The 57,671-nt window shown below is 67.3% G+C and carries 50 protein-coding genes and 3 pseudogenes (1 of these 53 running past the window's edge); 32 read left to right on the top strand and 21 right to left on the bottom strand.

Features of this window, described 5'->3' with window-relative positions; genetic code table 11:
• From ABZ564_RS22875 to ABZ564_RS22860, 4 genes are all read left to right on the top strand, one after another.
• A protein-coding gene (locus ABZ564_RS22875; protein ID WP_360859447.1) for an acyl-CoA dehydrogenase family protein crosses the window boundary here: on the top strand, nt 1–1,157 show its 3' portion. The gene continues 43 nt to the left of window position 1, outside the view; 1,157 of the gene's 1,200 nt are visible here — the last part of the coding sequence; its start codon lies off the left edge, out of view; its stop codon occupies nt 1,155–1,157.
• A complete protein-coding gene (locus ABZ564_RS22870; RefSeq protein ID WP_360859444.1) occupies nt 1,154–1,921 on the top strand; it encodes an SDR family NAD(P)-dependent oxidoreductase in 768 nt (255 codons plus the stop codon). Before ABZ564_RS22875 ends, ABZ564_RS22870 begins: the two co-directional genes overlap by 4 nt.
• Before the next feature lie 376 nt (nt 1,922–2,297).
• Complete coding sequence (locus ABZ564_RS22865) at nt 2,298–3,653, top strand: hypothetical protein (RefSeq protein WP_360859441.1); 1,356 nt, start codon at nt 2,298–2,300, stop codon at nt 3,651–3,653.
• 132 nt (nt 3,654–3,785) lie between these two features.
• Nucleotides 3,786–4,853, top strand: a complete 1,068-nt coding sequence (locus tag ABZ564_RS22860) for a LacI family DNA-binding transcriptional regulator (protein WP_360859439.1) — start codon at nt 3,786–3,788, stop codon at nt 4,851–4,853.
• Here the strand turns inward: ABZ564_RS22860 and ABZ564_RS22855 are convergent.
• From ABZ564_RS22855 to ABZ564_RS22840, 4 genes are all read right to left on the bottom strand, one after another.
• Nucleotides 4,793–5,638: a carbohydrate ABC transporter permease gene (locus tag ABZ564_RS22855; protein ID WP_360859436.1), complete on the bottom strand. Its 846-nt coding sequence runs from the start codon at nt 5,636–5,638 to the stop codon at nt 4,793–4,795. The two genes, ABZ564_RS22860 and ABZ564_RS22855, sit on opposite strands and share 61 nt — an antisense overlap.
• A complete protein-coding gene (locus tag ABZ564_RS22850; RefSeq protein WP_360859434.1) occupies nt 5,638–6,513 on the bottom strand; it encodes a sugar ABC transporter permease in 876 nt (291 codons plus the stop codon). The genes ABZ564_RS22855 and ABZ564_RS22850 overlap by 1 nt, the downstream gene beginning before the upstream one ends.
• An 11-nt stretch (nt 6,514–6,524) precedes the next feature.
• Nucleotides 6,525–7,859, bottom strand: a complete 1,335-nt coding sequence (locus ABZ564_RS22845) for an extracellular solute-binding protein (RefSeq protein ID WP_360859431.1) — start codon at nt 7,857–7,859, stop codon at nt 6,525–6,527.
• 127 nt (nt 7,860–7,986) lie between these two features.
• Nucleotides 7,987–10,011 (bottom strand): hypothetical protein, encoded by a 2,025-nt coding sequence (locus ABZ564_RS22840; protein ID WP_360859428.1) that lies wholly within the window; start codon nt 10,009–10,011, stop codon nt 7,987–7,989.
• 208 nt (nt 10,012–10,219) lie between these two features.
• Here ABZ564_RS22840 and ABZ564_RS22835 point away from each other — a divergent pair, with 208 nt between their 5' ends.
• Nucleotides 10,220–10,846 carry a TetR/AcrR family transcriptional regulator gene (locus ABZ564_RS22835; protein ID WP_360859425.1) on the top strand — a complete coding sequence of 209 codons (627 nt, stop codon included), beginning with the start codon at nt 10,220–10,222 and terminating at the stop codon, nt 10,844–10,846.
• A 44-nt stretch (nt 10,847–10,890) separates the two neighbouring features.
• Here ABZ564_RS22835 and ABZ564_RS22830 read toward each other — a convergent pair whose 3' ends face one another.
• Together ABZ564_RS22830 and ABZ564_RS22825 are read right to left on the bottom strand one after the other, a co-directional pair.
• Nucleotides 10,891–12,867, bottom strand: a complete 1,977-nt coding sequence (locus ABZ564_RS22830; RefSeq protein WP_360859422.1) for a PKD domain-containing protein — start codon at nt 12,865–12,867, stop codon at nt 10,891–10,893.
• Between the two features lie 87 nt (nt 12,868–12,954).
• Entirely contained in the window at nt 12,955–14,112 is a 1,158-nt protein-coding gene (locus tag ABZ564_RS22825) for a serine hydrolase domain-containing protein (RefSeq protein WP_360859419.1), read from the bottom strand.
• A 328-nt stretch (nt 14,113–14,440) separates the two neighbouring features.
• On the opposite strand from ABZ564_RS22825, the gene ABZ564_RS22820 reads away from it, so the two are divergent.
• From ABZ564_RS22820 to ABZ564_RS22770, 11 genes are all read left to right on the top strand, one after another.
• On the top strand, nt 14,441–15,061 hold the full coding sequence (locus tag ABZ564_RS22820; RefSeq protein ID WP_360859416.1) for a TetR/AcrR family transcriptional regulator: 621 nt from the start codon (nt 14,441–14,443) through the stop codon (nt 15,059–15,061).
• A gap of 430 nt (nt 15,062–15,491) precedes the next feature.
• A complete protein-coding gene (locus ABZ564_RS22815) occupies nt 15,492–16,433 on the top strand; it encodes an ABC transporter permease (protein WP_360859414.1) in 942 nt (313 codons plus the stop codon).
• The gene (locus tag ABZ564_RS22810) at nt 16,430–18,484 is read left to right on the top strand and encodes a dipeptide/oligopeptide/nickel ABC transporter permease/ATP-binding protein (RefSeq protein WP_360859410.1); all 2,055 of its coding nucleotides are present in this window, start codon (nt 16,430–16,432) and stop codon (nt 18,482–18,484) included. The genes ABZ564_RS22815 and ABZ564_RS22810 overlap by 4 nt, the downstream gene beginning before the upstream one ends.
• Nucleotides 18,481–19,332, top strand: a complete 852-nt coding sequence (locus ABZ564_RS22805; RefSeq protein WP_360859407.1) for an ATP-binding cassette domain-containing protein — start codon at nt 18,481–18,483, stop codon at nt 19,330–19,332. Before ABZ564_RS22810 ends, ABZ564_RS22805 begins: the two co-directional genes overlap by 4 nt.
• 106 nt (nt 19,333–19,438) lie before the next feature.
• A complete protein-coding gene (locus tag ABZ564_RS22800) occupies nt 19,439–20,992 on the top strand; it encodes an ABC transporter substrate-binding protein (protein ID WP_360859404.1) in 1,554 nt (517 codons plus the stop codon).
• A 130-nt stretch (nt 20,993–21,122) separates the two neighbouring features.
• The gene (locus ABZ564_RS22795; protein WP_360859401.1) at nt 21,123–23,630 is read left to right on the top strand and encodes a family 78 glycoside hydrolase catalytic domain; all 2,508 of its coding nucleotides are present in this window, start codon (nt 21,123–21,125) and stop codon (nt 23,628–23,630) included.
• Nucleotides 23,631–23,684: 54 nt separating this feature from the next.
• Nucleotides 23,685–24,494, top strand: coding sequence for a sugar phosphate isomerase/epimerase (locus ABZ564_RS22790; protein WP_360859398.1), 810 nt, complete (start codon nt 23,685–23,687; stop codon nt 24,492–24,494).
• Nucleotides 24,491–25,594 carry a Gfo/Idh/MocA family oxidoreductase gene (locus tag ABZ564_RS22785; RefSeq protein WP_360859396.1) on the top strand — a complete coding sequence of 368 codons (1,104 nt, stop codon included), beginning with the start codon at nt 24,491–24,493 and terminating at the stop codon, nt 25,592–25,594. The genes ABZ564_RS22790 and ABZ564_RS22785 overlap by 4 nt, the downstream gene beginning before the upstream one ends.
• Nucleotides 25,595–25,656: 62 nt before the next feature.
• Nucleotides 25,657–28,077 carry a glycoside hydrolase family 2 TIM barrel-domain containing protein gene (locus ABZ564_RS22780; RefSeq protein WP_360859393.1) on the top strand — a complete coding sequence of 807 codons (2,421 nt, stop codon included), beginning with the start codon at nt 25,657–25,659 and terminating at the stop codon, nt 28,075–28,077.
• Between the two features lie 154 nt (nt 28,078–28,231).
• On the top strand, nt 28,232–29,131 hold the full coding sequence (locus ABZ564_RS22775; RefSeq protein ID WP_360859390.1) for a PHB depolymerase family esterase: 900 nt from the start codon (nt 28,232–28,234) through the stop codon (nt 29,129–29,131).
• Between the two features lie 183 nt (nt 29,132–29,314).
• A complete protein-coding gene (locus ABZ564_RS22770) occupies nt 29,315–30,949 on the top strand; it encodes a tannase/feruloyl esterase family alpha/beta hydrolase (protein WP_360859387.1) in 1,635 nt (544 codons plus the stop codon).
• An 18-nt stretch (nt 30,950–30,967) separates the two neighbouring features.
• On the opposite strand, the gene ABZ564_RS22765 is transcribed toward ABZ564_RS22770, so the two are convergent.
• Nucleotides 30,968–31,885: a LysR family transcriptional regulator gene (locus ABZ564_RS22765; protein WP_360859384.1), complete on the bottom strand. Its 918-nt coding sequence runs from the start codon at nt 31,883–31,885 to the stop codon at nt 30,968–30,970.
• 210 nt (nt 31,886–32,095) lie between these two features.
• Between ABZ564_RS22765 and ABZ564_RS22760 the strand changes: the two genes are divergently transcribed.
• The 9 genes and pseudogenes from ABZ564_RS22760 to ABZ564_RS22720 all read left to right on the top strand — a co-directional run bounded on the left by ABZ564_RS22760 (nt 32,096) and on the right by ABZ564_RS22720 (nt 38,598).
• Entirely contained in the window at nt 32,096–33,454 is a 1,359-nt protein-coding gene (locus tag ABZ564_RS22760) for an MFS transporter (RefSeq protein ID WP_360859381.1), read from the top strand.
• The gene (locus tag ABZ564_RS22755; RefSeq protein ID WP_360859378.1) at nt 33,451–34,986 is read left to right on the top strand and encodes an AMP-binding protein; all 1,536 of its coding nucleotides are present in this window, start codon (nt 33,451–33,453) and stop codon (nt 34,984–34,986) included. Before ABZ564_RS22760 ends, ABZ564_RS22755 begins: the two co-directional genes overlap by 4 nt.
• A gap of 64 nt (nt 34,987–35,050) precedes the next feature.
• Nucleotides 35,051–35,821, top strand: coding sequence for an SDR family oxidoreductase (locus ABZ564_RS22750; protein WP_360859375.1), 771 nt, complete (start codon nt 35,051–35,053; stop codon nt 35,819–35,821).
• Nucleotides 35,822–35,941: 120 nt separating this feature from the next.
• Nucleotides 35,942–36,280: a hypothetical protein gene (locus tag ABZ564_RS22745; RefSeq protein WP_360859372.1), complete on the top strand. Its 339-nt coding sequence runs from the start codon at nt 35,942–35,944 to the stop codon at nt 36,278–36,280.
• Between the two features lie 51 nt (nt 36,281–36,331).
• Complete coding sequence (locus ABZ564_RS22740) at nt 36,332–37,285, top strand: alpha/beta hydrolase (RefSeq protein WP_360859369.1); 954 nt, start codon at nt 36,332–36,334, stop codon at nt 37,283–37,285.
• Nucleotides 37,286–37,438: 153 nt separating this feature from the next.
• Nucleotides 37,439–37,663: pseudogene (locus ABZ564_RS22735) on the top strand (serine hydrolase domain-containing protein); the annotation flags it as partial.
• A gap of 37 nt (nt 37,664–37,700) precedes the next feature.
• Nucleotides 37,701–38,033: pseudogene (locus ABZ564_RS22730) on the top strand (serine hydrolase domain-containing protein); the annotation flags it as partial.
• Between the two features lie 133 nt (nt 38,034–38,166).
• Complete coding sequence (locus ABZ564_RS22725) at nt 38,167–38,364, top strand: hypothetical protein (RefSeq protein WP_360859490.1); 198 nt, start codon at nt 38,167–38,169, stop codon at nt 38,362–38,364.
• 15 nt (nt 38,365–38,379) lie between these two features.
• Nucleotides 38,380–38,598 carry a hypothetical protein gene (locus ABZ564_RS22720; protein WP_360859487.1) on the top strand — a complete coding sequence of 73 codons (219 nt, stop codon included), beginning with the start codon at nt 38,380–38,382 and terminating at the stop codon, nt 38,596–38,598.
• Between the two features lie 310 nt (nt 38,599–38,908).
• Here ABZ564_RS22720 and ABZ564_RS22715 read toward each other — a convergent pair whose 3' ends face one another.
• The 7 genes and pseudogenes from ABZ564_RS22715 to ABZ564_RS22685 form a co-directional block, all read right to left on the bottom strand.
• Complete coding sequence (locus ABZ564_RS22715) at nt 38,909–39,535, bottom strand: TetR/AcrR family transcriptional regulator (RefSeq protein WP_360859366.1); 627 nt, start codon at nt 39,533–39,535, stop codon at nt 38,909–38,911.
• A 106-nt stretch (nt 39,536–39,641) separates the two neighbouring features.
• On the bottom strand, nt 39,642–39,959 hold the full coding sequence (locus ABZ564_RS22710; protein ID WP_360859363.1) for a hypothetical protein: 318 nt from the start codon (nt 39,957–39,959) through the stop codon (nt 39,642–39,644).
• 130 nt (nt 39,960–40,089) lie between these two features.
• A complete protein-coding gene (locus tag ABZ564_RS22705; RefSeq protein ID WP_360859361.1) occupies nt 40,090–40,620 on the bottom strand; it encodes a family 78 glycoside hydrolase catalytic domain in 531 nt (176 codons plus the stop codon).
• 107 nt (nt 40,621–40,727) lie between these two features.
• Nucleotides 40,728–41,171, bottom strand: a complete 444-nt coding sequence (locus ABZ564_RS22700; RefSeq protein ID WP_360859358.1) for an alpha-L-rhamnosidase N-terminal domain-containing protein — start codon at nt 41,169–41,171, stop codon at nt 40,728–40,730.
• A gap of 19 nt (nt 41,172–41,190) precedes the next feature.
• A pseudogene (locus tag ABZ564_RS22695) lies at nt 41,191–41,481 on the bottom strand (ATP-binding cassette domain-containing protein); the annotation flags it as partial.
• A gap of 45 nt (nt 41,482–41,526) precedes the next feature.
• Nucleotides 41,527–42,210, bottom strand: coding sequence for an SDR family NAD(P)-dependent oxidoreductase (locus tag ABZ564_RS22690; RefSeq protein ID WP_360859355.1), 684 nt, complete (start codon nt 42,208–42,210; stop codon nt 41,527–41,529).
• Nucleotides 42,211–42,229: 19 nt separating this feature from the next.
• Nucleotides 42,230–43,942, bottom strand: coding sequence for an IlvD/Edd family dehydratase (locus ABZ564_RS22685; protein ID WP_360859353.1), 1,713 nt, complete (start codon nt 43,940–43,942; stop codon nt 42,230–42,232).
• 109 nt (nt 43,943–44,051) lie between these two features.
• Here ABZ564_RS22685 and ABZ564_RS22680 point away from each other — a divergent pair, with 109 nt between their 5' ends.
• Genes ABZ564_RS22680 through ABZ564_RS22665 form a run of 4 tightly spaced genes read left to right on the top strand, consistent with a single transcriptional unit; the run spans nt 44,052 to nt 47,649 of the window.
• On the top strand, nt 44,052–44,837 hold the full coding sequence (locus tag ABZ564_RS22680; RefSeq protein WP_360859350.1) for an IclR family transcriptional regulator: 786 nt from the start codon (nt 44,052–44,054) through the stop codon (nt 44,835–44,837).
• Nucleotides 44,834–45,727 (top strand): SMP-30/gluconolactonase/LRE family protein, encoded by an 894-nt coding sequence (locus ABZ564_RS22675; protein ID WP_360859347.1) that lies wholly within the window; start codon nt 44,834–44,836, stop codon nt 45,725–45,727. The genes ABZ564_RS22680 and ABZ564_RS22675 overlap by 4 nt, the downstream gene beginning before the upstream one ends.
• A gap of 30 nt (nt 45,728–45,757) precedes the next feature.
• A complete protein-coding gene (locus ABZ564_RS22670) occupies nt 45,758–46,618 on the top strand; it encodes a fumarylacetoacetate hydrolase family protein (protein WP_360859484.1) in 861 nt (286 codons plus the stop codon).
• 8 nt (nt 46,619–46,626) lie between these two features.
• Nucleotides 46,627–47,649 (top strand): alcohol dehydrogenase catalytic domain-containing protein, encoded by a 1,023-nt coding sequence (locus ABZ564_RS22665; RefSeq protein ID WP_360859344.1) that lies wholly within the window; start codon nt 46,627–46,629, stop codon nt 47,647–47,649.
• Between the two features lie 365 nt (nt 47,650–48,014).
• Here the strand turns inward: ABZ564_RS22665 and ABZ564_RS22660 are convergent, their stop codons facing one another.
• Nucleotides 48,015–49,241, bottom strand: coding sequence for an MFS transporter (locus ABZ564_RS22660; RefSeq protein ID WP_360859341.1), 1,227 nt, complete (start codon nt 49,239–49,241; stop codon nt 48,015–48,017).
• A 101-nt stretch (nt 49,242–49,342) separates the two neighbouring features.
• Between ABZ564_RS22660 and ABZ564_RS22655 the strand changes: the two genes are divergently transcribed.
• On the top strand, nt 49,343–49,915 hold the full coding sequence (locus ABZ564_RS22655) for a TetR family transcriptional regulator (protein ID WP_360859338.1): 573 nt from the start codon (nt 49,343–49,345) through the stop codon (nt 49,913–49,915).
• A gap of 117 nt (nt 49,916–50,032) precedes the next feature.
• Here ABZ564_RS22655 and ABZ564_RS22650 read toward each other — a convergent pair whose 3' ends face one another.
• Both ABZ564_RS22650 and ABZ564_RS22645 read right to left on the bottom strand, forming a co-directional pair.
• Nucleotides 50,033–51,184, bottom strand: coding sequence for an IS701 family transposase (locus tag ABZ564_RS22650; RefSeq protein WP_360859335.1), 1,152 nt, complete (start codon nt 51,182–51,184; stop codon nt 50,033–50,035).
• Between the two features lie 223 nt (nt 51,185–51,407).
• The gene (locus ABZ564_RS22645; protein ID WP_360859332.1) at nt 51,408–52,352 is read right to left on the bottom strand and encodes a hypothetical protein; all 945 of its coding nucleotides are present in this window, start codon (nt 52,350–52,352) and stop codon (nt 51,408–51,410) included.
• A gap of 158 nt (nt 52,353–52,510) precedes the next feature.
• On the opposite strand from ABZ564_RS22645, the gene istA reads away from it, so the two are divergent.
• Both istA and istB read left to right on the top strand, forming a co-directional pair.
• Entirely contained in the window at nt 52,511–53,926 is a 1,416-nt protein-coding gene (gene istA / locus ABZ564_RS22640) for an IS21 family transposase (RefSeq protein ID WP_360859329.1), read from the top strand.
• The gene (gene istB, locus ABZ564_RS22635; protein ID WP_360859326.1) at nt 53,923–54,693 is read left to right on the top strand and encodes an IS21-like element helper ATPase IstB; all 771 of its coding nucleotides are present in this window, start codon (nt 53,923–53,925) and stop codon (nt 54,691–54,693) included. The genes istA and istB overlap by 4 nt, the downstream gene beginning before the upstream one ends.
• Before the next feature lie 9 nt (nt 54,694–54,702).
• Here the strand turns inward: istB and ABZ564_RS22630 are convergent, their stop codons facing one another.
• From ABZ564_RS22630 to ABZ564_RS22615, 4 genes are read right to left on the bottom strand one after another with little or no spacing between them, the layout of a single operon-like run.
• Complete coding sequence (locus ABZ564_RS22630) at nt 54,703–55,107, bottom strand: hypothetical protein (RefSeq protein WP_360859324.1); 405 nt, start codon at nt 55,105–55,107, stop codon at nt 54,703–54,705.
• A 56-nt stretch (nt 55,108–55,163) separates the two neighbouring features.
• Complete coding sequence (locus ABZ564_RS22625) at nt 55,164–56,093, bottom strand: ATP-binding protein (RefSeq protein WP_360859321.1); 930 nt, start codon at nt 56,091–56,093, stop codon at nt 55,164–55,166.
• Nucleotides 56,086–56,547 (bottom strand): ABC-three component system middle component 2, encoded by a 462-nt coding sequence (locus ABZ564_RS22620; RefSeq protein WP_360859319.1) that lies wholly within the window; start codon nt 56,545–56,547, stop codon nt 56,086–56,088. Before ABZ564_RS22620 ends, ABZ564_RS22625 begins: the two co-directional genes overlap by 8 nt.
• The gene (locus ABZ564_RS22615) at nt 56,544–57,560 is read right to left on the bottom strand and encodes an ABC-three component system protein (protein WP_360859316.1); all 1,017 of its coding nucleotides are present in this window, start codon (nt 57,558–57,560) and stop codon (nt 56,544–56,546) included. The genes ABZ564_RS22620 and ABZ564_RS22615 overlap by 4 nt, the downstream gene beginning before the upstream one ends.
• Between the last annotated feature and the right edge of the window lie 111 nt (nt 57,561–57,671).

The following is a 57,671-nucleotide window of genomic DNA, read 5'->3' as shown; positions in this document are numbered from 1 at the left end:
TGCTCGACCTGACCCGCGAGATCGCCGACCGCCACCTGGCACCGCGCGCCGGGGAGCACGAAACCGCCGAGCGCTTCCCCCGGGAGGTGTTCCGGACCCTGGGCAGGTCCGGCCTCCTTGCCCTGCCCTATCCCGTCGAGTACGGCGGAGGGGGCCAGCCGTACGAGGTGTACCTCCAGGTCATCGAGGAGATCGCCATCCGCTGGGCAAGCATCGCCGTCGGCATGAGCGTGCATGCCCTGTCCTGCTTTCCGCTGGCGGTACACGGCACGGCCGCTCAGCGCGAGCGTCTGTTGCCGCAGATGCTGTCCGGCGATCTGCTCGGTGCCTACTGCCTGTCCGAAGCGCACGCCGGCTCGGATCCGTCCGCCATGACCAGCCGGGCCCGGCGCGACGGCGACGCGTATGTGCTGACCGGCGCGAAGGCATGGACGACGCACGGCGGTCACGCGGACTTCTACACCGTCATGGCGCGGACCACCGAGGACCGGGCCCGCGGGATCTCCTGCTTCCTGGTACCGGCCGGCACATCCGGTCTGGAGGCCGACCCGCCGGAGCGCAAGATGGGGCTGACCGGCTCGGCCACCGCGACCATGCGCTTCGACGGTGTCCGCGTGCCCGCGGACCGGTTGATCGGGGAGGAGGGCCAAGGGCTGGCCATCGCGTTGGAGGGTCTGGACGCCGGCCGGCTCGGCATCGCCGCGGTGGCGGTCGGACTCGCCCAGGGGGCGCTGGAAGACGCGCTCGCCTACGCGCAGCAGCGGGAGACCTTCGGCCGCAAGATCATCGACCACCAGGCGATCGCCTTTCTGCTAGCCGACATGGAAGCCGCGGTCACCTCCGCCCGGGCGACCGTGCTGGCCGCGGCGCGGCGCAAAGACGCCGGGCTTCCTTACAGCCGCCAGGCCAGCATCGCCAAACTCGTCGCCACGGACGCCGCGATGCTGGTGACCACCGAGGCGGTACAGATCTTCGGAGGTGCCGGCTACACCCGTGACTTCCCCGTGGAGCGCTACATGCGGGAAGCCAAGGTCATGCAGATCTTCGAAGGAACCAATCAGATCCAGCGCATGGTCATCAGTCGCGACCTCGCCCGAGGCAATCCCGGTCCCGTCGGCCACGTCCTTACCGCCCCCTTGCAGGAGGCCCACCGATGAACCCCGACACATCGGTCGCCCTGGTCACCGGCGGCGCCAGCGGCCTCGGCCGCGCCGTCGCCGAGAAGCTCCTCACCGCAGGCGTCCACGTAGTCATCGCCGACCTCCCTACGTCCCCGGGCGCGGACGTCGCGGCCGAACTGTCCGCCCTGGGCAAGGCGGTGTTCGTCCCCTGCGACGTGACAGACCCCGAATCCGTACAGACCGCGGTGGACACAGCCGCCGGGCTCGGAACGCTGCGTACCGCCGTGAACTGTGCGGGCGTGGCCACTCCCGGCAAGCTGCTCTCACGCCGAGGGCCGCTGCCACTGGAGGACTTCGAGCGCGTCGTCCGGGTCAACCTCATCGGGACGTTCAACGTCTTCCGCCTCGCGGCACAGCGGATCGCCGACGCCGAGCCGGTGGCGGGGGAGCGGGGCGTGCTCATCGCCACGGCCTCGATCGCGGCGTACGACGGACAGGTCGGTCAGGCCGCCTACGCCGCTTCGAAGGGTGGCGTGGTGGGCCTGACGCTGCCTGCCGCGCGAGAACTGGCACAGCATCAGATCAGGGTCGTCTCCATCGCTCCGGGGCTCTTCGACACCCCTCTCGTGGCCGGACTGCCGCAGGAGGCCCGGGAATCCCTGGGTCGGCAGGTTCCGCACCCCGCGCGACTCGGCGACCCCGCCGAGTTCGCGGCGCTCGTCCACCACGTCGTGGTCAACCCGATGCTCAACGGCGAGGTCATCCGGCTCGACGGCGCCGTCCGCATGGCTCCTAGCTGACACGACTCACGGGCGCCGGGCGGCCAGTCGACCTGGGCGGACCCCGAGACCGGCCTGTCCTTCTGCCTTCTCGTCAGCGGCATGGACCGGGACATGGTGCGCGATCACCAGCGGCACACCGCGATCGAATCGATGGTCTCTGAGTTGACATGAGTTCGACATCTTGACGTGAAGTAAAGCTCGCCCTAGCTTAACTTGACGTAAAGAACCCGCGCGGGCTCGCGCCCTCGGTCGCGGCGCACGCGAGTTGCGGCTGGCGAACCCGCAGTTGGTTGACCCCTGCGGGGCCCTCCCGCTCCTCTTGACACCGGCCCGGCGCACCGAACCTGACCCCGGCGCGCCGGGCCGGGGCCCACCCCACCTCACGGAGGTCGATGTGAGATCGAAGAAAACCCTTGTCATGCTCGCGGCAAGTGCGGTGGTAGCGACCTTGCTGCTGGCTCCGGCGGGCCCGGCCGGAGCAGATGATTCCGCCGGCAACGAGCCGCTGCCCGGATATACGGACGGCACTCCACCGCTGGCTCCGCTCATGGTCGACGGCGAACCGACTCGCGTAAAGCAGGGCATGTACCGGCACGCGGCCTATTACGTGGAAGTCCCGCCCAAGTGGAACGGAGAGCTGGTCGTCTGGGCGCACGGCGATCAGGGCGACGGGACGGTGCTCAAGGCAGAGCCGCCGGTCGGCGGGCTGCGTAAGCAGTACGTCGAGGAGGGCTACGCCTGGGTCGCATCGAGCTTCCCCACCACCGGCTACAACGTGGGACCCGCAGTCGAGAGCTCCCACGAACTCGCTGAGTATGCAGCCACTGAACTGCTCGGCCACCGGCCAAGCCGCACCTACATGGCCGGCGGTTCTATGGGTGGTCACGTGGTCGCCCGTGCGCTTGAGGAGTACCCGAAGTACTTCAACGGCGCGCTGTCCCTGTGTGGTCAGGTCGGTGCCCGCCGCCTCTACGATTACTTCCTCGACGGGAACCTCGCGGCCCAGGCTCTGTCCGGCGTCGATGCCTATCCCCTAGGGGACGACTACCAGACGGACGCGCTGCCGCTGATAAAGAAGCGGCTCGGGCTCACCGACCTCAAGCCGGGTGAGAACCCCACGACCGTGGCCGGACGGCAGTACCAGCAGATGTTGACCGAGCTGACCGGCGGGCCGCGGCCGGCGGCGGAAGCGGCCCTTGGTATCTACGCGGATGCCATGCTGGCGGGTGGGCTGCCCGCGATTGCCGGCCATCAGGCACAGAACCTCACCACGCGCTACAAGCCGACCGCGCCGGTGGACATCAACCCGACCGTCGAGCGCGTGGCTCCCGACAGTTGGGACGAGCGCAACAGCATGGCGCTCAACGACATGCCGCGGGTCCTCGGCAAGCCCGGCGTTCCCGTGATGAGCCTGCACACCATGGACGACATGCTTGTGCCGCTGTCCATGCAGCAGACCTACACAAGGCAGCTGGCCGCCAACGGCCAGTTCGACCTGCTCGTCAACCGCGAGATCCGGTCCGCCATGCACTGCGACTTCTCCGACATGGAACTCGGTAAGGCGTGGAAGGACCTCACCAGTTGGGTGGAACGCCGCGAGGCCTATGGTGAGAAGGTGGCCCGCCCTGCCGGCGACGACATCCTCGACCGGACGACGGTCGCGTCCCCGGCGTTCGGCTGTCGCTTTACCGACCCGGACGCGCCTGTGACGCCTGTGAGTGCGTCACGGGAGCTCTTCCCCGACTGCTGAGTTGAAGTTGGCCTGGGCCATTGGCCCGGGCCAACTCGCGCACGCTGCCGCCAGGTTCCGCGCACGACAGGGTCGTCGGCCTTCACTGTTACGGTTCAGTGGCCCAGGGCGGTGTGCGGGCTGGGGAGGCTCATGGTTCGGCGGCGCCTGACGGCGGACGTGGCACGGGAGGCGGGCGTCTCCCAGACCACCGTCAGTTACGTCCTGAACGACGTGCGCCATCAGAAGATCGCTGTCGAGACGCGGCAGCGTATTCACGCGGCGGTAGAGAGGCTCGGCTATACGCCGTCGGCCGCTGCTCGGACCTTGCGCAAGGGGCACAGTGACATCGTCCTGCTCCTGCTGGCGGGCATGCCGCTGGGGCACACGGCGATCCAGCTCGTCGAGGAGCTCACTCAGGTCCTGCAGAAGCAGGGGCTGAGCGTGATCACCCGGATCGAGGGCGGTGGTTCGGATGCTGCCCAATGGGCGGACCTCGCACCGCGCGCCGTTGTCGTGCTCGCTCCGGTCGAAGCGGCCCGTCGCAAGCGCATGGAGGCCGCGGGCACCCAGGTGATCAACGCTTGGCGGCGTGATCCCAGGGAAAGTGCGCATGACACCCTCGCCCGTTCCCAGCACCATGTAGGAACGTTGCAGGGCCGCTATCTGGCCGCGGCCGGACACCAACACCTCGGGTACGCGGCGCCAACCGACCCCCGCATGGGCCCCTTCTACGAGCTGTGCCTGCAGGGAGTACGGGATGCCTGCGCCGAGCTGGGTCTTGCCGCACCCGTGGTACGGGGTGGTCGAACCCGACGCCGACCAGGCGGCAGAACTGTGCAGGAATGGCGAAGCGGAGGCGTGACCGCGGTCTGCGCCTTCAGCGACGAGGAGGCGTTCGCCTTGCTGGCCGGGGCGCGCAAGGCTGGCGTGTCTGTCCCAGAGGACCTCTCCGTGATCGGTGTGGACGACATTCCGGTGGCTCGGTTCGCCGACCCCCGCTCACCACGGTCGATCAGCGCACGCGCATCATCACCGAAGGGCTGGCGGAGGCGATTGTGCGCCGTGAGGTCTTCACCGAGAACGCCGGGCGACCGAGCGGAGCGTCGGCCACCGTGGCCCGGGACTCCGCGTGAGCGAACCGGTCCTCGAGCAGGTACCTATCCCTTGATCGCGCCTTCGGAAAGCCCCGACACGATGCGGTGTTGGACGAAGAAGTAGCCGATGACGAGGGGGAGGCTCGTGAGAACGACGTGCGCGAAGATCAGGTTCCACCGCACGATCGACGTGTCCGGTGATGCCGACGCGAACTGGTAGAGGGCCATCGGGAGCGTCGCCCTCTCGCTGCCCTGGAGAAGGAAGGCAGCGAAGAAGAACTCGTTCCAGACTGTGATGATCAGGATCATCGATCCGACCAGCAGCACAGGACGCAGCAGCGGCAGAACGATGTGCCAGTAGATCTGAAGCCTGCTCGCACCGTCGACCTCCGCGGCGTCCTCGAGTTCGGCCGGCATCGCCCGGATAAAACCGGTGGCGAGGAAGACCACCGTGCCCAGGCGCGTGCCGGTCATCACGAGGAAGTAGCCGAGCCGGGTGCCGTCGAGGCCCGTCAACTGCAGCTCGTAGATGGTCGGCAGGACGGCTGGCGGCAGCAGGATCGACAGCACCGTGAGGTTGTAGGCGACCTTCATCGTCGTGCTGCGCGCTCTCGCGTACGCCCAGGCCGCCAGCGAACCGAGAAGCAGCGCCGAGGCGATGGTCGGCACCGCGATCAGGAGGCTGTTCATCACGGCCGTGTCGTAGGCGCCCTCGTGGATGACCGTGGAGTAGTTGTCGAGGGGGGTCCAGGTTTTCGGTAACCCGAGCCCAAGCGCACTGGCTTCCGCGAGGGGCTTGAGGGAGTTCACCAGCAGAAGCCACAGCGGGATCCCGATCCAGCCCACTGCGACGACGGTCAGGAGCACGACTCTAGTGGTCTCCCGAAAGCGGGTGGTGGTGCCGGCCATCACGCCTCGATTTCCCGACTGCGCAGGAACGCGATCAGCGGAAGGGCGATCCCGGCCACCAATGCGGTCACCACGAGGCTCAGCGCGCTCGCGGTGCCGAAGAACCCACCCCCATACTGCGTGAACACCGCGATGTTGAGCACAGTGGTGGAGTCCCCGGGACCGCCGCGGGTCGTCGCCATGATGATGTCGAAGGCGCTCAGTGCCCCGATGAGGGTCACCACGATCGTGAACGTGAAGGCCGGCGCCAGGAGGCGGAAGAGGATCCGCCAGAACCGTTGCCAGGCGTTCGCTCCGTCCATGGTGGCGGACTCGATGAGGGACCGCGGGATCGCGTTGAGTCCGGCGATGTACACCAATGTGGTCAACCCGCTCCACTTCCAGGCATCGATGAAGGCCGTGGTGGCCAACGCGCTGAAGCCGTGTCCCAGCCATGCGTAGTCGAAGCCGGGAACGATCAGGCCGATGGCCCGGTTGAGCGGCCCCGCCGGAGCGACAATGGCGCCCCAGATGTAGCCCGCAGCTACCGGGGCGATGAGAACCGGCAGGAAGAACACGGCACGGAAGGCACTGTTGACGCGGCCGGAACGCTGCAATGCCAGAGCCAGGCTGAGGCTGAAGACGTTCTGCACGACCATTGCGATGACCGCGTACGTGAGCGTGGCCTCGAGCGCGCCAGTCAGGACGCCCTGCTCGGCCATGCTCCGCAGGTTGTCGAGCCCGTTCCAACTGATGTCCTCGACATATCCGTTCCACCGGGTGAACGCGAAGCGCACATTCAGCAGGAACGGAAGTAGGAAGAACGCGAGAACCAGGAGGAACGCCGGAAGGGCGAAGGGCCACCAATGCCTCCGGCCGACGTGCGCCTCTCCCAAGGGACCGATGCTCACCACCCCGGCAGCCCCGCGGACGTGGCACCCTGTTCGAAGGCGGTCTGCGCCTTCCTCGCCACGGCCTCCGGCGACTCCTGGCCGCTGAGAATGCCCGTGGTGTAGGCGGGGAACTGGCTGCTGAAGCCCACCAAGTCGGTGTTGAACGCCAGAGCCGCATCCGTCTTGTACGCCTCGGTGATCTGCTGCTGCAGTTGCTGCACCTCTGCCGGATCATTGAAGCCCGCAAGGAGCGGGGCGGTCTTGGACTCGTCGATGTACTGCTGGTACCCCTCCCCGGTTGCGTACTTGATGAAGGAGAGTGCCGTGCTCTGCCGCTTCTCGTCACCGGATCGGGGCACGTACCAAGTGCCGGATACATTCGGCGCCCAGGTCGCGACGGGGCCGTCCGCGGACACCGCGGCGAAGCCGATGGTCGCGTCGGTCTTTTGGGTGTCGTCGCCGAACTCCTGGTTGAACGGGCTGAGATCTGAGCCGAGTGCGACCATCGCACTCGATCCGTCGGCCACGGATCTCGCCGACGCCTCGAACGTGGCAGTGGTGGCGTCCTTGTTGAAGCAACCATCCTTGCGCAGCCGCTCATATGCCGACGCTCCGGCGACGAACGGGCTGCCGCGCTCGTCGAGCGCGGCTCTCTTGTCCATGACTCTCTGGCCCCAGTCATCCCGCTTCTGAGCCGAGCTAAGATAGAGGATTCCGCCCAGAATCTGCGTGGGCCACTGCGAACCTCCGCTCTCCCAAAGGGGGTTCACTCCCGGGGCTTTTACCTTGAGCACGGAGCAGATATGGCTCAGGTCGTCGTATGTCTTCGGAGCCTGCAGTCCTGCCTTGTTGAGCACTTTCTTGTTGTAGAAGATGCCGAAGAGCCCCGGGCTCTGGGTGACCGCCGCGTACACCTTTCCGCGGTACGCCCCGACGTGCTGGTAGAGGTCGCCCGACTTGGCGACGTACGGCATGTTCGAGAGATCCAGCATGTTCCGGGCAGGGTTGAGGGCCCAGAACGCGGAAGTCGCGTGATACTCGAGGATGTCGGGCCGGTCTCCGCCAGCCCATTTCGTCTGGACCTGGTTCTCGAAGCCGTCCGCGGCGATCTCGACGATGTTCATCTTGACGCCGTACTTGTCACCGAACCGCTTGTAGACGTTCCTGATCGATTCGGGATCGGCGCTGTTTGTCCACACGGTCAACTCCCTTGCCTGGACCGTAGCTTTTTTGTCGCCAGGAGGCCGGGAGTCGTGGCCGGCGCCGGGGTTCGAACACGCGGTCACCGTCAGAAGCCCGAGGATTCCCATGACTGCGCCGATGCGCGCGGCCCCCCTCACGTTCTTCATTGGGCAAATTCCTCCCGTGCGGGTGCGGAGTGGGTCCCCGCAGTTCGAGGTTCGTTTCCGGCGGGGGCGAGGACCTAGTACTCCTCGCCCCTGCCGCCAGACGTGCGCGCGGCGCCGAGCCGACGGCTCAGCCGAGCCGCAGGCTCGTCGACGTGATCGTCTCGCCGGCCGTCACCTCGACGGTGGCCGGGCGGCCTCCGGGGACCGTGACGACAGCGATGCCGCGGGCGTCGGTGAGCGCGTCCCTACCAGGCGTGTCGATCCGCGCATGTGTCACCGGCCGGGTTTCGATAGCGGACCCGGTCGGGCCCATGCCGGCGATGCTCGCGGTCACCTTGATCTCGTAGCGGCCGTAGCCGATCTTCTTGGCCGTCGCCTTCATCCGCGGCTTCCTTGGCAGTTCCTCGGGGCAGGCGCCCGGCTGCGTCAGCCACGAGGGCGGCCCCGTGAGGGTCCTGCCGTCATACGTCACGGTGGACTTGCCCTTGTAGGTCGGCTTGCCGGAGGCGTTGCCGCCGGTGATCTCGAGGTCTTTGCGGAGCGATCCGGTGTGCTCGCCGGTCATCACGAGGTCGGTGACCTCGTGGACCTTTGTGACACCGGGTTCCAGGACACTGATCTTCTTGGACCCGTTGAGGAACGTCTTGCCGTCCTCGGAGTAGTTCCTATACGTGGCGGAGAAGTCGCCGTAGACCGCGCCCTGCTTGCCGTTGTAGTTGATGTCCACGGTGCCGCCGCCCGGACCGTCGAGGGTCACGTCCCCGACGTAGCCGAACGGGGGGTGCCAGTCGGCGGGAGCCGGGGCCCAGTCGCCGACCTCGGAGCTGACGACGGGCAGCGGCTTGGCGGGCTTGCGGCTGTTCATCTCCGCGATGGCCAGGTAGTCGGGGACCTCGCCGGAGAACAGTCCGGAGCCCTTCTTGACCGCGTTGAGGGCGAACTTCGTCCCGTCCGGGCTCCACGCGGACCACCCCACGACGGTGGTGTGCGCGTGCACGTCCGGAGCGATGATGGGCTGTCCCGACACCGAACCGCCGTGGTCGCCCTCGCCGGGCGTCAGCCACACGACGCCGCCGCAGGCCAGGTTGTTGGGCGTGTTGATCAGCATCCCTGCCTCGGCGGCGGCCATCGGCGCGTCGATGAAGCTGCGGTGGGGCATAAGACCGCCGAGCGCGTCCCACATGGTGTGGGTCCGGTTACTCCACACCACCGAGCTTTTGCCGTCAGGTGAACCGGCGAAGTCCTCGTCCCAGTCCGGGTGGTGGGTCAGCCGCTGCCGGACTCCGGTCTTGAGGTTCACCTCCCAGACCTCGGGGTTCTCCGAGTGGATGCCGCCGGAGTGCACGTACGTCACGTGACTGCCGCCACGGGTGAAGGTCTTCAGCTCGTACAGGCCGGTGCTTTCCGACCAGGCGTCCACGTTCCGGTCGGTCGCCGACGTGGGGCCGGGCGGGTTGATGACCTTGGGATCCTCGGCGACGTACTTGTCCTCCTTTCGCACGAGCTTGGCGACCACCATCTGTTCGAGGCCGTCCGTGCGCACGTCCGAGTAGCCGATGTGCTCCCCGTCCTGCGACAGGGTCGGGTAGGCGCCCTGGCGGACGACGGCCTGCGTTCTGTTGGCCGCGCCGCCCGGCGGGATCACGCCGCCGGGAGGGTTGGCCGCGGACAGGTCGTACGGCAGGTACTTGGACGTGCGGCAGTTGAGGATGCTGGGCGCGCACTCGAGTACACCGCTGAAGCCGAGGAAGACCCGCTTGCCGTCCGCGAATGGGAAGACGTAGGCGTAGGGGAGTGTCCGGGAGTCAGCCTCGATCGAGCAGGTGATGCAGCGAAGGCCTTTGCCCCTCAGGTCGGTGATCCATACATCGTTCCGCGGCTTGCCGTCCACCGTGTGCGTACCGGGGAACAGCAGATGCTTGCCGTCGGGGGTGAAGGACGGGGAGGACCCGCGTACCTCCGGTGGCAGCGGGACACGCTTGAAGGTGATCGGCTCGAACGGAGCCTCGCCGCCCCTAGCGGCGGATGCGGCCTGGCGCTCGGCGGCCGCTTCGCTGTTGCTGGCGCCGGCATCGGTCGCCCCCAGTGTCAGAAGCAGAGACGCGGTGGCGCCCAGAGCAGGCAGGACCCGCCAGCGCACGCTCGTGCTCACTGACGGTTGTGGCGACCGCGAGGCCATCCCGGCTGCGCGACGGCGCGAACGGGAAAGGGACATCTCTCCTCCATGCGTACGAACTTGGGTGTGGATGCGGGTGCGAAGGTGCTTGAGAGGGCGGGGGAGAAGCGCTGTGTTCTTTACTTCGCGTCAAGTTAGGGCCGAGCTTTACGTCAAGTCAAGAAGTCGGCCTATGCTTTCGTTCATGTCTGACCGCACTGCGTTCGGTCCCAGCGGCCGCCGCTTCGATGAAGACCATCTGCTCGACGCAGCCCGTGCCGTGCTCCATGCGGTCGGTTATAGCGCCGCCCAGCTCACCGACATCGCCCAGCGGGCGGGAACGACCAGGCCCACGCTCTATGCCCGCCTCGGTAGCAAGGAGCAGATCTACCGTCGCGTCATCAAACGAGAGGCGGACGTCTTCAGGGCATGGATCGTCGAGGCATACGATCAAGGTGCGGATCTGTCGCTCACGCAACTTGCGCGCATGGGGATGGATCCACTCTTCCGTCTGGCCGCCGAACGCTCCGAAGGATTCGGCCTGCTCTTCCTCGGAGACAGGACCGGCGACCATCCAACGAGCCTTCGCCGACAGGTTCTTGGCGCCGTCACCGAACAACTCGCCTGCCTCATCGAGCGGCGGCGAGAGTCCTTCGGGCCGGCGCTCGGCCCGACCGCCGAAGCGCTTGCAGCCGCTTGCGTCGGCGTTGCTATTCACGTCTGCGAGCATGCCATCGACCGCGGCGACGACCTTGAAGGCGCTCGCCAACTGGCCGCACGCTTCGTGGCCAACGCCTTCCACAATCTCGACTTCGACGCGCTGGCCGACTAGCGCGAAACTCGGTGCTGGGGGGTGGAGTAACGGTGCATGGATCTTCAGGAGCCGTCGATCACTCGCACCTGAAGCCGCGCAAGATTCTCGACGGCTCGGACCGAGTCGGAGGGGTCCCCCTGGCGGTGGCTCGCTACGCGCACTACCACCACATAGGTGCCCGCTTCCGTGAAGCAGTGCTCGAACTCGGTGGTCAACGTCGGCGCCGGTTCCTTGAGGTGCGCCGTCTGCTCAAATCGCCCCGATCCGTCGACATCCCAAGCCGCCGCGACCACCGATCCTGCACCGGGTGGTACTTCGATGTGGGCAGTGAAGCGCACGGTCACACCGATCCTGGTTTTGGTTGGCCCATCCAGGGCGACGAGCGGTTGGACTCCGCCTCGCTGCGCTGCTGTTGGCGCAAGTAGCGTCCTGTTCCAGGCGTCCAACTCGTAGGAGGTGTCGGCAGGCGGTTTCATGTCGTCCTCCACCCATGCCACGAGGTCGTCGAGTGCCTGCAGTGCGGTGCCGAGAAACCTGATGAACCTCAGATTGATTTCCCTGCCGAGCTCGGGTGAGGCATCGCCGTGCATGGCGTTGTCGAGGATCCAAAGCCGTATCTGGTCGTCGTCGTTTGCGCATCGGGCGCGCACCGTCTCGACGTAGTCGTGCGCGAAGACCGGCGGACACAGGTGGTCGAGGGCGCTCTGGACGACGATCATCTTGCCTTCGAACCGGCCGGTCGGGAGGGCGCAGAGTACGGCGCGGTGTTCGGCGTCGGCGGGGCGCTGCGGCCAGATCGGCCGGCCGTTGCTCGCCCAGTGCCGCATCGTCGGCCGCTCCGGATCGACGATGTGCCGGTGGTAGTGGGACCAGGCCTGCTCCAAGGTGCTGTCCAGGGTGATCTGGTCACCCACCTGCGGCGTCGGACGCGCGTTGAAGTCGACGAAACCGATGCAGCCGCCCGCGACGACCGTGCACACGCGCAGGACCTCATGACCGGGCTCGCCGACGGTGAACCGGCAACCGATGAGGTCGTCGGAGAGCTCCAGACCGGAAAGCCGTGCGCCGACGACGCGGTCAGGCGGAAGCAATTCACGGAGCCCTTCGGGGAGTGGTTCGATCAGCGCGCGCGCTTCCGGATCCGAGGCCCGCACCAAGCCGGTGACGGTGCCGGTCGCGCGGTACGGTTCCTTGCCCTCCCCCGCGTAACCGGGGAGGTTCCAAAAGTCCTTCGCGTATTCGGGGTCGATGAGGGGGGTCCAGTTCGCCCAGTCGGACGCCGCCAAGCTGAGCAAGGTCTCGGCGCCTTGCGGATATCCGACGCGGTAGAGGTCGGACAGGGCCTGCCGCTGCTCGTCGGTGTCGAGGACCGTGAAGGGGTCGGAGCCCGCGTCGACAGCGGCGGTGATCTGTTCCTTCTTGTGCCGCAGGGCGACTTCCGCACGGATCCAGAGCGACCAGTAGTGCCAGGCAAGGTGCTGATTGACCATGACGATCGGGACTGCTCCGTCCCACATACCGGGCACCTGTTCCATGCCCGACACCGACCGCGCGCCGCCGCCGCTGCCGCCGATGAGGTAGGAGTGGTGCGGCCGCGCGCCAAGCAGTTCCGCCGCGACTGTCTTGGCATGACGCGCAGTCTGCGCGCTCGCCCGGTGCGACAGGATCGTGAGGTCGTCAGGGAGTCCCGGCCCGCCGACTCCGGGCCGCTCCGGAGTCAGCATCCACCCCTGGTTCGAGGCCACGACGAAGGCGCCGAGGTCGAAGGCGGTGCGGAGCAGCTTCTCCAGGTACGCGGGAGGGTATGCCTCGAGGCCCCCGACGCCGCCCGCAAGTTCCTGCACCATCCGGCCCAGATAGGCGCCGCGCTCCGGCAGGTACATCACGAAGCGGGTCTCGGTGCCCTCGAAGCCGCCGTGCAGGTAACGGTGCGGGATCGGGCTCTCGCGCCACTCGTCGACATCGATGAACGCGGGGCCGAACGCGGGGTCATCCTGGTGGGGCGCATCGGGTACGGCGGTCAGTTCCTGGTCGGTCATTGCTTGGTGACTCGCAATCTCGGTCGGGAGGCATCGGTCGTAGACTCACCAGTCCTCGGAGGATCACCGAGGATCCGGCAGACGCGCTCATGCGGCGCAGGCCACCGCCGCCGCACTCAGGTCGCGGCAGCGCCGCACGACGCGGACGTCGTTCCGGTCGCAGCCATTGGTCAGGTAGACGAAAGACAGACCACTGACCGGGTCGGCCCAGCTGACCTGGCCAGCAGCTCCGTTGTGCCCGAAGGTTTGTGGTGTCGCGCCGCCACCACCGGCGCGATGGAGGTGCGTCGGGTCGTCGCCCTGCAGTTCAAGGCCGCGCGTTCGGTTCGCGATGATGTCGAACGGTGTGACGGTGAAGGTGTTCCGTACGTTGGTCGTGACGTCGCGTCGTACCTCGGGATCCCATACACGCTTCGGGTCATGTAGAAGGTGCTGGTAGAACAGCGCGAGACTGGCCGCGTCGCTCACGCCTGAGGCACCCGGGATGCCGAATGCGACCAGGTCGGGCCGCTGCAACTCGATCAGTTGGGCCTCGGGACGCACGCTCGCGTGGCCCGCCGACGCGTTGATCGCCTCAGTCACCTCGCTCGGTAGCGAGTGGACCCCCAAGAGGGCCTTCACCTCCTCCAGCGTGCTGGGTTCGCCGGCCCCGACGACGGCCTGGAGGTCCCCCTGGCGATCCTCGGGGACGCCGAGTTCGAGCCGGTCGAGGCCCAGGGGTTCGAGAATCCGTTCCCGCAACGCCGTCCGGTGGTCCGTGCCGGTCACCCGTTCCACCAGCTCAGCCATAACGTAATGCGCACTGAACCCGTGATAGCCGTACGCCGTGCCGGGTTCGAACGCCGGCACCCACTGCTCCATCTGCCGCACTCGGGCCGCACGATCGAAGATCGTGTCGTGGTCGAGGACCGCCTCCGGGAAGCCCGAAGTAAACAGCAGCAGGTGCTCAAGCGTCACGCCGTCCTTGCCGTGAGCCCCGAACTCCGGCCACAGGTCCACAACCGGCGCGAGCGGATCCAGCTTGCCCTCCCCCATCAACTGCCAGACGAGCGAGCTGAACACCGGCTTGGTCGTCGACCAGATCGAGAACCGTGCGTCCGATGGCGCCTCGCCGAGCGTCTCCTGCGCGAGCACCTCACCATGCCGTGCCAGCGCGTACTGACAGGCTGGCAACTGGCCCTCTTCGACGTCCTGTTTGGCGCGCGCCTTGAGTTTGGCGACGCGTCGTGCGGACAGTCCTGTCATGTCGGCTCCTCGTGCTTCGTGATACGTGAGCGGCTGCGGGCAGGCTGCGGTGCTTGATCGCTCCGAGTGGTCCTCGCATGCGGGGCGGCCATCGACCCCGAAAGGCATGGCGACTGCCGCTCGCTGCCTACTGCTCCGCGTTCAGTTCTCCGTCGGAGCAGCGCAGAGCGCCTCGACTGAATCTCAAGTGCTACTCGAAATTCATAGTGTCGGCCGACCGAGTCTCCGTCAACAGCCGTGCGCTAGGTTCCTGATCTGCTCGGCGCTCGACCGGTTGTACCGCCATGGGGCGTACTACCCCGGCCGAGGCGTCGGATACGGTGCTGACATGTCAGAGCTCCGTCGGCGCGGTCCCTATGCACGAACGCGCGAACGCCGCGCCACCATCGCGGAGGCCACGTTGGCGCTGGTGGTCGAGCACGGCCACCGCAGCGTGACCACGCTCGGAGTGGCGAAGCGCGCAGGGATCAGTGAAGCGGGCCTTCTCTACCATTTCCCCTCCAAGGAGACGCTCCTCGTCGCGGCTCTGGCCTTGTTCGATGAGCAGGAGATGAGCCTGCTGGCGCCAGGGGAATCGGTCGCGGCCGCCCCTGCGTTGGCCGTGGACGGCGTGCGCCGCACCAACATCGTCCACCTCTACGCATCGCTCCTCGGTGAGGCCGGCAACCCCGAACATCCCGCGCACGACTACTTCAAGGAACGCTGGCGGCTCTCCCGCGCGCAGCTGGCCCGAGACATCTCGCTACTCCAGGAGGCGCGAGAAGTCGGCCCCGCGGTGGATCCGGACCAGGCCGCGGCTCTGATCATCGCGGCCTGGGATGGGCTGCAGAACCACTGGCTGGTCGACCCGTCGTTCGACATCGGCGCTCAACTCGAAGCCGTCATCGACGCCGTCCTGCTGCGCTCTCCCGGTGGTCGTCGCGACAGCGCACGCAGCGTCACGCCCTAGTCGGTCAGCGTGCGGCAGTCGCCGCCCTTTGTTGCGGTTCACCCTCGGCGTTGAGCGCGCTCGACAGGTCAGATCCTGCTTGCCGCCGGCGTTGATGCGCTGGTGTGCATCCAGGTGTGACGCCCTGTGGTCGCCCACGGGGTGGTCATGCCTGCTGCCCCGCTCGGCTGCTCACTCTTGAATTTCAGTGGACACTCGGTATTGACGACGTCCCGACAGTGGTCCTACTTTGAGCCCGAACTTCAAGTGTCACTGGAAATTCAGCGGTCAGAAACCGATCTGGAACATCGACCGCCGTCGACACCCCACCCGACCCACCTCCGGAGAGCGCCGTGCGCAACTTGCCCACCGCCGTGCCGCCAGTCATCGCCCCCCTGTCGGACGCCGCTCGCTCGGCTTCCGTAGGACACCCGTCCGTGCAGGACTCGCTGTGCTGAAGCTCCTTGGGCACCGCCTGCTGTGGTCGCTGCCGGTCGTCTTCGTGGCCACAGCCCTGTCGTTCGTGCTTACCGGCCTGGTCCCCGGCGACGCCGCGCTGACGATGCTCGGTCCGAGAGCCACGCCGGACCAGGTCGTCGCCCTCCGCGAGAGCCTCGGTCTGGACAAGCCGATACTCGAGCAGTACGGAAGCTGGCTCGCGCACGCCGTGCGCGGCGACCTCGGTACCTCGATCTTCTCCGGCGAAGTGATCAGTTCTCGGCTCAATCAGCACGTGGAAGTCACGCTCTCGCTGTTGATCCTGGGCACGCTGGCGAGCGCAGTCCTCGGGCTGGCCCTGGGCGTCACTTCGGCCGTGCGCGGCGGGGCCACCCGCAGCATCGTCGACGTTCTGTCCCTGGGCGGCATGGCGATCCCCAACTTCTGGCTTGCGGTGGTCCTCACCTCCTTCTTCTCGGTCGCGTTCCGGATCTTTCCGGTCGCCGGCTACGTGAGCTTCGCGGATTCGCCGGGGCAGTGGGCGCGGTCGTTGGTGCTGCCGGTGACCGCCTTGGCGGTCGGAGCGGCCACGGTCATTGCCAAACAGACCCGTGACTCCCTGGGGCAGGTCCTGAACCAGGACTTCATCAAGACGTTGCGGGCCAACGGCCTCTCGAACCGGTCGATCCTCTTCCGTCACGCACTGCGCAACGCGGGCGTGCCCATCATGAGCATCATCGGGGTCGTGTTCGTCGGACTGATCGGCGGCACGATCTTCGTCGAGCAGGTCTTCGCCATGCCGGGCCTCGGATCCATCGTCCAACAGGCCACGGCCGCGCAGGATTTGCCACTGATCCAGGGAGCCGTCGTGTACTTCACGTTGCTCGTCGTCGCCGCGAATCTGCTGGTCGATCTCTGTTACGGCGCGATCGACCCCCGGGTGCGTGTCCGATGACCGGCATCGAGCAGACCGCGATGGCGACCACGCCCGGCGACTCCGCGCTGAAGGGCGGGGAGGTGCATGAGGCTCCGGTGGCCAAGGGGCGGCCTCAGCGCGGTTTGACGGTACGGGCACTGGTCCGCAGACCCTTGGCAGTCCTCTCGCTGCTGTGGCTGGCGGTGCTCGGCGTGATGAGCGTGGCCGCCGACGCCCTTGCCCCGTACGCGCCCACGAGCACCGACCTGGCCCATGTGCTGGCTGGTCCCAGCGGGCAACACTGGTTCGGTACAGACCAGTTGGGCCGGGACATCTTGAGCCGGGTGATGTTCGGTGGCCAGGGGGTGTTCCTCGGAATCGCGGAAGTGACGCTCGTCTTCGTCTTCACCGGGACCGTCCTGGGTGTACTGTCCGGGTACTTCGGTCGCTGGGTGGACTGGGCGGTGCTGCGTTGGATCGAGATCACGGTCGCGCTCCCGGCCATCCTCATCCTCCTTGTCATCCTGGCCGTGTTCCCTGGCAACCAGCATTTCGCGATGGTTGCGCTCGGCGTGCTCGGTGGGTCGGGCCTCGCCAGGGTCATCCGCGGAGAGACCCAACGTATCCGCACGGAGCAGTTCGTCGCGGCGGCCCGTGTGTCCGGCCTCAACGACTGGCAGATCCTGCGCCGACACATCGTGAGCCGGCTGACGACGACGATCCTGGTGCAGGCATCCCTGGTGGCCGCGGCCGCGGTCGGCGTGCAGGCCGGTCTGTCCTTCCTCGGGCTGGGTGTGCAGGAGCCAGAGCCGTCCTGGGGCGGGCTGATCACTCAGGCCAGCCAGGTCCTCGACCGTTCGAGCTGGATGCTTGTGCCTTCGGGCGGTGTCATCGGACTGACCATGCTCGCCCTGGCGCTTCTTGGCGACGCTCTGCGCGATGTGACGGTACAGCGGTGGAGCACGGCGCCGGCACGCCACAGTGGTGCGGAGAGTGGTCAGCCGGCTGTGCGGGAAGAGGACGAGGACGAGTCCGCCGTACTCGGTGGAGACACAGACCAGTCGACACCGCAGACGCTGCTGGCGGTCCGCGGCCTCACGGTCACGTTTGGCGCAGGCTCGACGCGCAGCTCGGTCGTCCAACGCGTCGGATTCCACGTCGACCGGGGCGAAATCCTCGGCATCGTCGGCGAGTCCGGCTGCGGCAAGTCGGTTACCGTCTCTGCCGTACTCGGCCTGCTGCCGGCCAGCGCCAACGTCCGAGCACGCTCCTGTCGGTTCGACGGATCCGAACTGCTCGCCCTGTCCGCCCGCGACCGCCACGAGCTGCGCGGTTCCCGTATCGGCTACGTGTCCCAGGAGCCCATGACGGCGCTCGATCCGACGTGCCGAGTCGGTGATCTGCTAGCCGAGGCAGTGCGTCGGCACCACCGTCTGGACCGAACCGCCGCGCGGGCTCGTGCCGTCGAACTGCTCGATCTGGTCAACATCCCGGACTCGGAAGCCGTTTCGCGCCGGTACCCACATCAGATCTCCGGCGGTATGGCTCAGCGGGTCGCCATCGCGCTCGCCCTGGCCGGCGACCCCGAACTCCTGGTCGCCGACGAACCGACAACCGCGCTCGACGCCGGTGTCCAGGCCGAGATCCTCGCACTGCTCCGGCGCCTCCAAAAGGATCGGGGACTCGCCATCGTCCTCATCACCCATGACTGGGGCGTTGCTGCGCAGTTGTGCTCGCGCGTCGTCGTCATGTACGCCGGGCAGGTGGTCGAGCAAGGGCCGGTCCGCACCCTCTATCATGCACCCGCGCACCCGTACACAGCCGGACTCCTTGCGGCGAACCCGCACCGCGCTATTGCCCGCGCAGACGGCGCGGACACTCCGCGCCTTAAGAGGCTGCCGACGATTCCGGGCACGGTGCCGCCGCCGGCCGACTGGCCTGTCAGCTGCCACTTCCAGGATCGCTGTGCCCTTGCCGCGGCCGCTTGCAGGCAACGTTCCATCCCACTGGTTTCGGTCACGGCCGACCACCTCAGCCGCTGCGTCCGTACGGAACACGTGACTGCCCTCGACATGGAGGATGCCTCGTGAGCGGGATCACCGACTCGACGGTCGCGGAGCCCTTGCTGAGCGCTCGCGGCATCGTCCTGGATTACCCGCAAGGGTTCGGTCGCAAGTCCGCCCGGGTTCTGCACGGAGTTGACATCGAAATCGCCCCGGGCGAAACGCTGGGCCTGGTCGGCGAGTCCGGATCCGGCAAGAGTTCGCTTGCGAACCTCGTCCTGGGATTTCGGCCTCCGACCTCTGGGCACATCCGATTCCGGGGACGCGACATCACCGGATGCGGACGGAGGGAGCGGCGGGCGCTCAGTTCGGAGATCCAGGCGGTCTTCCAGGATCCGTACAGTTCGCTCAATCCGACGCGGCGGGTGGGGACGTCCATTGCCGAGCCGCTGCTGAGGCAGTCGTCCTCGCTGTCGCGTCGGGACGTTGCGGCTCGTGTACAGGACATGCTCGTACGGGTTGGCCTCCCGCCCGACGCCGCGAACCGCTATCCGGCGCATTTCTCGGGTGGACAGCGGCAGCGGATCGCCATCGCACGTGCCCTGATCATCAATCCCTCGCTCGTCGTCTGCGACGAACCGGTCAGCGCTCTCGACCTCTCCGTGCAGGCCCAGGTCCTCAATCTCCTCGCCGAACTGCAGGAGTCGATGGGCCTCAGCTACCTCTTCATCGCACACGACCTGGCCGTTGTGCGCTTCCTGTCCCATCGCATGGCCGTGATGCACAAGGGCCGCATCGTCGAGACCGGCCCGGCGGAGCGCGTCTACAGCGCACCCGTCGACCCGTACACCCAGCAGCTGCTCGCGGCGGTTCCAGACCCGGATCCCGACCTCGCATCGTCCCAGCGACCAACCGTCGCGCGGGACTCGCGATAACACCGTCGCCCTACGCGATAACACCGTCGCCCTACGCGAACGGATCCGCCGGCTCGGAATGCCGGCCCCGGCGCGCGGCACCCACCTGTTCCATGGAGGAAGTTCCGTGAACCGAAGGTTCTCCCGAGCCGCCACATGGCTGGCCGGTCTTCTATGCGCCGCGCTGACCGCAACGGCCTGCAGCGGCACGACCGAGGCCCCCAAGGGCAAGTCCGGAGGCACTCTCAACGTCGTTTCGCTCACCCCACCAGCGAGCCTCAATCCGATGCGAGCCGGCATCAGCGTAGGTGAGAATTGGTACGTCCCATTGGCCTATGACTCACTCATCCGTCTCGGCCCGAAGGGCAAGTTCGAGCCCGGCCTGGCGACCTCCTGGAAGTACGTGGGCGAGGGAAACCGCGAATTCCAGCTCACCATGCGCTCCGGCGTGAAGTTCGCGGACGGCACACCAGTCACGGTGGACGCGGTGGTGAAATCCTTGAGGTTCGCAATCGCCGATCCAGTCAATCCGATTGCGCAGACCATCGGCAAAGCCACCGTCGAGGCGTCCGGGGACGACACCGTCACCATCAAGGTCCCCCAGTCCAACCCGGAGCTGGAGTGGCTGCTTTCCTCGACCACTCATTTCAGCTCGATCATCAGCGCGAAGGGGCTGGCCGGCCCGAAGGCGCTGGGACACCGGACGTTCGGCGCGGGCCCGTACGTGCTCGACGAGAAGGCGACCGTGTCCGGTGACCACTACACCTTCACGCCCAACCGGAACTACTACAACAAGTCCGCGATCCGCTACGACAAGATCGTGGTCAAGGTCGTGAGCTCGACCAACTCGGCGCTTTCACTGCTGCGTACCGGCGCTGCCGACGTGGTGCAGGGCGACGTCAATACGGTGCAGAGCGCCGAGAGCGCCAAGCTGAAGGTGTATTCCACACTCGTCGCGCAGACCGGAATCATGCTGACGGACAAGGCGGCGACCGGGGCGAAGCCGCTGAGCAACAAGCTCGTCCGGCAGGCGCTGAACCATGCGGTCGACCGGAAGACTATTGCCGAGGGGCTGCTGCATGGCACAGGCAAACCGGTCAACCAGGTCGGCACACCAGGCACGCCCGACTACCTCGACTCCGAGGCCAACCGCTACGCCTATGACCCGGAGAAGGCCAAGTCCCTGCTCGCAGAGGCGGGATACCCGAACGGCTTCAGCGCCAGCATGGTCATCTTCACCGCGAACCCACCCGCCGGCGACGTCGCACAGGCCGTGATCTCGGACTGGGAGAAGGTCGGTGTGAAGGTCAACGTGGTCAACGTCGCCGACGGCGCCAAGTACCAGGCCGAATACATGAGCAAGAAGCACGCGATGGTGTCCTACGGCTATGGCTACCAGCCGTTCTTCCTCTACGCGAAGAGCTTCTACCTTCCGGCACCCGGCACCATTTACAACCCGGACGACTCGAAGCTTTCATCCCTGGTCAACCAGAGCAACGCCGCGACAGGTACCGAACAGCAGTCGCTCCGCGACCAGGCCACACGTCGCGCTCTCGACCTGTCCTGGACCGTGCCGGTCGCGAGCTTCTCGGTCTTCTACTACACGTCACCCAAGGTGAAGGGTGTGGATGTCGATATGAAGCGTCCGCTCCTCGACCTCACCGAACTCTCTCCAGCCTGACAGCCGCCCCTCCGACTGGAGCAGGGTCCGGCGCGCGCCGCGCGGCTGGGATACCTCGGCCTGCCGCCAAGGAGGTCTCGGGCCTGTGGTCCGAGACCTCCGCCACGCGGCGGACAGCCCCGAACGAGAAATGGACAACATGCTCTCAGCACAGTTCGAAGCCGCCGGCGCGGTGTTCGTCGGCTCACCCGAACGACGCGTGGGTGAGCCAGGCGATCCGGCGGTGTACTTCCGGACCGAGTTCGAAGCCCGACCGGGCCTCCTGAGCGCGACCTTGCACATCACCGCCCTCGGCATCGTTGAGCCTTATCTGAACGGCGCCCCGGTCGGCGACGAGGTCCTGGCCCCGGGCTGGACCTCCTACCGGCACCGCCTGCTCGTCCGCAGCCACAACCTCACCACCGTCGTACAGGTCGGCAAGAACGCGTTCGGCGCGATCGTCGGCGACGGCTGGGCCCTCGGCCGGCTCGGCTTCGAGGAGATCACGCGGCCTCGGATCTACGCCGACCGCCCCTCTCTGTTCGCCCTGATCGAGCTGCGCTATCCGGACCGCACAGAATACGTAGCCTCTGGTGACCGCTTCCGGTGCGGGCAAGGCCCCGTACGCGGCAACTCCCTCTACGACGGTGTCACCATCGACGCACGCCTCGAACCGGCCGGGTGGACCGAGGTCGGATTCGACGACCGTGCCTGGCACAAGGCCGAGCCGGTCGACTGGGACATGGCCACCTTGACCGAGGCCACCGCGGAGCCGATCCGACGCGTGGAGGAACTGCCACCGAAGAAGATCTGGAAGTCTCCCGCAGGAACCACGGTCGTGGACTTCGGACAGAACCTTCCCGGCTGGGTCAGACTCCGTCTGGACGGCCCGAGCGGAACGTCGGTAACCGTGCGGCACGCCGAAGTGCTCGTCGACGGCGTGCCCGACTACACGACACTGCGCACGGCCAAGGCTACCGACCGGTACGTCCTGGCCGGCAACGGCCCTGAGGAGTTCGAGCCACGGTTCACGTTCCACGGTTTCCGGTACGCGGAGATCGACGGGCTCACCTGCGACCTCCTGGAGGAGGACGTGCGGGCCGTTGTCGTGCACAGTGACATGATCCGTACGGGATGGTTCGAGACGTCGAACGACCTGCTGAACCGTCTGCATGAGAACGTGGTCTGGTCCATGCGTGGCAATTTCGTCGGCATCCCCACTGACTGCCCGCAGCGCGACGAACGACTCGGCTGGACCGGCGACATCAACGCCTTCGCTCCGACGGCTACTTACCTTTACGACGTCCGCAAGGTGCTCACGTCCTGGCTGGACGACCTCGCGCTCGAGCAGAAGGACTTCGGGTTTGTCCCCTACGTCGTTCCCGATGTCCAGCCCGGCCACGACACACCGACGGCCCTGTGGAGCGACGTCGCGGTGCGCCTGCCTTGGCAGCTGTACTGGGAGTACGGCGACGAGGAGGTGCTGCGCCGCTGCTACGACTCGATGGCGACCTTCACGCGCAGCGTGGTGCCACTGCTCGATCCAACAGGCCTGTGGAACTCCGGTTTCCAGTTCGGTGACTGGCTTGACCCGTCCGCCCCCGCGCACCAACCCGGTCTCGCCAAGGCCGACCGTCACCTTGTCGCTACAGCCTTCTTTCACCAGACCGCGCGGGAAATGGCGTGCGCCGCAGCCGTCCTGGACCGCATGGAGGATGCCGACTACTTCACGAAGGTCGCAGACCGAGTTCGCGAGGGGTTCCGTGCCGAGTACGTGAGCCCCAGTGGCCGCCTCACTGGCGAATGCGCGACGGCATATGCGCTGGCCATCAGGTTCGGGCTGCTCGACGCGGCCCAACTGCCTCGTGCCGGAGCGCGACTCGTAGACATAGCGCGGCGCGACGGCTACCGGATCTCGACGGGCTTTGCGGGCACACCGCATGTCGCGCACGCGCTGACGGAGACCGGGTACACGGACGACGCCTATCGTCTGCTGCTGCAGACCATGGCACCCTCGTTCCTTGATCCGGTGGTCCGCGGAGCCACCACCATCTGGGAGCGGTGGGACGCCATCCTTCCTGACGGGACGGTGAACCCGTCCGGGATGACCTCCCTCAACCATTACGCGCTCGGCTCCGTCGCGAACTGGATGCACACCGTCATCGTCGGCCTACGGGCGACGAGTCCGGGTTTTGCAACGATGCGGATCGCACCGCAGCCCGGCGGCGGACTGACCCATGTCCGAGCCGCGCACGACACAGCTCACGGCCGGGTGAGCGTGGAATGGAAATGCGCGGACGGCACTATGACCGTCCGTGTGGCAATCCCGGACGGCACTACCGCCGTGGTGGCTTTGCCCGAGCACCCGGACCGGGCCGAGCACGCCGTCAGTGCCGGTCGCCACAAGTGGACGTACACGCTCGCTCCCGCAGTCGAACCGCTCACGCTCGACAGTTCCGTTGAGCGTCTTGCCGCCGACGACACGATCCTCATGTCGGTGTCGGCAGTCCTGAGGGAGTACCTGCCACCTCACGTGGACGTGGCGCAACTGCTCGGCCAGTCCGCGACCCTGCCACTGTCCGTGCTCCTGAACGAGCTCCCCGGAGTGACCGACCGCACCCGCCGTGAACTTGCGGCCGCCATCCAGTCCGACAACTGATCAATCCCGAGTGCGACAACTGATCACTACAAACGAAGCGAGATTTCCGATCCCATGACCTACTCAGTCCAGCTCTACACCGTCCGTACCGCGTTGGAAGCAGACTTCGGCGGTGCGATCCGGCGCCTCGCCGAGATCGGCTACCGCAAAGTCGAACCCTGCGCCTTCGAGACCAACACCGAGGAGCTCGCGGCGGTTTTGTCGGAGAACGACCTCACGGCTCCGACGGGCCACACCCTCCTTTTCCCCATCGGGGCACCCGCTGACATCGCCGCCGACATCACCGCCGAAGCTCTCCCTGACCAGGACAAGATCTTTGCGGCTGCTCGGCGTCTCGGTATCGGCACCGTGGTCCACCCCCTCGTGCCGCCCGAGCGCTGGCAGGACATCGAGGCGATCCGCGCCACCGCGGCCCACCTGAACGCCGCGGCGAAGAAGGGCGCGGAGTACGGAGTCCGGGTCGGGTACCACAACCACGACTGGGAGATCTCCTCGAAGATCAAGGGCACCACCGCCCTGGAGGTCCTAGCGGACCTGCTCGACCCCGAACTCGTCCTCGAAGTCGACACTTACTGGGCCGCCGTAGGTGGCGAAGACCCCGCCCAGCTTCTGAAGCGTCTTGGTGAGCGTGTGATCGCCGTTCACATCAAGGACGGCCCGGCCACGAAGGACACGGCCGCGCAACTGCCGGCGGGTCAGGGCGAGATCGACGTGTGGGGAGCCCTCGAAGCAGCAAAACACCTGGAGGTGGGCATCGTCGAGTTCGACGACTACGCTGGCGACATCTTCGAGGGAGTCGCCTCTTCCCTCCGCTACCTCGAGGCCGGCCCTGGTGCCGAGCTGTCGTACGGCGGTGCCCGATGAGCCGCGGGCCGGTCGGCGTCGCCGTCATCGGCGCGGGTGTGATCAGCAAGCAGTACCTGGACAATCTCACGTCGTTCCCCGACCTGAAGGTCCACGCTGTCACCGACCTTCTCCCCGAGATCGCGAAGGTCCGCGCGGGGGAGTACGGCATCACAGAGCACGGCACCCCCGAACTCGCCTTGGACCATTCGGACGTCGAGATCATCGTCAACCTCACGACACCGGCGGCCCACGTCGAGATCGCGACGGCTGCGCTGCGGGCGGGCAAGCATGTCTGGAGCGAGAAGCCCTTCTCGCTGGACCGCGAGAGCGGGCTCGGTCTGCTGAAAGAGGCAGACGAGACCGGGCTGCGGCTGGGGTGCGCCCCGGACACCTTCCTCGGTGCCGGCCTGCAGACGGCCCGGCGGATCATCGAGCGAGGCGACATCGGAGTTCCGCTCACGGCCCAGACTATTTTCCAGACGCCTGGTCCGGAGTCGTGGCACCCCAACCCGGCCTTTCTGTTTCAGCGCGGCGCAGGACCGTTGTTCGACATGGGCCCGTACTACCTCACCGCACTGGTGCAGACGTTCGGGAGCGTCCGCCGTGTCTCCGCGGTCGGCTCCACGGCCACGGCCACGCGCACCATCGGTTCGGGACCGCGAGCGGGCGAGCGGTTCGAGGTCGAAGTGCCCACGCATGTGAGCGCTCTCATCCAGTTCGAGGCCGGCAGTTCCGCGAACAGCATCTTCAGTTTCGACACGCCTCACATCCGAGCGGGGTTCGTCGAGATCACCGGCACCGAGGCGACACTGTCGCTGCCCGACCCGAACAACTTCGACGGCGAGCTGAAGATCTGGCCCGCAGGCGGAAGCGAGTGGACCTCGGTCGCGACGACGGGTCCGGCGGACGGTCGCGGACTCGGGGTGTTGGACATGGCACGGTCCGTCCGCAGCGGTGACCCGCACCGTGCCACCGGGCACCTGGCCCACCACGTCCTCGACGCGATGGTGTCCGTCACCGAGTCAATTGATACGGGCTCCTCCGTCGACGTTGCCAGTTCGGCACCAGTCTCCAGCGCGCTCCCGGAGGACTGGTCGACGTGCGAGGTGACTTTGTAGTTCGGGGTCTTTGTCCGGCGCGCCGACGAACCTGGAAGGAACAGCAGTAACCAATGAAGCGCATGTCATTCAACGACAGCTGGGAATGCAGGCCGAAGGTCAACCTCTTCGCCGAGGTTTCCGGTACAACGCCGTACCGGCCCGTGTCGCTCCCGCACGACGCGATGCTCGGCCGACAGCGCACCCCGGACGGGGAGAGCGCGGGTGCCTACTTTCCCGGCGGAGCCTACGAGTACCGCAAGACCTTCCAGGTGGCGGCCGAGGACGAGGGCAAGCGCATTCTGCTCGAGTTCGAAGGCGTCTATCGAGATGCGATGGTCTACGTCAATGACGCGTATGTGACCCAACGCCCGTACGGCTACTCACAGTTCCGTGCCGACATCGGGCCGCACCTGCGATACGGCGAGTCGAACCAGATCCGGGTCGAGGCCCGAACACACCAGGACTCCCGCTGGTACACGGGCGCCGGTATCTACCGGGACACCTGGCTCCTTGTCGGCGGCCCGGTACGGATCGCACCTGAGGGCGTTCGCGTCACGACGCTCGAGTACGACGAGGAACGGGCAGTGGTGGAGGTGGCCGTCCGGGTTGAGAACGACGAGCCCGTTCTGCGCACTGTGCGACTCGGTGTGGAGATCGCAGGAGCCGACGGCAGCGTGGAGGCCACAGGCTCGGCGCCGGTTACCGTGGAACCCGGATCACACGCGATCACCCGACAACGGTTGTACGTCCGCGCCCCAAACCTGTGGAGCCCCGCCCGACCCGCGCTCTACACCGCCACCGTCACGGTGGACGACGACGACCGGGACACCGAGCACACCACCTTCGGTATCCGCGTCCTGAACCTTGATCCGACGAATGGCCTGCGCCTCAACGGAAATCCGGTGAAACTGCGCGGCGCCTGCGTGCACCACGACAACGGCCCGCTTGGCACAGCCACATACGCACGCGCCGAGGAACGACGTGTGGAACTCCTCAAAGACGCCGGCTTCAACGCCGTCCGGATGTCGCACCATCCCATGAGCAAAGCCATGCTGAGAGCTTGCGACCGGCTCGGCATGTTCGTCGTGGACGAGACCTTCGACATGTGGACTTCCGGGAAGACCTCCTTCGACTACAGCCTGCACTTCGCCGAGTGGTGGGAGCGCGACCTGGAGGCCATGGTCGCCAAGGACTACAACCACCCCAGCGTCATCATGTACTCGATCGGCAACGAGATCCCCGAGATAGCCACGCCCTCCGGCGCGGTGTGGGGGCGCCGCCTCGCCGAGAAGATCCGTGCGCTTGACCCGACGCGCTATGTCACCAACGGCATCAACACCCTTCTGGCCGTCATGGCTGACCTCGCTGCTATGGAGCAGAACCAGGACGTGCAACAGGCAGGTGAAGACAGCACGGGAATCAACACATTCATGGCCGATCCGGCTGCCGGCGTGGACGCCATCAACACCTCCGAGCTCGTCACGCGTAAGACCGAAGAGTCGTTCGCGCTGCTCGACGTCGCCGGCATGAACTATGCCGAAGCCCGCTACGACTTCGACCGCAAACTCTTCCCCGACCGTGTCATCCTCGGCACCGAGACACTCCCCAGCCATATCCACCGCATCTGGAGCCTGGTCAAGGAACACGGCCATGTGATCGGCGACTTCACCTGGACCGGATGGGACTACCTCGGCGAGGCCGGCATCGGCCGCCCGCAGTACCGCGCCGGAGACGAGTCGCAGGAGAGTTTCATGGCGGCCTACCCGCACTTGACGGCCGACTGCGGGGACATCGACATCATCGGACTGCGCCGCCCCGCGTCCTACTACCGCGAAATCGTCTTCGGCCTGCGTACCCACCCATACGTCGCGGTGCGTCGTCCGCAGCACCATGGAAAGACCTACACCGGCACCCCCTGGGCGTGGAGCGACGCCATCTCCTCCTGGACCTGGCCGGGATTCGAGGACGCGCCGGTCACGGTCGAGGTCTATGGTGCCGGAGACGAAGCCGAACTCTTTGTGAATGGCCGTTCCCAGGGCCGCCGGCGGCTGGAGTCCTTCCGTACCGAGTTCGAAGTGTTCTACAGCGCCGGTGATTTGCTGGCCGTCACCTACCGCGGTGATGTGGAGAGCGGGCGCCACACGGTACGCACCGCCGGCGCTCCGGACCGTCTGCGGGCAGAGAGTGACCGTGCCGTCATCGCGGCCACCGGTGGGGATCTGGCCTTCGTCTCACTCACTCTCACCGACGCGAACGGCATCTGTCACCCGGGCGCCGACCGCCCCGTCCACCTCGATGTCACCGGCGACGGAGTTCTGGAGGCCTTCGGAAGCGCCCGCCCCTCGACCGACGAACGATTTGACGCGCCCGACCACCAGACCTACGAGGGCCGCGCGCTCGCGATCCTGCGCCCCACCGGACCGGGCGAAATCTGCCTGCAGGCCTCCGCTCCGAACTGCACCACAGCGATGGTCAAGGTAGCGGTGAAGGAGGGGCTTTGAGTGGAGAGGACGCCATGATCCGTTATTGCCTAAAGCAAGGTCGCCATACGTTCGGTTTCGGTGCGACCACACGCCCTGGGAGTTGGCCGAGGGTGAGGACACGGCAGGCGGCGAGGGTCGTGTCGACCGTCATGTCTACGAAGCGTCCACGGGCGTGAACGACTACCTGGTCTACATTCCCGAGGGCTGGAAACCGTCGGACAAGCTTCCCCTATACGTGATGGTGCACGGTTGCGGTACGACAGCCGAGCAGCAGATGCACGCCAATCTGCTCAATCCCCTCGCGGACCGCGAGCGGTTCCTCGTCGCCTACCCCGACAACGGCGGGCAGTGCTGGCGCGCAGTAAGCAATGACAAGGCGAGTACGACCCGAGGGGGAGGGGGCGACGCGGACGTCGTCGCCGGGATCACCCGGCAGGCCAGCTCCTCGTACAACGCCGACACCGACCGCGTCTACCTCATGGGAATGTCGTCGGGCGCTTTCCAGACGAGCGCAACCGTTGCCGCCTACCCCGAGTTGTACGCGGCGGCCGGCGTGTCGGCGGGAGGTGGCTACGGCATGGACTTCCTTTCCTGCATGGTCCTGCCCGATGCCACCGCCCCTCTCTACGCTCCGCAGGCCGTCGAACAGATGGGGCCGCGGGCACATGTGATGCCCTTCTTTTCGATCGGTGGGACCGGTGACCCGCTCGGGGAACAGCCGGTGCTCGGCGGATGTGCTCGGCATGCCTACCTGGCGTGGCTGTCCGTCAACAACTTCCTGAAACCGGGGGAGGACGGTGACACGTTCCGGGACGACCCGGCTTCGGCCAGGACCGGGCAGGTACCTGACGGCTACGCCTGGACCAGCAAGGTGGCGCAAGGGCGGGACGGCTGCCAGATCGCCGAGCGGTGGACTGTGGACGGCATGTCGCATTACTGGCCCGGCGGTACGACAGACCCCGCGTACGCAGGAAAGTTCAATGATCCGAAGGGGCCGAACGCGTCGGAGGCCTCGTGGCGGTTCTTCGAGCAGTTCACGCTCAGCGGCGGGAACTCGGCCTGCCGCAAGTGACGACGGCGCGTTGCACAAAAGTGCAGTTCACAGATGCGCAACTGCGCACGGTCGGTGCATTCCAAGCGCAGGTCTCGTTCCCTAGCGTGGCGGGCGCCCCGCAATTTCGCTGATCGGACCGCATGCCGGATGACCGTTGGCATGCGGTCCGGCAACGGTCTGCCTCAATCCCGAGGAGAGGTCATGAGATCCACCCTTGTGCGTGCACTGACGGCACCGGTCGTCGCGGTGCTCACGCTGGTCTTGCTTCCGGCATCGTCCGGGGCCGCGACGGGGCCGCCCGTCCGGTGCGAGGAGCTGGCCGAACTGGCGATACCCGCTGACGTTTTGGGCCTGCCGACGTCCGGCGGGCGTGTCACCGGGGCGAAGACCGTACCCGCCGCTGGGTCCATCGGTGTGTACTGCGAGGTCGACGCGGAGCTGTTCCCCGTCGACCCCGAGGCTCCGAATATCGAGATACGCGTCGCGCTGCCAGCCGAGTGGAACGGGAAGGGGATGATGTTCGGTGGCGGAGGCTACGACGGCGCCATCCCCTCGCTGACCGCGGACGTTCCGTTCTCAGGCACCGGCGCGGACGTGCCGCTCGCCCGCGGATTCGCTGTCTTCGGCAGTGACTCGGGCCACCAGGTCGCCCCCGGTGACTTGCTCAACGCGGGCGCCTTCGCGATGAACGATGAGGCGCTGCGCAACTTCGCCGCGGACGCGCTCAAGAAGACACGCGATGCCGCGATGTTCCTCATCGACAGGCACTACGGCACGAAGCCCAGCCATTCCTACTTTGCTGGTGTTTCCAGCGGCGGTCGTGAGGCGCTGGCCGTGGCGCAGCGCTGGCCCCGGGACTTCGACGGCGTGCTGTCCGGGGCCCCGGCCTGGAACGCCGCCACGCTGGACCTGTTCTTCGGTCACATGACCGAGATACTGAAGCGTCCCGGAGCCTTCCCGAGCTCTGAGAAGCAGAAGCTGGTCTACGACCGGGTGATGGACACCTGCGACGGTGACGACGGGGTACGCGACGGAGTCATCTCCGACGAGGCCGGTTGTGACTTCGACCCGAAGGTCTTGCGCTGCGAGGACGGCATGGACCGCGGTCCCAACTGCCTGTCGGATGCGCAGATCGAAGCGGTGCGGGAGCTCTCCTCACCCATCGAGTGGGGCTACAAGTTGGGCAGTGGTGAACGCGGCTACCCCGGTCTGCCCTTCCTCTCCGGAGCTGACATGGGCACGTTCGGGCTCGGGATCGGGAGCAGGCCGCCGTCGCGCCCCCTGGATTTCACGGCAGCCTTCGCCGCCAATTTCTGGGACCAGTGGGCGAAGTACTTCATCACCCGCAACCCTGACTTCGACGGCCTCGCCTTCGACCCGAAGAAGCCCGGGAAGTGGAAGAAGCGCATCAGCGAGCTGACCGAACTGCAGGACATCAACAACCCCGACCTCACCGAGTTCGCCGAGGCGGGAGGGAAGCTGATGCTCGTGCACGGGACGGCGGATCCAGTCGTCAGCCACCGTTCGACCGGCGAGTACTACGAGCGGATCCGCGCGACGATGGGCCCGCGAGCTGCATCCCAGTTCCTGCGGATGTACGCCATCCCCGGCATGGGCCATGGCGGGCCCGCCGCGTTCTGGGGCGGCTGGGACTCGCTGACCGCTCTGGAGCGGTGGACCGAGAAGGGAATCGCCCCGCAGGAGCCGGTCGTCACCGACATTGATCCGGCCTCGGACGGGCGCACCCGGCCGCTGTGCGAGTACCCGCGATGGCCTCGATACAACGGTCTCGGCGACCCCGACCGTGCCGAAAGTTTCACCTGTGTGCGCTCGTGAGCGACGCTCCCGGCGGCCTCACGACTCCGGGGCCGCGGTGGTGGAGAGCACGCCTCCCATCCCCTGCATCGTCCGCCGAAGTTGCTTGACCATGGCGGCAACCGCAGGGCGGCGTAGGGTCTCCTCGCGGGCGACGAGCCAGTAGGCCATCTCGACCGTGACCTCGTCAGGCAGCAGCCTGACGAGGCCACGGTGCGGAGCGATCATGAAGGTGGGCAGCAGCCCGATCCCGCCGCCGGCGCACGTGGCCTCGATATGGGCGAAGACGTTGGTGGACGTCACCGCGTCGCGCATCTCGGGCAGATATCGGCGTCCCACATCCAGGTCGTCGACCTGCAGCATGGACGAGATGAAGTAGATCAGGCGGTGCCGGGCCAGATCGTTGAATCCCGCCGGCTTGCCATGGAGCGCCAGGTATTCGGGGGTGGCGTACAGGCCGAGGACATAGCCGCCCAGCCGCAGCGCCCGGGCCCGCATCACGCGCGGTTCGCCTACGACGATCTCGATGTCCAGGCCGGAGCGGTGCTGCGCTGCCCGCCGGGTCGCGGAGACGATCTCCACGCTGATGCCCGAGTGTTCCTGGTGCAGTCGGGCCGCCGCAGGAGCGGCGACGAACGTGGTGAAACCGTCCGGGGCCGAAAGCCGCACCACATCCTCGATCTCTGCCCCGACCTCGGAGCCGGACTCCAACTTCTGCAGCACACCGTCGACTTGCTCTGCGGCCGCCAACGCCCGGCGGCCCAGGTCGGTGAGTTCCCAGCCGGACGGCGATCGGACAAGCAGCTTGCCGCCGACCGCACGCTCCAGCGCCGTGATCCGCCGAGAGACGGTGACCTGATTGACGCGCAGGGACTCGGCTGCGCGGCTGAACCGGCCGCTGCGAGCTACCTCCAGAAGGACGAGGAGGTCGTCGGCGCTCGGACGCGGGCTCTGCATGTTCACATTTTTGCAGGGCTGCCCTGCGGATCAAGCCCTGTGCAACGCATTGACCCGACTTTCCTGTCGATCGAAACTCTGTCCCACGCCCCCGTCGACGCGATCCCTCCCCAAGACGTGTGTACGCGACGGGACTTGCGCTTCCGCACCCCCTTGCGCCGATGGCTCCCCGCCCGCTGCGTACCGCATCGATAACGGACAGGAACTTCCATGCCCCATCACTCCGCTCCAGAAGGTTCACGCGGTCCCGCGCTGCGCCGCATCGTGTACGCGTCGATGGCCGGCACCATCGTCGAGTGGTACGAGTTCTTCCTCTACGCCACGATGGCGACCTTGGTCTTCGGGAAGCTGTTCTTCCCGCCCGGCGACAGCGAACTTGACGGCATTCTCGCCGCGTTCGTGACGTACGCCGTCGGCTTCGCTGCCCGACCGCTGGGCGGTCTGGTCTTCGGCCACTTCGGCGACCGGTACGGCCGCAAGTCGCTGCTGCAGGTCAGCCTCGTGCTGGTAGGCGTCGCGACGTTTGGAATGGGGTGCATCCCGAGCTTCGACGCGATCGGCTACGCGGCGCCGGTACTTCTCGTCGTCCTGCGCTTCGTCCAGGGCTTCGCGGTGGGCGGCGAATGGGGAGGGGCAGTGCTGCTGGTCGCCGAGCACAGCCCCGACGAGCGACGCGGCTTCTGGTCGAGCTGGCCCCAGGCGGCCGTACCGGTCGGGAACATCCTCGCCACATCCGTCCTGCTGCTTCTCACCTCGACCCTCTCCGACGAAGCATTCCTGTCCTGGGGCTGGCGCGTCGCATTCTGGCTCTCCGCGGTGATCGTCCTGATCGGCTACTACGTACGCACGCATGTCACGGACGCACCGGTGTTCCAGGCGGCACAGGCGGAGGCGGCCCAGCACTCGGCTGAGCAGTACGGCGTTTTCGAGGCGGTGCGCAGGTATCCCCGTTCCGTGGCTACAGCGATGGGACTCCGGTTCGCCGAGAACCTCATGTACTACCTGGTGGTCACCTTTTCGATCACGTATCTGAAGGTCGTCGTGGAGACCGGCACCGACCGCATACTGCGCCTGCTGCTTCTGGCTCACACCTTGCACTTCTTGGCAATCCCGCTGGCCGGCGCACTCACGGACCGGGTGGGCCGTCGTCCCGTCTACGCGGCTGGTGTCCTCCTCAGCGCGGGTTGGGGGTTCATCGCCTTCCCGATGATGGACACCGCCCACGAAGGGATCATCCTCGCCGCGATCGTGATCGGCCTGCTCGTGCACGCCCTTATGTACGCGGGACAGCCCGCTCTCATGGCGGAGATGTTCCCCACGAGGATCCGTTACTCCGGAATCTCCCTCGGCTATCAGGTCACCTCGATCGCCGCGGGCTCGCTCGCGCCGATCATCGCCGTCGCGCTTCTGGAGCGCTACGACAGCTCGACCCCGATTGCCCTCTATCTGGCTTCCGCTTCGGCCGTCACCTTCATTGCGGTCCTCAGCCTCCGTGAGACACGTGGCATCTCCCTCGCGGCTCTTGATCGTCCAGTCGATGCGCACCAGCACAAGGAGACTCACGTATGAGTTCCGCTACGTTCCAGCGCGCGTGGGACTCGGCCGTGCGCCGGCACCCCGATGCCACCTTCCTCGTATTCCGTACGGAGTCGGGAGAGGTGTCCGAGTGGACCTATGAGGAGTTCGACGCGGTGGTGGCCCGGACAGCGGGGGCGCTGCGGGCCGCCGGAGTCGCGCAAGGCTCACCAGTGCACGTCGCACTGCGCAACTGCCCTGCCTTTGTGGCGCTGTGGCTGGCGGTGTCCCGCCTCGGAGCCTGGCTGGTGCCAGTCGATCCGGCTTCCTCACCGCGTGATATCGCCCGACAGGTGGACCGGGTGCGGCCCGCGGTCGGGGTATGCGCAGCCGCCCGTGAAGCGGTCTACCGCGAGGGCGCGAGCAACGGGACCCCTGTAGTGCTCGCGCTGACAGAGGATGCACGTGACGTCAACGACACCACAAGCTCTCTGTTCTGCACCGACCCCATGGTGACGAGCGAGCGGGTGCAGCCGGACGACCGTTTCGCGGTCATGTTCACCTCCGGGACCACCTCGGAGCCGAAGGGTGTGGTGCTGACGCAGGCCAACTACGCCCACGTCGCAACCGTGATGGCAAACGCGGCACGGCTGCGCCCGTATCACCGCTGGTACGTCACCCTGCCCCTGTTCCACGCCAACGCCCAGTACTACTGCTTCGCACCGGCCATCGCCGTCGGCGCGAGCGTCGCATTGAGCGCTTCATTCAGTGCCTCCGGCTGGGTGCCGAACGCCCGTGAGCTGGGGGTTACCCACGCGAGCCTGTTCGCCGCTCCGGTTCGGATGATCCTGGCCCGTACCGCGAGCGAGGAGCAGCCGCTCGACCTGGAGCACGTGTGGTTCGCGCAGAGCCTGGGCGCCGAGCACTACGAACGGTTCGCGCGACTGGTCGGCACCCGGCCACGGCAGCTGTACGGCATGACCGAGACGGTCGCGATCGTCAGCGCCGACATGGGGGAACGCCCTGTCCACGACGTGATCGGCGCACCTGTCGACGACCGCCGTATCCGCGTGATGGACCAGGCGAGCGGAGACGCGGCGGCACCCGGAGCACCGGGAGAACTCCAGGTGCTCGGCACTCCCGGGCGCGACCTCTTCGTCGGCTACCTCGACGACGAGCAGACCACCGCCCGGGCCTTCTCCACCGGTCCGGAGGGCACATGGTTCGCCACCGGCGACCTCGTCACTCGAGGCGTCGACGGCGTGCTGCGGTTCACCGGCCGTGTGGACGACGTCATCAAAGTGTCGGGCGAGAACGTCAGCCTCACGGAGGTCGAGGCTGCCGTGGCACAGGCCCCGGGTGTTCTGGAGGCAGCCGTGGTCGGCGTGTCCGACCCCGTGCGCGACACGGTTCCCGTCGCGTATGTCGTGGCCCGGGACCCCGAAGTGCCACCCCATGCCGAAGACCTGGACGCCTGGGCCGCCAGCAACCTCGCGCCCGCGGCCAGGCCGCGCGCCTGGCACGTCATCGACGAACTCCCGCGCACCAGCGTCGGCAAGGTCCGGCGCTTCCGCGTCGGCAGCTGACATCCACCCACAAGTACATGTCGGCAGCTGACACCCCACCCACGAGAACATCCGGAGCACGCACGTGAACGCACTCTCCGCAGCACCGAAGGCGCAGCCTCGCGTGGCCCTGGTCACCGGGTCCGCACAGGGTATCGGCGAAGCCATCGCCCAACGACTCATCGCCGACGGCGACCTCGTCGTACTCCTCGACATCGCTCCGGCGGTCAAGGACACCGCGGCCCGCATCGGGGCCACCGACTCCGTGCGCGTGGACGTACGCGACATCCCCGCGCTTCAGCAGGCCGTGCACGACGTAGCCAACCGCTTCGGCCGGCTCGACATCCTAGTCAACTGCGCGGGCACCTGCGGACGCGAATCATTCGAGGACCTCAGCCCGGCCACCTGGCAGCGCGACATCGACACCAATCTCACCGCGATGGCGTTCGCCTGCCAGGCGGCGGTCTTCCCGCACATGAAGGCGCAGGGGAGTGGGCGTCTGATCAACATTGCCTCCGTATCCGGCAAGGTCGGCGGCATCGGCCCGGTGGACCCGTCCGGCGGCGGCGGCCGTTCCGGCGCGGCCTACGCCTCGGCGAAGGCCGGAGCCATCAACCTGACCCGCTGGATCGCCCGACAGGTCGGGGGCTGGGGGATCACCGCGAACGCGGTGGCTCCCGGGCCGATCGCCTCCCCCATGGCTGCAGGGGGCGAATACGGAGTGTCCCGCTCACCGATACCGCGCATGGGCGAGCCGGCCGAAGTGGCGGCGGCCGTAGCCTACTTGGCCGGTCCCGATTCCTCCTACACGACAGGAACCTGCCTCCATGTGGACGGCGGGTACGTGCTGGCGTAGCCCACTTGAGGGCAGCCGCTGTGGTCGTCGTCGGGTGAGGGCCGGGGGCAGTGAGCCGCCCCGCTGCTCACCTGACGTTCTTCCCCCGGACAATCGCGACGACGCCGACAAGGACCGCGAGTGGCGAGAGCACCCAGACCACGCGAAGTGGGCGCCTCCTGCCGTGACATCCGCCTGCGGACCGAACTGCACACCCCGGGCGACGGCCACGCCGAACCGCTCACCGAGCAGTCCTCACTGGGGGTGTGGCTCGCCCACCCGGTCGGAGGCAAGCTCCTGAGGGAACGGCTTGACGCTCACCCCGGCACGGTCCGCCTGGACGACGTCGATCCGATGGCCCTGGCAACTGCGGACCAGATACCGCTCACCAAGTTCAACGGCCCCCTGCTCGGGCTCGACGCGGACGCCATCAGCGCCCTTGTCGCCGCCGCGGCCGCGGAGAACAGCGCCACCGCCTGAACGCATCGCACGAATCCCTCCCACTCAGCCCCGCACACCGATGGAGATCACGTGCCCGTACGCCCGCGTCATACGTACGATCCGGAACTCGGCCGCCGTATCGACGAACTCAACAAGAAGCCGGCCGATACCCGCGCCATCGCGGACTACGAGGCGCTCGGCGCACCCCTCGGCCCCTCTGAGGACTGGGACCTGGAGATTGAGAACCTCGCAATTCCCGGACCGGGCCCGGAGATCCCCGTACGGGTCTACCGTCCGGCCGGGCCTGCTCCGTCTCCGCGACCGTGCCTCGTCTGGCTGCACGGCGGTGCCTGGGTGGGCGGTGACCTCGACATGCCCGAGGCGCACGAGACCGCTCGCGGTGTCGCCGGGCGGGCCGACGCCGTCGTCGTCTCGGTCGACTACCGCCTGTGCAGCGAGACCGTGCACTTCCCCGCCCCGCACGACGACGTCGTCGCCGCCTACCGCTGGGTCCGCGACAACGCCCTGGAGCTGGGTGTCGACCCGGCCCGCATCGCGCTCGGCGGGGCCAGCGCAGGAGGTAACCTCGCGGCCGGCGCCACTCTGCGGCTGCGGGACGAGGACGAGACACCCTGGCAGGCGCTGCTGCTCTACCCGCTCGTACACGTCCCCATCCCCGCGCCGTCGGACGAACTCGCCGCCGCCCTCACACAGGTCCCCATGCCGATGATCCTTGTCGACGAGCAGCTGGAGGAGATCACGGCCCTCATGCTGGACGGCGCTCCCGCCGAGACCGCGCCGGCGTACATGTTTCCCGGCCGTGCCGAGGACCTGAGCGGCTTCCCTCCGACCTACATCGACAACGACGAGTTCGACAGCCTGCGCAGCAGCGGCGAACTCTTTGGCGAGCAGCTCCGCGCCGCCGGGGTCGAGGTTGAGCAGGTGCTCTCCGAGGGCGTACTGCACGGGCATCTCAACATCGTGGGTCTCGGCGCCGCGCACGCCACTCTCGACCGATTGGCCGGCCGTTTGCGCATGAGCTGACCCGTCGACCGGCACCGTACGAACACCGCCAGCGAAGGGAGGACCAGTGAGCAGATCCGGAACACCGGCCGTGGGATCGGCCGGCCAGGCACCGCGGCCCGGGACGGACATCCCGTCCGATGTCGGAGACCCGCCGACGAACGCTTCCGGCCGGTGGTCGCGGCGTTCGCGGACACCGTGGCCGAGCCGGAATCGACGGGAGCGGCGCTGTCGGTCTGGCATCACGGCGTCGAAGTGGTCGACGTGTGCCGCGGAGTCGCCGATGCCCGGCATGGTCGGACATGGGACGAGCGGACACCCACCGTGCTCTTCTCGTCCACGAAGGGACTCGCGTCGCTGACCGTGGCGTGGCTCGCCGAGCGCCGGCCATTACTTCGCGACCGGCGCCTCGAGGTCGATACGCCCGGAGTTCGGCGTGCACCGCAAGCAGGCCCTCACCGTCGGGGACCTGCTGGCGCACCGTGCGGGACTGCACGCACCGGACGCGGACCTCGGGCTGGACGAGGTGCTGGACAGCCGTGCGTTCGCTGCCCGGCTGGCGGCGCAGACTCCCCGGTGGTCGCCTGGTGAGGCGCATGTCTACCACGGCGTCACCTGGGGGCCGCTGGTCCGGGAGACGGTCCTACGGGCAACAGGCCAGGACCTGCCCGACCTCTTCCGCGAGATGACGGGACTCGCCACGCCGGCCGATGTCACGCTGCGGGCGACGGACGCCGAGCTCATCCGTGTCGCTCATCTGCGTAACTCACCCGAGCACGATGCGATCGGCCTGAGGATGGCGGAGATCTTCGCCGCCGACGAGAACGCGATGCGTTTCCTCACCACCGGCGGCGCTTTTCCTGAGCCTGGTCACCGAGGACGGCGGCTTCAACGACCCGCGGGTGCAGAAGTCCGGCCTGGTCAGCGCGAGCGGCATCGGTACCGCATCGGCACTCGCCCGCATCTGGTCGTCGGTGGTCGCACCCACGGGCGGGCAGCAACCCCTGCTGTCCGGCCGCGGCATCGAACTCCTGACCCGGGAACGGAGCGCTGGCCCCGGGGCCTTCGACGCGAACAACCCCGGCCCCTTCCACCGGTGAGGCGCGGGAGAGCAGTTGTACTCCGATGCGCTGCGGCTGCTCACGGAAGACTCGTTCGGACACGACGGTGCCGGCGGACAGGCCGGATTCGCCGACCCGCGTCACTGGATCGGCTTCGGCTACCTCACCAACCGCATGGAGACCGCGAGCAACGTGCCCCAGGTCGTCGCCGCGCTGAAGGCGGTGCTGGAGGGTACGGAGATGACATCGCGAGATAGCTGCCGTCGGGCATGACCCGGACGACCCACCAGCCCATAGCTGAGGAGAAGGGCCACCGCCGTGCTGCAACACGCCACCATGATCACCGCCGACGCGGACCGAGGGGTGGCCTTCGTGCTCAGCGCCTCGTTCACGCTGGACCGACCCGCCGGGGAGGTGGCGATAGCAGTACTGAGGTCCACAGCCCACGGGGTCTACGAGGTACGGATCAACCGGCGCGCGGTGAGCGAGGCCGTCCTCGCGCCACGGCTGGAGCGCCTACGAATGGCGTCGGCCGGCCCGGTCCGACTGACACCGCCGAACTTATACCTCGCGCCGGAACGGATCACCGGTCCAGGGATCCGAGATCGAGGTTGTGGAAGGCGCTCTCGACGAAGCGGGCGGCTATGCGCCGGGCGGATTTCAGATCGCCGCCGTGGTCGATGGTGTGCTCGCAGATCTGGAGGGCGACGCCGACACACGCGGCGGCCAGGGCATCGGCGGCGACTCCGAGGTCGGGGCCGAAGGTCTTCTGGCGGCGCGTGATGAGGCCGGTGAGCTGCTCGGTCACACCGTTGACGACCTCCCGTCGCAGAATTCCCGGCTGGTCGCCGGCCTTCTCGCCCCTGAAGAGCAGTTCGAAGCCTTCGGCACGCTCCGCCGCGAAACGGAAGAGCGGATCCATGCCAAGCTGGGCCAGGTCCGCGAGGGGCAGACTGCTGCCCTTCTCGTAGGCGTCCGCGATCCACCCGCGGAAGACCTCTGCCTCACGCCGGACGACGAGGAAGTAGATCTCTTCCTTGTTGCCGAGGCGCGCGTAGAGGGTCGGCTTGGTCGTGCCGGCCCGTCTCGCGATGTCCGCGATCTGCGCGGCGGCGTAACCCTCGGCGTGGAAGACGGCTCGTGCGGCGTCGAGCAGATGACTCTCCTCGAAACGGCGGCCGCTGAGACTGGTGGTCATGGATTCGGACACCAGGCAAGTCTACGGAGCCGCACGTCCACCCGGACCGGCCGGAGCCCTCTGGCTCCGGCCGGTCCAGACCGCCCGCGGGTACCGGCCCGCGGGCGGCCGCTCCACATCAGTAGATGTCGACGCGGGCGGGCAGGAACGATGCGCCGCCGTCCACGCTCACCGTCGATGTTCCGGCCCTCGGGCGCAGGACGGCTCTACCGTGATCGTTCGTCGTCGCGGTGGCACCTCCCGCTGTGACCGTCGCGCTGCGCAACGGCCGGCGGTCGACACCCTGCTCGGCGGCCCTCGCTCCGTCATAGGCGGAGGTCACCTCGACGACGATGTTCTTGCCGGCCCGCTTGGCGCTCACGCCGAGTGCCGTGGGACGCGGGAGCAGGTCGCGGATCTCCGTACTCCGCTCGTCGAGCGGCTTGGGCCCGGTCACGGTGGTGCCGTCGGCTCCAGGCGGGCGCGGTCACCGGTGTAGCGGTAGAGGTTGTGCACGCTGTGCACCCAGTGCAGGGACCAGTCGGGGATCGTAAACCCCTGGTATTGCTCGAAGTCGCCCGCGACGCTCAGGGGCAGGATGCCGTCGGAGCGCGGTGAGTTGGCGAGCTCGATCTCCTCGTCGTCGCAGGTGAAATACGCCCGCCCGGACTGCGGGTAACCTGCTCCCGCACCGCAGCGCCCGCGATCGTCACCTCGGCCGAACCGGACGCATGCACCGTGAGGTACAGGTAGCGAAGGCCAGCCATCTCCAGGGCCGAGTAGACGGACCGGCCGCCGGGGCAGATGTACCGTGCGCCGGCCGCGTAGTCGGACGTCGTTTCCACGGCAGCGATACCCTTTTGCTTCTCGCGGTAGCCGAGTTCGACGACGGTTCCTGCCGGGGCGTCGATGTCCAGTTCCACGAAGCCCGCGGTCATGGCGCCGAAATCGACGACGACGTCGAGCGTCCGGTGGACGTCGATCGAGGCGACGAGGGGCAGGCGGCCTTCCACACGGACCGGCACCCCCGGGGACGCGAGGTGCTGTACGACCCTGGCCCCCGGGTGCGGGCTCGCCCAGTCGGGTTTCGGCCGGGTCCGTGCGTCGAGCACCGCCACGGGACTGACGGTGCGGCCGCCGAGCCGCGCCACCGGCCGGGGGAGGAGTTTGCCGTACGGACTGACCGGAGGACGACTGCGTCCCAGTCCGCCCCAGTGCCGCGCAGTCAGCACGGTGGCAGCCGCCAGCCGCTGTCGTCGAAACTCGGACGTGTCCACCGTGTCGGCAGCGCGCGTGCGTCCAGCACTTCGCACGGGACGCCGGAGGCCGCGATCGTGCTCCAGGCGGTGGAGCGGTGGACCCGCCACGAGGCATCCGTGACCAGGTCCCCGGCCCCGTCCTCCATGCGTGCGTCCAGCACGAGGCCGGCGTCTCCGTTGATCCCGCCCTCCGGCGGGGCCGGGCTCCACCACGAGGTCGCTCTGCCGTAGTAGGTGACAAGGACGGCGACAGCGTTCGGTGCAGGCTGCAGGAAGGGGGCAATGTCGAAGCTCTCGTACCGCCAGCGGCGCGGCTGCGCCCGGACCGGTCCACGTCCGACCTCCTGGCCGTTGACCCAGAGGACGAACCGGCTGTCGGACGTCAGCCGCAGCGGCACGGCTCCCGGCACGGTGCCGAGCGAGAACGGTGTCGCAGAGGTCCGCGACGACGCCGAAGTTGTGGGTTACGAGAATCATGCCGAGGCCGCGTTCCGCGCGGAGTTCACGCAGCAGGTCGAGAACTTCCGCCTGGACCGTCACGTCCAGGGCGGTGGTGGGCTCCTCTGCGATGATCAGATCCGGACCGGCCGCGACCGCGCCGCAAATCAGGACGCGTTGTGCCATTCCGCCGGAGATCTGGTGCGGGTAAAGGCCGAAGACATGCTCCGGGTCCTTGATCCCGACCCGCGCGAGAAGGGCCAGTATCTCGCCCCTGGCTTCCCATCCTCAACCTCGCCCCGCTCCACCCCGATGCCGACGCCCATGTCAGTAGGTCGCCCGTCCTCCGCTGATGTCGTAGACGGCGCCGGTGGAGAAGCTGACGCGCTCGGAGGCGAGGAAGGCGACGAGTTCGGCCACTTCCTCCGGGCGTCCGATGCGCTTCATCGGGATGAGGCCGGTGATGTGGTCCAGCACCTCGGGTGAGGTGGAGTCGTTCATGGGAGTGGCGATGACCGCGGGAGTCACGACGTTCACCAGGACGCCGCTGGTGGCCAGTTCCTTCCCTGCGGATTTGGTCAGGGCGATCACGGCGGCCTTGGACGCAGAGTAGACCGACAGGTTGGGATTGCCGTCCTTGCCGGCCATGCTGGCGAAGTTGACGACGCGGCCCCAGCCGCGCTCGCGCATGCCGGGCACGAAGGCGCGCATGGTGTTGACGGTTCCGATGACATTGACGTCGAGAACGCGGTGCCACTGCGCGGGTGTGGTGTCGAGAAGAGGGGTGTTCGGACCGACGATGCCGGCCGAGTTCACCAGGATGTCCATCGGCCCTATGTCATGGGCTAGTCGGAGCAGGGCCGACTCGTCCGTCACGTCGGCCTCGATGTCGGCACCGGAGAGGTCGAGCGTGATCGCTTCGACGCCGTCGTTGCGCAGGCGCTCGGCGGTGGCGGCGCCCAGTCCGCTTGCGCCGCCGGTGACCAGGGCAGTCCTGGCAGTGTTCGTCATCGTGCGTCTCCTGGAGTGGTCAGTGGGATTCACGGCTGACGGCGGAGCCGCTGGAGCCGATGAGGAAGTCGAGGTCGGCCCCGGTGTCAGCCTGCTGGACATGGTCGACATAGAGGCGCTCCCAGCCACGTCGCGGATCGGCGAAGCCGTCGAGGGTGGCCCGGTTCGCCGTGCGCCGGGCGAGCTCCTCGTCCGGTACGTCCATCTCGATGCGGCGTTCCGCGACGTCCAGGCTGATGACGTCGCCGGTGCGGACCAGGGCGAGCGGTCCTCCTGCTGCCGCCTCGGGGGCGACGTGCAGGACCACCGTGCCGTAGGCGGTCCCGCTCATCCGGCCGTCGCAGACGCGCACCATGTCCCGTACGCCCTGCTCCAGAAGCTTCTTCGGCAAGGGCATGTTGGAGACCTCGGGCATGCCGGGATACCCCTTCGGGCCGCAGCCGCGCAGGACGAGGACGGAGTCGGCGTCCACATCCAGGTCGGGGCTGTCGATGCGGGCGTGGAAATCCTCGACGGAATCGAAGACGACGGCCCGGCCGCGGTGGCGGAGAAGGTGTGGCGAGGCAGCGGCCGGTTTGATCAGGGCGCCGCCTGGGGCGAGGTTTCCCCGCAGGACGGCGATGCCGCCCTCGGCCACCAGCGGCCGCGTACGAGGACGGATGACTTCCGCGTCCCAGGTCGGCGCATCCGCGAGGTACGAGACAAGAGGGCGGCCCGTGACGGTCAGTGCGTCGGGGTCGAGCAGGTCGTGTACCTCGCGCAGGACTGCGAGCAGACCCCCGGCCCGGTGGAAGTCCTCCATGAGGAACCGGCCCGCGGGCTGCAGGTCGACGAGGACGGGGACGCGTGAGCCGATCCGGTCGAAGTCGTCGAGGGTGAGGTCGACGCCGAGGCGCCCGGCGATCGCGAGGAGGTGGACGACGGCGTTGGTGGACCCTCCGACGGCGGCGAGCGCCACGATCGCGTTGTGGAAGGACGCCTTGGTGAGGAAGGTGCCGGGACGGCGGTCCGCGCCGACCATCTCGACGGCGAGGCGGCCGGTCTCGTGCGCAGCCTGGAGCAGACGGCTGTCGGGCGCCGGAGTTCCGGCCACACCCGGCACGACGGTGCCGAGCGCTTCGGCGACCAGGGCCATGGTGGAAGCGGTGCCCATGGTGTTGCAGTGGCCGCGGCTGCGGATCATCGCCGATTCAGAACGGGTGAAATCGTCCTGGCCGAGCGTGCCGCCGCGCACCTCCTCGGACAGCTTCCACACGTCCGTGCCGCAGCCGAGAGGTTCACCGCGGAACGTGCCGGTGAGCATCGGGCCACCGGGGACGACCACGGCGGGCAGGTCGACCGAAGACGCCGCCATCAGCAACGACGGGATCGTCTTGTCACAGCCTCCCAACAGCACCACTCCGTCGAGGGGATTGGCTCGCAGCATCTCTTCGGTTGCCATCGCGGCCATGTTGCGCCAGAGCATCGCGGTCGGCCGCATCTGGGTCTCGCCCAGAGACACCACCGGCAGGTCGAGCGGAATGCCGCCTGCCTCGTAGACGCCGTTGCGCACCGATGCGGCGATCTCGTTCAGGTGTGCGTTGCACGGAGCGAGATCGGACGCGGTATTGGCTATGGCGATCTGCGGGCGCCCTGTGAAGGCGTCGTCCGGTACGCCACGGCGCATCCAGGCGCGGTGGATGTAGGCGTTGCGGTCCTGGCCCGCGTACCACTGTGAGCTACGCAGCTTCACACGAAACTCTTTCCAATAGTCGGTACGTAGGTCTAATCTTTGGAACGCTATGGACGATACGCAGACGTTCGACGGACCGAAAGCCCTCGGAGCGGAAAGGAGCGAACGCGTGACGGCTCACTCGACCGACGCCGGGACCAAGGGTCCTGTCGGATCGGACCGGGTGCTCGCGGTCCTCAAGGAACTAGCCCGCCACCCGGACGGCGTGGGCCTGGAAGAGCTGACCCGGGTGATCGCCAGCCCCAAGCCGACCGTGCACCGCGCCCTCCAGTCGCTCCGGCGAGCCGGCCTCGCCGACCAGGACGTACGAGGCCGCTACCTGCTGGGAGACGAGTTCCTGCGGATGGCCTTCGCGCATCACGAGGCGCGCCCCGAGCATGTGCGCGTGCGGCCCGTCCTGGAGGCGCTGGCCGAGCGGTTCCAGGAGACCGTGCACTACGCCGTACTCGACGGACGCGAAGTCGTCTACCGTGCCAAGGTCGACCCGCCCACCGGCGCCGTCCGTCTCACCTCCACGGTCGGGGGACGCAATCCGGCCCACGCCACAGGCGTCGGAAAGCTGCTCCTCGCACACGAGCTGACCACCCTCGGCGAAGTGGAGGAGTGGATCGGCGAGAGCATCCTGGAACGGCGTACTCCGCGGACCTGTTGCACCGCTGCAGAACTGCACCAGGAGTTCGAATCCGTCCGTGAGCGTGGATACGCGGTGGACGACCAGGAGAACGAGGCAGGCGTCAACTGCCTGGCTCTGCCGCTGTACGCGACCTCGGCGGCAGTCCCGTCCGGTGCGGTGAGTGTCAGCGCGCTGACCTACCGCACCCCGCTGAGTTCCCTTATCGATGCCTACGACGAGATCCGGAGTCTGCTCGGCCCGTCGGGAGGGCCGATCCGATGACCACCGCGACACCGGCCGCCGCGACCGGCGAGGCATTCGGTCTGGCCGAGGGACCGGTCTGGGACGCCGTCCGGCAACGCCTGCTGTGGGTCGACATCCACGCCGGACAGGTACTGGAAGGCGCCCTCGGCCCCACCGGCCGGATATCCGTCACCCGCCGCCACCAATTCGACTCGACGGTCGGTGCGGTGGCCGTTGCCGAAGACGGCACCCTGCTCGTGGCCGCCCAGGAGCACCTGGTCGTCGTTGCGGCCGACGGCACACGGTACGACGGCCCCCGCATCGTGGGCGCCGGTGAACGCCGCCGCCTCAACGACGGCTCCATCGACCCCACGGGCCGTTTCCTCGTCGGCACGCTCGGCCTCGACGGCGGCTCGCGACGCGAAACCCTCGTGCGCCTGGAGCCAGACGGGGAAGTCACGACCCTCGACTCCGACCTGACGCTGTCGAGCGGTCTCGCGTGGACCGCTGACGGGCGCACCCTGTACAGCGTCGACACCCTCCGGCGCACCGTCCACGTGCGCGACTACACCCGCGTCGGCACCGAACGCCGGACGCACCTGCGCCTCGCCGACGGCTACCCCGACGGCATCGCGATGGACGCCGAAGAAAACCTCTGGGTGGCCGTCTGGGGAAAGGGCGAGATCCGCCGCTACGCCCCCGACGGAACGATTGCCGCACGCTGCCGCGTCCCGGCACCGCACACCTCATCCGTCGCTTTCGCGGGTCCTGACCTGCGCACGCTCGTCATCACCACGGCCACCTCCGAACTGACCCGTGAGCAGCGGACGCAACACCCCGATTCGGGACGCCTCTTCACCGTGCGCGTCGACGTACCGGGCATTCCGGTACCCGCCTGGTTGGGCTGCCCCTCACTCCTTCCCTGTTGAACCACCACTCCCGCTTTGGAGATCGAGCACGTGTACCTCATGCGTATTGGTGCCGCAGGCGCCGAGAAGCCCGTCGCCCGCTTGGACGACAACACGTACGTGGACCTCTCCGACGTCGTCACCGACTTCGACGAGACGTTCTTCGGGTCGGACGGCCTCGACCGCATCCGGCCGGTCGTGGCCGAGCGCACAGCGGCGGGGCAGGTCTCCCGCTTCGCCGGGGAGCGCGTCGGCGCCCCCATCGCCCGCCCTCACCAGATCCTGTGCATCGGTCTCAACTACCGTGACCACGCGGCGGAATCCGGGATGACGGTACCCGAGGAGCCGATTCTGTTCACCAAGTCGCCCAACACCCTGATCGGCCCGTACGACGACGTGCGCATCCCCCGTGGCTCCACCAAGCCCGACTGGGAGGTCGAGCTCGGTATCGTCATCGGCCGCCGTACCAGCTATCTGGACTCGGTCCAGGAGGCGCGCGACGCGATCGCTGGATTCGTCGTCGTCAACGACGTCAGTGAACGTGCCTTCCAGCTGGAGCGCGGCGGGCAGTGGGCCAAGGGGAAGTCCGCCGAGACCTTCAACCCCGCCGGCCCCTGGCTCGTGACGACCGACGAGATCGATGACGTTCTCTCCCTCGGCATGTGGCTCGACGTCAACGGAGTGCGCCGCCAGAACGGCAACACCAAGACGATGATCTTCGACCCGTACTTCATCGTGCATCACCTCAGCCAGTTCATGACCCTGGAGCCCGGCGACCTCATCAACACCGGTACTCCGCCCGGCGTCGGTATGGGCTTCACCCCGCCGGTGTGGCTCCGGGCCGGCGACGTGATGGAACTGGGCATCACCGGCCTCGGCATCCAACGCCAGCACGTCCTCGGGCCCCGGTGAGGGAGAGCATGCGCGCCTTCGTTCTCACGGGTCCCGGTACGTACGAGGTCCAGGATGTGCCGGCGCCGGCCGCCGCACCCGGCGAGGTCGTGGTCGATGTCGAGAGAGTCGGCGTGTGCGGCACCGACATGGAACTGTTCTCCGGCGAGATGGCGTATCTGCACCAAGGCCTGGCCGCCTACCCGCTCCGACTGGGACACGAATGGTGCGGCCGTGTGGCGTCCCTCGGCCCCGGTGTCGACCCGGTCTGGTTCGGGCGGCGGGTGATGGGGGACACCATGCTGGGCTGCGGGACATGCAACCGCTGTGTCCGCGGGCGCGGGCATCTGTGTGAGCTGCGCCAGGAACTCGGGGTGCGGGGATCGCGCCCCGGCGCGCTGGCCGAGCAGGTCGCTGTACCCGTCTCGTCGTTGCACGCCCTGCCCGCATCCGTCGACGCAGCCGCCGGAGCCCTCGTGGAGCCCGGAGGCAACGCGCTGCGCGCGGCCAGGGCGGCAACTCCGGACCAGGGGGGCCGGGTCCTGATCCTCGGCCCGGGAACCATCGGACTGCTTGTCGCCATGTTCGCCCGCGCCCGCGGCGCGGAGGTCCACCTCATGGGAGAGACGCCCGCTTCGCTCGACTTCGCCCGCCAGCTCGGTTTCGCCCATGTCTGGCGCGAGGAGAACCTCCCTGACCTGGCGTTCGACTCCGTCGTCGACGCCTCCAATTCCGCCCGCCTCCCGGCTCTGGCACTGGACCTGGTGGAGCCGGGCGGCCGTGTCGTCTGCATCGGCCTCGCCGGAGAACCGAGCCGGATCGACACGCGTTCCCTGGCTCTCAAGGACGTGACCGCGGTCGGCGTACTCTCCGCCTCCCCTGCTCTCGACGACACCATCCGGGCCTACGCGAGCGGGTCCGTGGACCCGAGGCCGCTCGTCGCGGCCACCGTGGGACTGGACCAAGTCGGCCCCGTACTCGCGGGAGAGCGGCCGGCAGCCGCCGGCGCGGGCCCCAAGATCCACATTGATCCACGGGTGAGGATCGACTGAGCGACTCGGGCATCGGGGCTGAAAGCACGAGCAGAAGTTGGAATGAAGTCTTCTCGACTCAGCTCCCACCCATGGCAGCTCACTAATAGCGGGAAAGCCGGTTCCGTCCTGGCCCACCTGCACGTTGCACCTGCGCTCGCGTCGCGGCGGGTTTCCGCCGTCCGCGCAGGTGTCCGTCTCGAGAACGGCGGGTTCAACGATCGGCAGCGTGGATGATGCGGGTGCCGAGGGCGTGGACGTCGGATGTCATGGGACATGCGGGACGCGCGTGGAGACGTGGCACTGGTCTGCCCTCAGGGTCAGGATTTTGATTCCTGCCGTAGTGGGGACGGCCTTCCCACAGGGCGGCACCCCGTCGCCGCATGTCAGCTTTCCGCCGTCTTCCGCGTGTTCTTCGCGGCCAGAGTGGGCGACGTCAGGAATATGATGAGTCCGGCCGTGGGAAAGGCGAGCAGTCCGACCCGGAGGGAGGACGCGTCCGCGATCATGCCCACCAATGGGGGCGAGACCAGGAAGCCGACTCGCATCAGCCACGAAATGATGGTGAGGCCGGTGCCGGGGCGAAGCCCGGGCAACTCGTCTGCCGCTTGCATGGCCGTCGGTCCCAGAGTGGCGACGCCGAAGCCCATCGCGGCGAAGCCGGCCACAGTGCCAGGGACCGTTGGGAAGGTGAGTGCGGCTCCCATTCCCACCATGATCAGGATTCCGCCGAGGCGCGTGACCTTTTGCTGACCGAATCGGTCGATGAGCCTGTCACCGAGAGCCCTGCCCGCCAACTGGGCGGAGGCGAGCGCCACGTAGCCACCTGCGGCGATCGTTGCCGTCGCGCCTAGCGAGTCGGTCAGGTACACCGCTGCCCACGAATTCCCCGCGTCCTCGACCAGGCACGCGGCGATCGCAATCGCAGAGATACCAGCGAAGACCGGGAGGGCCCGAGGGCGTAGCCCCGTTCCCTGGGAGTAGGGCACCTGGGGCCCGTCGGCAGGTGCCTTCTGCGGCTGCTCGCGCTCTGCGAGGCAGTAGCGGTATGCCGCCAGGGCAATACCGACGGAAAGGGCGCCGGATACCGCGAGTTGCACGGTTCGGGAGACATCCAGCGCGATGGCCCCCGCGGCCAGCACCCCGCCGAACACGACTCCCGCCGACCACAGGGCGTGAAAGGAGTTGATGACGGATCGCCCGTAGCGGCGCTGTACCCGCAGGCCGTGGGCGTTCTGCCCGACGTCGGCCACGGCATCCGAGCCGCCCGCGGCGAGCAGGGCGAGTGCCAGTAGCGCCATCGAGGGTGAGGCACCGGCCGCCAGGATGGCACCTGCGGTGAGCATGGTGCTTGCCACCGCCACCTTGGCGGACCCGAACCGGCGCACGAGAAAGCCCGCAGCCAGGCCCACGGTCAGCGCGCCGACCGGGAAGGCCGCGACGGTGAACCCGTAACCGGTGTTCCCCAGATCGAAGTCCCGCTTGATCTCCGGGTACCGCGGAACGAGGCTTGCGAACATGGCCCCGTTGGTGAAGAACAGCGCGGAAACGGCGGCTCTCGCACGCCGCACGTGGGGTTCTGCCGACACACTTTGTCGTTGAGCGGTAAACATGAGGGGCACTATACGCACGTACGAATAATCTGCACCCGACGGTGTTACCGTGAACTCCGCATCGCCCGGGCGGGCGGAGCAACTACCGTCAAGGACAGAGCGTGACTGGACCGCGCCAACGAGCGATCAAAGCAACCCTGGACCTCATCCACCGGCAAGGCGTGGCAGGTGTCACGTACCGTACGGTCGCAGCTCAGGCAGGCGTACCGCTGGGCTCCATGACCTACCACTTCGCATCAAGACACGACCTCGTCTTCGCGGCCTTCGAAGAGTTCGCGAACGAATCCTTCGAACACCTGGAACAGGCGGCCACAGGAGACGCCGAGGACGTCGTGCAGCAGCTCACATCTCTTGTGCTCGCCGAAGCAGACGGGCGGCCCCGAGACCGCATTCTGCTGGCCGAGCTCTACGTCCTCTCCTACCGGGACGAGCGGTACGCGGAACTCACGAGACACTGGATGCGCCGCGCTCGATCGGCCATCGCTGGAACTCTGGGGGACGAAAAGGCGCGAGCCGTAGACGCCGTCCAGGAAGGACTCACCTTGCAACGCCACTTCATGCCCGACGAAGTCCACCCAGACCTGATCCGCGACACACTGCGACGCGTTGCGCTCGATCCGCTGGGGCCCGACGCCGCCTATAAGGCTGACCAAGATTCGCCGGACACCCTCTAGTAGGGCTTTGTTAGGTGGTGTCGTAGGGCTGCCATGGGGTGGGTTGCCGACAGGTGGGGCAGGTGCCGGTCCAGGTGGCTAGCAGGTGTTGGAGGAGGGCCAGGGCCTGGTAGAGAGTCAGGCCCTGGCAGGGACTTTTGGGCAGGACCGCTGCTCGGTCAGGAAGAGGTGGGCGGCGGTCACGAGGGTGACGTGGCGATGCCAGCCGGTGAACGAGCGGCCCTCGAAATGGTCGAGGCCGAGCGTCGTCTTCAGCTCGCGGTATTCGTGTTCGATGCGCCACCGTAGCTTCGCGAGTCGGACCAGGTCCCGGGCCGGGATGTCGGCGGGCAGGTTGGAGATCCAGTATTTGACCGGCTCGTTCTCACCTTCGGGCCACTGGGCGATCAGCCACCGCAGACCGATGACACCGTCCGGGGCGGGTTTCGGGCGGCGGCCGGCGAGGCGGACCCGCAGGAACACGAATCGGGCGGACATGGCGGCTTTCGAGCCCTTGCGCCAGGTGACCGCGACTGCCTTGTTGCGTCCTGCGGCCAGGACGTGTTCGCGCAGGCTGATCGGGCGGGTGCGGTAGCGGGGCAACGGTCTGGGCCCGAGGCCGCTATAAGGCGGCTCGTAAGGTTCCGCGGTCTCGGCATGGGCTGTCATCTCGCTCTTGACCTGCAGGGCATAGGCCAGCCCGCGGCCTTCCAGGCCATGGCGGAAGTCGGCATTCGCCCCGTAGCCGGTGTCCGCGACCAGCACCGCCGGCCGTAGTCCGAGCGCGGCCAGTTCGTCGAGCATGTCCAGCGCCAGCTGCCACTTCGGGCGGTGATGCTCACTTTCGGGGATCCGGCAGCGGGCCCGACGGTCCGCAGCTTCCGGTTGGTCCCAGCTGCCGGGCAGGAACAGCCGCCAGGACAACGGGCACGACGCGGTGTCGGACGCGGCATGGACGCTGACCCCTATCTGGCAGTTCCCGACCTTGCCCAGGGTGCCGGAGTATTGCCTGGCCACCCCGGGCGAGGACGTGCCGTCTTTCGGGAACCCGGTGTCATCCACCACCCACACCTGCGGGCGGACCGCCGCCACCGCCCGGCGGGCCAGCCTGGCGCGGACCTCGTTGACCGGCCAGGTCGATGACGTCATGAACTGCTGCAACTGCTGATGGTCCACACCCAGGCGTCCGGCCATCGGCTGCATCGACTTCCGGCGCCCGTCCAGCAGCAGGCCCCGCAGATACAGCCCGCCCTTCACCCGCTGGTCAGCACGCGCCAAAGGCGCGAACACCTCCCCAGCGAATGCCTCCAACCGGCCCCGACACGAACCGAGTTCATCTGCCCTCATACCAGCAGGAAACCAGCAGAACAACCACCTGCCTAGATACCTAACAAAGCCCTACTAGTCGGGCGGCATCTTCCAGGGTGCGCTCTCCGCGCGCGCGGGGAGGACGCCGGCCATGGCCCACACGTAGGTCGCCGCTCCTACGGCTCGCAGCTCGTGACCGCACCGCTCACGGACCTGACCGCCTCTCTCGCCTTGAAGGGAAGAAGCCGGCACGGTCGCCTTCTTGCAGTCCGAACCGGTGGGTGCGGGCTTGGGCGATGACGTCGTGGGGCGGGTCAGGGTTCTCGAAGATGATCACTTGCCCTGGGAAGGTGAGCATGTTCCGATAGAAGTGATCGACGACAGTCGATGTCATCAGTACGTCATCACCTGGGGCGTCCCTCTGAGGGTCGCTTTCATGGGGGGCCCGGTAGGTAACGACGGGCGAGTCGAGGACGACGAGCCCGGGGTGAGGCCGGTCGTGCTCACGGCAATAGTGGGCCAGGGCCGTGGTGAAAGCGGAGTGCAGCACGGAACGGACGCCCTTACCCCGAGAGGCCCGCAGTCGGTTACCCGCCCTGATCTCCATTTGGTACTGGTCGTACTCGGCGTACTCGACGGAGGGCACCTTCCACGCTTCCAGCGTGTGCTGGAGGACCTGGTCAAAGGCGGAGAGTGTTCGGTTCGGAATGTAGTCGGTGGGCCGGTGGGCGGGCGTTGCGGCTTCACCGTCCAGGTGCGACCTGCGTTCTTCTAGTTCCTCGATGCGCTGGTGGAGATCCAGGTCGCGTTCGATTGCCGAGCGGACCTCAAGATGCTGGTCCATGTCTTCGCGCAGGGGGGCGAGCCGGCCTCGGGTGACGGAGATGTCCGCGTCGAGTCGAGCAGCGGATGCTCTCAGTTCCTCCCTGCGGCTGCTGAGCTCTTCGAGCTGACTGCGCAGGTCGCGCATGGTCGGGAGAAGGTCATCGAGGAGGGAGGTGGTCTTGGTCATCTCGGTCTCCACAGCGAGATGCAGCTGGGTCGTCTCGCGTTCGCTGTGGCCGGGGTGCTGGTATTCGGGTTCGGCACCACAGAACACGCAGGTGCCAACCTTGAAGAACCCTAGGAGGTTGCCAGCCTCGGTGACCATGACGAGCCGGTCGATGTCGGAGTGGTACTGCTTTTGTCGGCGTACACGTGAACGCACATAGCCGCGTACGGATGAACGTGCAGAGTTCTTGATGCGCTGAGTGCCGGCCCCCGGCACGCTGCTGCCTGTTGTCGAAGGTCGCAGAGAAGGGGTGGGCCATGGTCTTGGATCCGCAGCGCTGGCTCGAGCTCCGGCGTTTTCGCGGTTTGGTGGAGTCCGGGGCGATGAGCCTGTCGGAGGTCGCCAAGGAGACCGGGCTGAACTGGCGGACGGTTAGCAAGTACCTGTCTGCTGACTCGTCTGCGCCTCCGCGCCGGGTGGCAAGTGGTCAGCCGCGCAAGCGGGTTGTCGACGAGGTCGCTCCGCTGATCGACGCGATGCTGAGGGCGGAGATCCTGATGAAGGCTGCGGTGATTCACGAGCGGCTGGCCGCGGAGTACGGGTTCACCGGGAACTACCAGCGGGTCAAGCTCTACGTGCAGGAGGCCCGCCCGAGGATCGCGGAGGAACTCGGGATCGCTCCGCGGGAGCTGGCGGGGATGCATCGCAGGTTCGAGGTGATTCCGGGTGCTCAGGCTCAGGTGGACTGGGGCGATGAGGGCAAGCTCCTGGCCCACATGGGCATCCCGAAGGTCTACTCCTTCCACATGGTGCTGTCGTACTCGCGCGATCCGTTCTGCTGCTTCACCACCAGCCTGGACCTGCAGACGTTCTTCGACTGCCATCGGCGGGCATTCGCGCACTTCAACGGGGTCCCGATGACGATCGTCTACGACCGCACCAAGACGGTCGTGCGCCGTCACGTGGCTCCTGGTGAGGCGGTTCCACTGCATCCGGAGGCGGTCGGGTTCGCCGGCCACTACGACTTCGACATCGATGTGCTGGCCGCCTACCGGCCCCAGGGCAAGGGCCGCGTCGAGCGCCAGGTCCTGATTGTCCGCGACCACGTTCTCTCGGGCCGGGCCTTCTCCTGCATCGAGGAGATGGACGCCGCGTTCACCGCCTGGGTGCCGAAACGGCGAACCCAGACGCACCGGACTCACCAGCAGGTCATCGGTGAGCGGGCAGTTCGTGACCACGCGGCTCTCAAGCCGTTGCCACCGACTCCGTATCTGGTGGCCGAACGTCATCTGCGGCCGGTCGGCAAGGACTGCCTGGTCGCCTTCGGCGGGAACCTCTACTCGGTCCCCGCCCGCAAGGTCCGACCGCGTCAGCTGGTGGAGATCAGGGCCACGAAGTCGCAGGTCATGCTGCATTCCACCATTGCCGACTCCAGCGGCGAGACGCTGCTGGCCATGCATCCACGGGCCGTCGGACGCGGGGTGCGTGTCGTCGAAGAACAGCACTGGGACGGCCTGCCCACCGGCAAAGGACGCCGGATCACCACCGGCGACGCCTTGCCCCGGCCGCGACACGATTACCCCCTGGGCGAGGAGAGCGGACCGCTGCAAGCCCTCCTCAACCGGGCTGCGGCGACCCGCGTCGAGGTCGGCCGCCGACCATTGTCGGTCTATGACGAGCTGACCGGGACCCGCCCCTTCACCAGTAACCGAGCGAAGAAGGAATCGTCTTGAGCGAGCTGACCGGTAACCGCATCCGCACTACGGCGACCAAGCTCGGCCTGCCCCATCTGGCGGAAACCATCAACGAGTACACCCGGCGGGCGGACGAGGGGAAGATGGGCTACCTCGACTTCCTCGACCTGGTCCTCTCCGAGGAACTCGCCGTCCGCGACGACCGCCGCTTCCGCCAGGGCCTGCGGCTCTCCCGGCTGCCGCACCACAAAACGATCGATGAGTACGACTTCTCGTTCCAGCCCGAGCTCGACCCGCGCAAGATCAAAGACCTGGCCACCCTGTCCTTCGTCGAAGAGAAGGCCAACGCTGCCCTGCTGGGTCCGCCCGGCGTCGGCAAGACCCACATCGCGGTCGCGTTGGCGGTCGCGGCCTGCCGGGCCGGATACTCGATCTACTTCACCAGCCTCGACGACATGGTCCGCAACCTCAAGGCAGCCGAGGCAGCCGGACGTCTGACCAGCAAACTGGGCTCCTACCTGCGGCCGAGCGTTCTCGTGGTCGATGAAGTCGGCTACCAGCCCCTCGAACGCGCCGAGGCGAACCTGGTCTTCCAGGTCATCTCCAAGCGCTACGAAAAAGGCTCCATCATCCTGACCTCAAACAAGACCTTCAGCGAATGGGGCCAGGTCTTCGGCGACGAAGTCCTCGCCACCGCCATCCTCGACCGCCTCCTGCACCACTGCGAAGTCGTCGCCATCAACGGCCCCAGCTACCGGCTGAAGAACCGTCTCATGGCCATCGAGCGCGAGACGGAGGTTGCCTGATCTACGAGTTCAATCCTGGCCCAGCTCCTCGCCCGGCGGGATGAAGGCGTCGGCACTGTCGGCATCGTCAACATGCCCGTGAGCGTCCATCGTGATGGCCGTTGCCCGTCCCTGCGAGGTGATCAGCCACGCGAGTACCTGTTCCGTGAGCGGGGTGTTCCCCGGGCCCTCGTCTTTCCAGTGGGCCCGCCACCCGCCACCAGGAACGGCGGCTACGACCTGGTCGGCCTTCTCAAGGTGGGAGAAGTCTTCGTAGTCCGTGACGGGACGCATGGCGCCTCGCCTCGGGTCGACTACAAGCGCCGCTCCAGTTGCCGGGTCCCATGCCTCCACCCGCACCATGCGGCCGATCTCGGTCTCGGTGCCATTGAAGATCGCGGTCCAGCCGGTCTGATTGAAGTAGCGAAGGTCCACCGCACCATCCTCTCGCATGGCGATGAGCGAAGCGGGCGGCTACTTGCTCTGCACGTTCATCCGTACGCACCCCTGCACATAGGCAAGTACGCCGACAGCTTTTCCAGCAGGGCGAACCGAGACATGAGATCGCCGACCTCGGTCAGGCGCCCTTCGATCTCGGCCAGTTCCTCCGTGATCGACATGCGTTCGGCCACCGAGTTCAGGTGCTGTTGGGAGATGGTCTCGACTGCACGGGAGTAGCCGTCGATAGTTACCTGCAGGCGCCGGTGCCGGTCGCGGAGTTCCTGGATATTTTCAGAGGTCCTGAGTTTGGTCTGCAGGTCGAGGATGATTCGATCGAGGAGGCTGACCTGACCTTTATTGACGCGGCGCTGGCCGGCGTTCATGCCGGGGGTGGCCTCGGCGTTTCCTTCTCCTGTCAGGAGCAGCCGCATGACGGAGGCCGCTGCGGCTTTCCCGCTTGCCGAGGAGGAGTGCAGGACTGGGGAGCGTTTGTCGACCATGCGGTTCTCGGGAACGACCGAGAGGTGCACCAGGTCGCTCAGGCGTAGCTCGCGCGTGCCGCCTGCATCGTTCGCGCGGATCCGTAAATCGTTCCACCCGAGGCTTCCGAGAAGGAACTGGGAGAGGCTGTTTTTGCTGCGCGCAGTGTGCGTGGCCGTGACGTCGAAGTCGGAGGGGCGGGTGACCAGCTCCCGCAGGTCGGCCCGGTGCACGTGGATAGTGTTGGATTCCGGGACGCGCAGCAAGGTGAGCGGGATGCCGCCATCGAGTTCGAGGCCCAGAAGGATCTGGCTGTACCCCTCGGCTTCGGAGAGGTCCAGCTTGCTGCCGCCGAGCATGTACTCGATGGACTCCGCGACGAATGACTTGCCGGTGTCCGAGGCGCCGTAGACGACGGTGAGGGACGGGTCGAAGTCCACTGTGGCGAGCGGCTTGGTCGCGGAGGCGTAGGTGAGATGTGTCAGACGCAGGTCAGCCATGGCCAGCCCCTTCGGATGCGGAGCCTGTTGCGGCACGGTTGATGATCTGGTGGGTCACGCTGCGGGCGTGCGCTGGGGAGCCGTAGTGGCGGAGGGCCCACTCGGCGCGCTCGCGCAGAGATGCGGTGTAGGGGGCTTCCAGCACTTCGATGAAGGTAGGGCCGCTTTCGGTGGCCACGTACATGAGGCCGTCGTTGCTGCTGACGAGGTCTGCCAGCCCGGCCCGGATCAGCACGAGAAGCCCCTGTTCGAGAAGTTCTCGTTTCCTGCCGAGCTCGCCCTCCCGGGCTGGCAGGTCGGGGTGGAGGCTGCGCGGGCCGTCGAACTCGCCGCTGTGGAGTACGAGGTAGTCCAGTGCGACGAGCTGGGCGAGGTCCAGGGGCCGGGGGTGGCTCTCAGCCAGAAGGACAAGGGCGCGGACGCCAACCTCAAGTGGGCTGTTGAGCGGGGTCACTGTTCTCCCTCCCGGCACCAGATAAGGCGGTTGTCGTTCGCGAGGTGGTGACATACCCCTTTGCGGACCTCCGGCCCAACGTAGGGCTTGAGGATCGTCTCGGTCACTGCCACGGTTCCCGCGCAGATCGCGACGGCTGCGTGGCGTTCCCAGCCGTTCGGGTGAGACCGCTCCGCTTCTTCCACGACAATTGTGTAGATATCCTCTTTAACCTGGTCGAAGTATTCCGGTGTGGTTGAGTCTCGCGCGAACAGGCGCACGGACTCGGCGGCGAAGAAGGCCACCCGCTGCCGCAGGAGGTGCCCCTTGGCCTCGGTCACGTCCTCGACTTGCTCCAGGCTGCTTATCTTGTCGGGAAACCGCTCCCGGTAGACGTCGACGAGGCGCTGCACATACCGTGCCTCGTCGTGGCGGGGCCGCTCGGGAGGAGTGAGCTTGCTCGGCCCGTTTGCTGGCGGAACGTGCGGGAAACGCGCGAGCCAGTGCGGCGTGGTCATGTGCTCTTCGAGCACATGGTCAAGATCGATGCACGAGAACATGCCGAAGTCGGTGCCTTCTGCCAGCTCCTTGACCTTGCGGCGGTCGTCATCATCCAGCTTGCTCACGAGCTTGTCCCTGGTCGTAGACAGCTCCTCCAGGAACTTTGCGCGGCATTCGGACGGCTTGGAGAGGATGCGCTTCAGGCTGGCAGCGAAGGTGAGAGCAACGAAGACGTAGCGGCTGGAGACGGTGAAGTGACCGGCCGCGGCGGCCACGAACATCTTCCGAATCTCCTGGGCCGCAGTGGTCCAGGACAGATCTCGCTTGTACTGCTTGCACTGGTAGTTGTGCCATTCCCCCTCCAGCTTCGCCTGTGTCAGGAAGCCCGCCACGTCGATTCCGTGGTCCCCCGCGCCCCCCTGCCGTTCAACGAGGTCGTACTTCGCCCCCTGCGTCGGAACCCATTCCTTCACGAACTCCTCGAATTCGTCGGGGCCCATCAGGAAAGTGACCGTCTGCTTCGGCGTCGCCATCCTCGGCATGCTGAGCCTAGTGTCCTGAGTCGGTAGTCCGCTTGCGGTTATAGGGTGGGGTTATGCCTGGTCCGAAGCCGCTGCCGTTGGAGTTGTCCGATCACGAACGCC

This window comes from Streptomyces sp. NPDC019224 (genome assembly GCF_040632605.1).
Taxonomy (GTDB): Bacteria; Actinomycetota; Actinomycetes; order Streptomycetales; family Streptomycetaceae; genus Streptomyces.
Note: the sequence above shows the minus strand (reverse complement) of the source record. Positions and strands in the feature narration are given on the sequence as shown.

What these genes read in the sequence shown, in the direction of transcription:
- ABZ564_RS22760 (WP_360859381.1), top strand. Translation starts at nt 32,096, where the DNA reads ATGCCCCATCACTCCGCTCCAGAAGGTTCACGCGGTCCCGCGCTGCGC.
- ABZ564_RS22820 (WP_360859416.1), top strand. Translation starts at nt 14,441, where the DNA reads ATGTCAGAGCTCCGTCGGCGCGGTCCCTATGCACGAACGCGCGAACGC.
- ABZ564_RS22755 (WP_360859378.1), top strand. Translation starts at nt 33,451, where the DNA reads ATGAGTTCCGCTACGTTCCAGCGCGCGTGGGACTCGGCCGTGCGCCGG.
- ABZ564_RS22830 (WP_360859422.1), bottom strand. Translation starts at nt 12,867, where the DNA reads ATGACCGACCAGGAACTGACCGCCGTACCCGATGCGCCCCACCAGGAT.
- ABZ564_RS22690 (WP_360859355.1), bottom strand. Translation starts at nt 42,210, where the DNA reads ATGACGAACACTGCCAGGACTGCCCTGGTCACCGGCGGCGCAAGCGGA.
- ABZ564_RS22845 (WP_360859431.1), bottom strand. Translation starts at nt 7,859, where the DNA reads ATGAAGAACGTGAGGGGGGCCGCGCGCATCGGCGCAGTCATGGGAATC.
- ABZ564_RS22810 (WP_360859410.1), top strand. Translation starts at nt 16,430, where the DNA reads ATGACCGGCATCGAGCAGACCGCGATGGCGACCACGCCCGGCGACTCC.
- ABZ564_RS22835 (WP_360859425.1), top strand. Translation starts at nt 10,220, where the DNA reads ATGTCTGACCGCACTGCGTTCGGTCCCAGCGGCCGCCGCTTCGATGAA.
- ABZ564_RS22770 (WP_360859387.1), top strand. Translation starts at nt 29,315, where the DNA reads ATGAGATCCACCCTTGTGCGTGCACTGACGGCACCGGTCGTCGCGGTG.
- ABZ564_RS22765 (WP_360859384.1), bottom strand. Translation starts at nt 31,885, where the DNA reads ATGCAGAGCCCGCGTCCGAGCGCCGACGACCTCCTCGTCCTTCTGGAG.
- ABZ564_RS22790 (WP_360859398.1), top strand. Translation starts at nt 23,685, where the DNA reads ATGACCTACTCAGTCCAGCTCTACACCGTCCGTACCGCGTTGGAAGCA.
- ABZ564_RS22660 (WP_360859341.1), bottom strand. Translation starts at nt 49,241, where the DNA reads ATGTTTACCGCTCAACGACAAAGTGTGTCGGCAGAACCCCACGTGCGG.
- ABZ564_RS22825 (WP_360859419.1), bottom strand. Translation starts at nt 14,112, where the DNA reads ATGACAGGACTGTCCGCACGACGCGTCGCCAAACTCAAGGCGCGCGCC.
- ABZ564_RS22615 (WP_360859316.1), bottom strand. Translation starts at nt 57,560, where the DNA reads ATGGCGACGCCGAAGCAGACGGTCACTTTCCTGATGGGCCCCGACGAA.
- ABZ564_RS22785 (WP_360859396.1), top strand. Translation starts at nt 24,491, where the DNA reads ATGAGCCGCGGGCCGGTCGGCGTCGCCGTCATCGGCGCGGGTGTGATC.
- ABZ564_RS22870 (WP_360859444.1), top strand. Translation starts at nt 1,154, where the DNA reads ATGAACCCCGACACATCGGTCGCCCTGGTCACCGGCGGCGCCAGCGGC.
- ABZ564_RS22665 (WP_360859344.1), top strand. Translation starts at nt 46,627, where the DNA reads ATGCGCGCCTTCGTTCTCACGGGTCCCGGTACGTACGAGGTCCAGGAT.
- ABZ564_RS22855 (WP_360859436.1), bottom strand. Translation starts at nt 5,638, where the DNA reads ATGGCCGGCACCACCACCCGCTTTCGGGAGACCACTAGAGTCGTGCTC.
- ABZ564_RS22675 (WP_360859347.1), top strand. Translation starts at nt 44,834, where the DNA reads ATGACCACCGCGACACCGGCCGCCGCGACCGGCGAGGCATTCGGTCTG.
- istA (WP_360859329.1), top strand. Translation starts at nt 52,511, where the DNA reads ATGGTCTTGGATCCGCAGCGCTGGCTCGAGCTCCGGCGTTTTCGCGGT.
- ABZ564_RS22780 (WP_360859393.1), top strand. Translation starts at nt 25,657, where the DNA reads ATGTCATTCAACGACAGCTGGGAATGCAGGCCGAAGGTCAACCTCTTC.
- ABZ564_RS22795 (WP_360859401.1), top strand. Translation starts at nt 21,123, where the DNA reads ATGGACAACATGCTCTCAGCACAGTTCGAAGCCGCCGGCGCGGTGTTC.
- ABZ564_RS22645 (WP_360859332.1), bottom strand. Translation starts at nt 52,352, where the DNA reads ATGGTCACCGAGGCTGGCAACCTCCTAGGGTTCTTCAAGGTTGGCACC.
- ABZ564_RS22860 (WP_360859439.1), top strand. Translation starts at nt 3,786, where the DNA reads ATGGTTCGGCGGCGCCTGACGGCGGACGTGGCACGGGAGGCGGGCGTC.
- ABZ564_RS22625 (WP_360859321.1), bottom strand. Translation starts at nt 56,093, where the DNA reads ATGGCTGACCTGCGTCTGACACATCTCACCTACGCCTCCGCGACCAAG.